Here is a 41,986-nt window from a genome sequence, read left to right on the forward strand (position 1 = left end):
CACTGAGCGTGTGGCTCCCCCCACCCGACCGGCCTTACGGCCGGCCACCCTCCCCGCAAGGGGGAGGGAAATTTGGCATCGCGGGTGATGCTGTTGACTCCCCTCGCCGCCTGCGGATTTGATCGGTGCAAACAACAACACCGGCATCCGCCGCCCGAGGAAATCGCCCTTGCCCGCGAAGAAGTCCAAGCAGCCGAGCGCTGCCGTCACCACCGTCAAATCCGCCACGCTCGACCTGCTGCGCGCCTTCAAGATCGACAAGGTGTTCGGCAATCCCGGCTCGACCGAGCTGCCTTTCTTAAGCGACTGGCCGGACGATATCGACTACGTGCTGGCGCTGCAGGAAGCCTCGGCAGTGGCGATGGCGGACGGCTATGCGCAGGCGAAGCGGAACGCCGGCTTCGTCAATCTGCATTCGGCGGCCGGCGTCGGCAACGCACTCGGCAACATCTACACCGCGTTCAAGAACCAGACCCCGCTGGTGATCACAGCCGGCCAGCAGGCGCGCAGCCTGCTGCCGCTGCAGGCCTTCCTCGGCGCCGAGCGCGCGAGCGAATTTCCGCGGCCTTATGTGAAATACAGCGTCGAGCCGGCCCGCGCCGAGGACGTGCCGGCCGCGATCGCCCGTGCCTACTACGTCGCGATGCAGCCGCCGTGCGGGCCGACCTTCGTGTCGGTGCCGATCGACGATTGGGCCCGGCCCGCCGCGCCGTTGCCGCCGCGCACGATCACGCGCGAGATCGGTCCGGATCGATCCGCGATGGAGGCGCTGGCCGACACGCTGGCCAAAGCCAAGAAGCCAGCGCTGGTGGTCGGCCCCGCGGTCGATCGTGCCGCGGCGGTCGGGCTGATGGTGCAGGTCGCCGAGAAGGCCAAGGCGCCGGTGTGGGTGTCGCCGTTCTCGGCGCGGTGCAGCTTCCCCGAACGGCATCCTCTGTTCGCCGGCTTCCTGCCTGCCTCGCCGGGGCAGTTATCCGAGGCGCTCGGCGCTTACGATGTCGTCGTCGTCATCGGCGCGCCGGTGTTCACTTTCCATGTCGAAGGCCATGCAGCGATCTTCGACGGCGCCTCGAAACTGTTTCAGATCACCGATGATGCCGACGCCGCCACGGTGACGCCGCTCGGCACCAGCATCATCGCGACCGTGACGCCGGCACTCACCACGCTGCTGGCGTTGCTGCCTGAAACCAGGCGCGCCGCGCCGCCGGCCCGTGTGCTGCCGCCAGCGCCGCGGTCAGCCGAGCCGATGCCGGCCGAATATCTGCTGCATACGCTGCGCGCCACGATGCCGGACGACGCGATGCTGGTCGAGGAAGCGCCGTCGCACCGTCCGGCGATGCAGACCTACATGCCGATGCCCGGCCAGGACAGCTTCGCGACGATGACCAGCGGCGGGCTCGGCTGGTCGCTGCCGGCCTCGGTCGGCTTCGCGCTGGCGCATCCGAACCGCCGCACCGTCTGCCTGATCGGCGACGGTTCGGCGATGTATTCGATCCAGGCGCTGTGGACCGCGGCGCAGCGCAAGCTGCCGCTGACCGTGGTGGTGCTGAACAACGGCGGCTACGGCGCGATGCGCTCGTTCAGCCAGGTGATGCAGGTCCGGAATGTGCCGGGCCTGGACGTGCCAGGGATCGACTTTGCCGCTTTGGCGCAGTCGCTCGGCTGCGACGCCGCGAAGGTGACAGGCAGCGCCGAGCTGGCGCCGGCGCTGACGCGCGCCCTCTCGCTGGACGGCGTCAGCGTGGTTGAGGCGATGCTCGATACGTCGGTGCCGATGCTCTACGCGCGCAACGGCTGAGACCGCGTCAGTTCTCCAGCGCCTCGTACACCAGCTTCTTCAGTTCGCGCTGCACCGGCTGACGCTGCGACGGCGTCTGCTCCATCAGCACGAAGAACATGTCGAGCTTCGGGTCGACCACGAAGTAGCAGCCCGAGGCGCCGTCCCATTTCAATTCGCCGAGCGAACCGGGCGGCGGCGGCTTGGCGTTGCCGGCATCGGTGCGGACGCCAAGGCCGTAGCCGTAGCCGAAGCCGTCCCCAGGGAAATAGAAGTAATCGCGCTCGACCCCGGAATTCGGGCCGATGTGATCGGTGGTCATGTCCTTGAAGGTCGCTTCGCTGAGGAAGCGCTTGCCGTCGAGCTCGCCCTTGTTGAGCAGCATACGGACGAAGCGGATCACGTCGTGCGGCGTCGAGCTCAGTCCGCCGCCGCCGGACTCCCACTTGCGGAGAATGTCCGGTCCCACCAGCCGGCCCACACGGAAGTTGGAATCGTTCGGCATCGGCTGCGCCAGCCGCGACTTCTGCGCGTCGGACTGAAAGAAATACTGCGTGTCGGTCATCCCGAGCGGGTCGAACAGCTTCTGCTTCTGGAACTGATAGAACGACTGGCCGGACGCCGCCTCGATCACGGCACCGAGCACTTCATAGGAATTGCCGTAGTCCCACAGCGTTCCGGGCTGCTCCTGCAGCGGCAGCTTGGCGATCCGCTCGGCGAATTCGCGCGTGGTCGGATCACCGTCGTAGATCTTGGCGGCATCGATCGTCTTGCGCACCAGACTGTCGCCGTAGAAGCCGTAAGTGATGCCGGACGTGTGCAGCAGCAGGTCGCGAACCTCAATCGGTCGCTTCGGCGCGACGAAATCGAGATACTTCTCGCCGTTGTCGCGCTGCTTCTCGACGCCGACCTTGGTATCGGCAAAGGCCGGGATGTATTTCGACACCGGATCGTCGAGCTTGATCTTGCCTTCGTCGACCAGCATCATCACCGCAAAGGCGGTGAACGGCTTGGTCAGCGACGACAGCCGGAAGATCGTGTCGTCGGTGATCGGCTGCTTGGTAGCGACATCGCGGACGCCGAAATCTTTGTGATAGACCGGCTTGCCGTGGCGCTCGATGTACACGAGCGCGCCGGGAATCTTGCCCTCGGCGATGATCTTGTTGAAGAATTCGTCGATCCGCTCAAGCTTCTTGTCGGAGAACTGCACGCTCGGCGGCAGGTCGAACGTTCCTTCGGCGAGCGCCGGGCTCGCGACCGTCGCGGCCAACGCCCCTGCCATCAACCACCGCGCGGCGCGATGCAGCATCCTCAAGTCCTCCCAGGTTCTGTCGTGGATCGTGATGGTAACGGCGCTTGGAGCGGTTTCAAGGGGCCGCCTCCATAAGCGCGGCGCGATGCAACTCGGCACTCGCAGGCGAGAAGCAACAGAACACCACTCGTGTCACCGAGCTGCCCGCGCTGAGTGCATCGAAGGTGGTTCGGACCGCAATCGGTGCGGCGCGCTCGGGCGGAAAACCATAGACGCCGGTAGAGATCGCCGAGAACGCGACCGAGCTCAACCGATGATCATCGGCGAGCTGCAGGGCGCGGACGTAGCAGGAGGCGAGCGCGGTGTCCTCGCCGTGGCGGCCATCGTGCCAGATCGGGCCGACCGTGTGGATCACATGGCGCGCCGGCAACCGGTAAGCGCGGGTGATCTTGGCATCGCCAGTGTCGCAACCGCCGAGCGTGCGGCATTCGGCAAGCAGTTCGGGGCCGGCAGCGCGATGGATGGCGCCGTCGACACCGCCGCCGCCGAGCAAGGATGCATTGGCGGCGTTGACGATCGCGTCGACGGCGAGCGTGGTGATGTCGGCAACGACGACTTCACAGGTCGCCGTGCCGATCTGGCGGACAAAGGGGCTCAGGCGGCGGCCTTGATGCCCTTGTCGGTGAACAGCTTCTGCAATTCGCCGGCCTGGAACATCTCGCGCACGATGTCGCAGCCGCCGACGAATTCGCCCTTCACGTAGAGCTGCGGAATGGTCGGCCAGTTCGAGTACTGTTTGATGCCGTCACGCAGCTCGGCGCTCTCGAGCACGTTATGGCCTTTGTACGGAATGCCGATGTGATCGAGGATCTGCACCACCTGACCGGAGAAGCCACACTGCGGAAATTGCGGCGTGCCCTTCATGAACAGCACGACGTCGTTGGCCTTCACTTCGTTGTCGATGAATTGCTCGATGCTCATGGCGAATCCTTTTGCGGCGCGGCCGGCTGACCACCAGCGGCCGGGTCGAACGTTCATATATGTATCCCGAAACCACCGCATAGCCCAAGTCAAAACCGATTGAGCCCTGGCTGCCGCCTTGACTTCGCTACCATTTTCGTCGCCGCCGCGCTGCAATAGGCCAAGGCGAGAGCCGAAGACGCAAAATCCTCCCCTGGTACGGCAGCGACCTTACATCCCGATCGTCAGCGCCTATCTTGTTCAGCCTGGAACTCACTCTGAACAGCAGCGTTTTCCACCAAACCGGAGATGCTCGTGACGATCCTGTCCTCCGCCACGGCCGCTGCAGCCGAATCTTCCCTCTCCGCCTGCTCCCGCGACCTGGCCGCTCGCCTCGCCGATGCTTATCGTGCGGTACGCGATGAGACCGAGCGCCGCGCGGCCCCGCTGTCTCCAGAGGATCAGGTGGTGCAGTCGATGCCGGATGCGAGCCCGGCGAAGTGGCACCGCGCCCATACCACCTGGTTCTTCGAGCAGTTCCTGCTCGGCCCACATTGTCCGGGCTATCAGGTATTCCACCCGGACTACGCCTTCCTGTTCAACTCCTATTACGTCTCGGCCGGCCCCCGGCACACCCGCGCGGCGCGCGGGCTATTGACCCGCCCCGGCGTCGCCGATGTCGCGGCCTATCGCCGCCATGTCGACGCGGCGATGCTGAACTGGTTCGCGACCGCCGATACCGCGAAGCTCGAGGAGATCGCGCCGCTGATCGAGGTCGGGCTCAATCACGAGCAGCAGCACCAGGAATTGCTGCTCACCGACATCCTCCATGCCTTTGCGCAAAATCCGATCCCGCCGGCCTACGACCCGGCGTGGCGGCTGCCGGCGACGGACCAGAGCGGCGAGGATTGGGTCGCGCTCCCCGAAGGCATCCACCCGATCGGCCATGCCGGCGACAGCTTCCATTTCGACAACGAAAAGCCGGTGCACCGCGCATTGGTCGGGCCGGTCAGGCTGGCGCGGCACCTCGTCACGAATGCCGAGTGGCTGGAATTCATGGCCGACGGCGGCTATCGCACCGCCACGCTGTGGCTGATGGACGGCTTCGCCTGCGCCGAGCGCGAGGGCTGGGAGGCACCCGGCCATTGGCGGCAGGTCGACGGCGAGTGGAATATCATGACGCTCGGCGGCCTGCAAAGCGTCGATCCCGCCGCCCCGGTGTGCCATGTCGGCTACTACGAGGCCGACGCCTTCGCACGCTGGTCCGGCAAGCATCTGCCGACCGAGATGGAGTGGGAAGTCGCGGCCAGCGCCGGGCATCTTCCGGATGCGTTCGGCACCGTCTGGCAATGGACCCGCAGCGCCTATGCACCCTACCCGGGCTACAAGGCGATCGAAGGCGCGCTCGGCGAATACAACGGCAAGTTCATGGTCAATCAGTTGGTGCTGCGCGGCTCGTCCTGCGCGACGCCCGAAGGCCACAGCCGCGTCAGTTATCGCAATTTCTTCTATCCGCATCACCGCTGGCAGTTCACCGGACTGCGGCTTGCCGACTACGGCGCCTGATTTGAAAATCTCAATGCGCCACGCGCGCAGCCCGGAGGATCGCCCATGAACGTGCACGTTACTGTGCAGACGCAAGCGCATCGGCTCGATTCGGACACGGCTGCGTTTGCGCGCGACGTGCTGGACGGGCTGACGAGGCCGCAGAAGGAACTGTCGCCGAAGTACTTCTACGACGACACCGGCTCCGAGCTGTTCGTCGAGATCACCCGCCTGCCGGAATACTATCCGACCCGCACCGAGCTTGGCATTCTCGAGGGCCGCGCCGCCGAGATCGCGGCACTCATTCCACCGGACGCGGCAATCGTCGAGTTCGGCGCCGGGGCGACGACCAAGATCCGCCTGCTGCTCGCCGCCCATCAGGTCGCGGCCTATGTGCCGGTCGATATCTCCGGCGATTTCATCGTCACCCAGGCCGAAGCGCTGCAGCGGGATTTCCCGCAGCTCGCAGTGCATCCGCTCGCCGCCGACTTCACCAAGCCGTTCGCGCTGCCACCCGCGATCCGCGACCTGCCGAAGGTCGGGTTCTTCCCCGGCTCGACGATCGGCAACTTCGAGCCGCAGGAGGCGCGGCGCTTCCTGGAGAGCGCCCGCGATATTCTCGGCCACGGCGCCCGGATGATCATCGGTGTCGATCTGGAAAAGGACGAAAACGTCCTGGTGCCGGCCTATGACGATGCCGCCGGCGTGACCGCCAAATTCAACCTCAACCTGCTGATCCGCATCAACCGCGAACTCGGCGCGGATTTCGATCTGTCCGCCTTCGCGCATCGGGCGATCTACAATCGCGATCAGCACCGCATCGAGATGCATCTGGTCAGCCTGCGCGACCAGACCGTGAATCTGTTCGGCGAGCGCATCGGCTTTCGGGCGGGCGAGACCATCCACACCGAGAACAGCTACAAGTACAGCCTGGAACGATTTCGTGCCCTGGCCCAGCAGGCCGGCTGGTCGCTGAAGCAGAGCTGGACCGATGCGGACGCGATGTTCTCGGTGCACGCGCTCGGAGCGAACTGAGACTGCCGCGTCTCGTCTTTCGCCCGACTAAACTGCAGCTTCCTCTGCGGCGGCGATCCGCGCCGCGCGCCGGCCGCGTGCCTCGGCGGCGCATTTGGCGACGTGGACCTCGCGATTGATCACCTGCAGGTTGGGCAGGCCCCAAAAGCCGAGCAGCTCCGGCCATGTCCGGTCGCGGTGCTGCCGCCAGACCTGAAACAGCGGCACGAGGTGATCGACTTCAGACGTCCGCAGCAGCCGCCTGTTGGTCTCGCGGCAACGGCGGCCCTGTAGGCGCCGCAGCAGCTTGGTCTGGCCGCTCGGCGCATTCCAGAACTGCCAGGCGGTGACGCAGGCGCTGTGCCAAGTGGCATTCTTGTTGATGCCGGCGTTCCATAGATCGGCGTGCCAGCCGAACCGATACACCGGCTGACCGCAGACGCAGCAGAAGCCGGGGCCACGCTGATGTGCTTTCTCCCGATACGGCGCAGGCGGAGTGCGAAACGTCGCCGGCAATCCGTTGTCGGGGTCGCCGACGTGCCACTGCCAGCCGGCAGGGGCACCGCTGCGCGCCGCCAGCATGCGCGCCAGCCGCTCCGCCCGCAGCGGATGCGCGCGCCAATACGAGTCGACCGCGACCCGGAGGGTCGAAGGCACATAGGCGCGGGCTTTGGCATGAATCAGCACCGCCTGCGGGAAGACCTCCGGCAGCCGCTTGGTCAGCCGGGCCAGCGCCAGTGCGTTGGCCTTCGCCTTTTCGTCCCGCCAGTTCGACATGCTCTCCCACCCACCAAGACGGTGCCGCGCGGCTGTAAAGCCTTCGTTAACGTCGGCGCCGCGCAGCGGGCCGTGTCCATGCGCTCTTTGCGCGTTGTGACAGATTTGTTATGCGATCCCGCATGAGAAGCGGGTTTATTCGATGGCTTTCGACCGACACAGCGCAGCTACGCTGTCGCCTGTCCTTGGTCGTGGTGATCTCGCTTTATCTCGTCTCAGGCCTGCTGCATCAGATCGCCTGCCTGCATCCGACCCAGGTGGCGGCGACCGCTGTGTTCAGCACGCATTCTGTCGATGACAGCACCGGCGACGCGGCCATCTCGGTCTGCGATCGTTGCCCGTCGTGTTCAACCGCCGTAATTCCGGCCTCCTTGGCCGGACGCCCATCGCCGGACAGCGCAAAGGCCTGCTTTGCCGGGTCTTCGCTGGCGATCGCGCTGCGGGCAAGTCCCGATACGCCCCCGCCCAAACAGGCCGTCTGACCGACGACGCGTCCGGGCGCCGCGACACCGCTCCGCCCGCCCTATGCCGATGACATTTCGCCACCCGTGCCGGGCGCATCAGCGCTCGCCGGCCTGCTTCGAAGCGTCCGCTCCGTTCTGTCTGGAGAGGCGATGCTTCGCGCGGGGCACGCCGTGCGTGGCATGCGCTGAAAGGACGACGGGATGATACCCGAAACGAACACCAACGCCGCCGACGAGCCGATCGGCACCGCCCCCGACATCGATCATGCCGATCGTCTGCTGCATCGTCTGGTCTGGGACGTATCAGCCATCGGCTTCTCGATCCTGCGGATGGCCGAACTGCTCGGGCGCCGAGTCGGCCTGACGGGATCGCAATGGCTGCTGATCAAGGCGGTCGACTTTCTGGCCGACCGGGATGGCGTTCCGGTAGGCGAAGTCGCGGCGCTGCTCAATATGAAAGGGTCGTTCGTCTCGGCGCAGATCCGGCCGCTGGAGCAGCGCGGCCTCCTGAGCCGCACTCAATCCGCCGAAGACCGGCGGGTCGTTCTGCTGTCGCTCACCGGGAGCGCAAAACAGACGTTGGAGCGCGTCGAGGACGAGATGTGCAGAATCGAGGAGATTGCACGCGGCACGCTGTCCGATCGGCATGTCGGAGAACTGTCCCACAGCGTCAACGCCATGCGCCGTCGCATGGATCGGGCAACGGCGCGCGTTGCGCGACTCGACTAGCAACAGCTCGATCAGCAATCGTCGTGGCAGGCGGCCGAACTGCAAGGCCGCCCGGCCTCGGCCGAAGCCGCCCGCCGTCAGGCTTCCGGCACGCCGGTCTGCAGCGCGAGCGCATGCAGCACGCCGCCCATCTGCCCCCGCAGCGATTGATAGACGATCTGGTGCTGTTGGACCCGCGACTTGCCCCGGAACGACTCCGAAATCACGGTCGCGGCATAATGATCGCCGTCACCGGCGAGGTCGCGAATCGTCACCTCCGCGTCGGGAATCGCGGCCTTGATCATGGCCTCGATGTCGCGGGCATCCATCGGCATTCGGTCGTCCTCCAGATCGTCGCGGGCCACCCGCGCGCCAAGCGCGGTGGCAATCCTGAGCTGCCATCCTATATCGCAGTACGGCCCTTTCAAAGCCACCCCGCCGGGCACATCCCGACAAGGTGACCGCGACACCAGGCCGCTTCACGCCCTGAAGGTTCATCCGATGAAGCTCCCCGGCCCAGATCACCCGATTACGATGACGGCAAACCCGAAGGGCGTCCGAATCAGCGCCGGCGGTCGAGTGATCGCGGAGACCCGCCGCGCGCTGACGCTGCGCGAAGCCAGCTATCCGCCAGTGCAGTACATTCCGCGGGAAGATGCCGACATGCGGCTGCTGGAAAAGACCGCTCGGGTCACCCACTGCCCGTATAAGGGCGATGCCAGTTATTTCAGCATCGTCGCCGGGGGCGATCCGCTGCCGAACGCGGTGTGGAGCTACGAGACGCCATTTCCGGCGATGGCCGAGATTGCCGGCTATCTGGCGTTCTATCCGGAAAAGGTCCAAATCGAAGAATTCAAACCCTAGCAATTCGCCGAAGAGGCGATTCAGCTAAGGCGCAGTATCGTATTCCACCGGCGGCATCGCGCGGGGCTTATTTCGTGACCGTAACCTATCCCACCACTGGCGGCATGACCGCGCACGCAGCGTCGCATGTGCGCGACCTGTCGCTCGACCGCACCCGCACCTTCCTCACCATCCTGGTGCTGATCCACCATTCGGTGATCCCCTATACTTACTTCGGTCACACCGACCCGACCTCGTTCATCGGCTTCGATTGCATCGTGCTCGCCACCGACAGTTTCTTCATGGCGATGTTCTTCATGCTGTCGGGGCTGTTTCTGTGGCCGAGCCTGGACCATCGGCCGAAATTCGGCTCGCTCGCTCGCGACCGGCTGATCCGGCTCGGCATCCCGTTCGTGATCGCAGCCTTCACCGTGATCCCGATCGCCTACTACGCGCTGGCGCTGCGCGCCGACCCGGCCGAGACCTTCGCGCAGTTCTACAAGAACATGATCACGGTCGGCCCGTGGCCGAGCGGACCGTTGTGGTTTCTGTGGGTGCTGTTCATCTTCAGCGTGATCGGCGGCGGGCTGTACCGGATTTCGCGGCACACGCTGGACCCGATCAATCACCTCGCCAAGCTCGGCTACAAATCGCCGGCGCTGTTCATCGGCGCCGTGTTCGTGATCACCGCGATCCTCTACGTGCCGTCGCGGCTGTACTACACCTCGACCTATTGGTTCGAATGGGGACCGTTCGCGGTGCAGGCCAGCCGGGTGCTGCTGTACACCGCATACTTCTTCATCGGTGCCGGCATCGGCGCCTGCCATCCCGAGCAGAGCGTGCTCGGCGCCGGCGGCAAGCTGGCGCAGCAATGGTGGATCTGGCTGCTGGTGGCGCTGGTGCCGTATCTCGGGATGTGGGGCCTGATCGGCATCAAGCGCGGCATCCTCGACAATCCGGACGACCTGCCGATGTGGTACGAGGCGAGCTACAGCGTGGCGCTGACCGCCTTCAGCGCCGCGATCATCTTTGCGATCCTGGCCGTATTCCTGCGCTTCCGCCGCGGCGGCTGGAGCCTGCTCGATCCGCTGCAGCACGACGCCTACGGCATCTTCCTGGTGCACTACGCCTACATGCTGTGGCTGCAGTACTGGCTGTACGACTACGACCTGCCGGCGATCGTCAAAGCCGCCATCGTATTCACCCTCGGCCTGCTGCTGAGCTGGGCGACAACGTATCTCTTGCGGAAGATTCCAGGCGCGTATCGGGTGCTGTGAGACCCCTCTTCCTTCATTCCGGGGCGCGCGCAGCGCATCCCGGAATGACGATGGAGAGGCCGAAGGCGACTACGCCTTCCCGCCCATATAGTCCGGCAGCCAGTGCTCGTGGGCGTGGCGCAGCGCCTTGATGTCGACGGTGCGTTCGCCTTCGATCTTCAGCGCGTGACCGCCGGTGACGCCGATCTGGGTGCAGGGCACGCCGATCGTCTTCAGCTTGGTCTTCACCGCGAGCAGATCGGCTTCCTTCACCGTGACGACGTAGCGGGCCTGATCCTCACCGAACCACCAGGCGTGCGACACGATCTCGGCCGGCGGCGCGTCGAGCGCGGCGCCGATGCCGCCGCTGATCGCCATCTCGGCGAGCGCGACCAGCAGGCCGCCGTCGGACAGGTCGTGCACGGCGGTCGCGGTGCCGGCCTTGATCATGCCGCGGACGACGTCGCCGTGGCGCTTCTCGGCCGCCAGATCGACCGGCGGCGGCGCGCCTTCTTCACGGCCGCAGATCTCGCGCAAGTACACCGACTGGCCGAGCCAACCCTTGGTCTCGCCGATCAGCAGGATCGCTTCGCCTTCAGCCTTGAAGGCGAGCGTCGCCGACTTGGTGAAGTCGTCGAGCACGCCGACGCCGCCGATCGACGGGGTCGGCAGGATGCCGCGGCCCGAGGTTTCGTTGTAGAGCGAGACGTTGCCGGAGACGATCGGCGAGTCGAGCGCGATGCAGGCTTCCGAAATGCCCTTCAGGCAGCCGACCAGCTGGCCCATGATCTCGGGCCGCTCCGGATTGCCGAAATTCAGGTTGTCGGTGATCGCTAAGGGCTTGCCGCCGACCGCCGTGATGTTGCGATAGGCTTCGGCCACCGCCTGCTTGCCGCCCTCGAACGGATCGGCCTCGCAGTAACGCGGCGTGACGTCGACGGTGAGCGCCAGCCCCTTCGGGCCGTCCTCGATGCGAACCACCGCGGCGTCGCCGCCGGGCCGCTGCACAGTGTTGCCGCCGATGACGTGGTCGTACTGCTCCCACACCCAGCGCTTGCTGCACAGATCGGGCGTCGCCAAGAGCTTCTCCAGCGCCTCGGCCGCGCCCATCGGCGCGTTGATGTCGCGGGCGTGGATCACCGGCAGCTTCGGTGACTCCACCCACGGGCGATCGTACAGCGGCGCCTCGTCGCCGAGCTCCTTGATCGGCAGATCGGCCTTCACCTGGCCGCCATGCTTGACCACGAACCGCTTGGTCGGCGTGGTGTAGCCGACGATCGCGAAGTCGAGACCCCACTTCTTGAAGATCTCTTCGGCTTCCTTTTCCTTCTCCGGCTTCAGCACCATGAGCATGCGCTCCTGGCTTTCGGAGAGCATCATCTCGTAGGCGGTCATGCCGGTCTCGCGGGTCGGCACCGCGTCGAGATCGAGCTCGACGCCGAGGTCGCCCTTGGCGCCCATTTCTACGGCGGAACACGTCAGGCCGGCCGCGCCCATGTCCTGGATGGCGATCACGCAGTCCTTGGCCATGATCTCGAGGCAGGCTTCGAGCAGCAGCTTCTCGGCGAAGGGATCGCCGACCTGCACGGTCGGCCGCTTCTCCTCCGACCCCTCGTCGAACTCGGCCGACGCCATGGTGGCGCCGCCCATGCCGTCGCGCCCCGTTTTCGAGCCGAGATAGACGATCGGCATACCGACGCCGGAGGCCGCGGCGAGGAAGATCTTGTCGGCATCTGTGAGGCCGACCGCCATCGCGTTGACCAGAATGTTGCCGTCGTAGCGGGTGTGGAACCGGGTCTGGCCGCCGACCGTCGGAACACCAAATGAATTGCCGTAGCCGCCGACGCCGGCGACGACGCCGGACACCAGGTGCCGGGTCTTGGAATGCTTCGGATCGCCGAACGACAGCGCATTGAGGCAGGCGATCGGCCGCGCCCCCATGGTGAAGACGTCGCGCAGAATGCCGCCGACGCCGGTGGTGGCGCCCTGATACGGCTCGATGTAGCTCGGGTGGTTGTGGCTCTCCATCTTGAAGACCACCGCCTGATTATCGCCGATATCGATGACGCCGGCGTTCTCGCCCGGGCCCTGCAGCACCCACGGTGCCTTGGTGGGCAGCCCCTTGAGGTGGATGCGCGACGACTTGTACGAGCAGTGCTCGTTCCACATCGCCGAGAAGATTCCGAGCTCGGTGAAAGTCGGCTCGCGCCCGATCAGATCGAGAATGCGCTGATATTCGTCCGGCTTCAGGCCATGGCTGGCGATCAATTCCGGGGTGATCTTCGGCTCGGGAGCGGACATAGGGCAGCATTCCTCGGCGCGCCGGAGGGGCCGGCGCGGACCGCTGTTATGTAGAAAGAACGGCCCAAAGGGGAAAGGCTTTTCTGCACGCCTGGGGATGGCGAACCGCCCCAGGCCGGGATTGAAGGCATGCCTTTTCAATAAGTTGCAGCTTCCGCCCCAGCCGCGGCCGGCCCCTTCTCCCCGCTCTGTGCGGGGAGAAGGATGGGATGAGGGGCCGGGCAGTGAATCGGACGCGGCGGAAGTCGTGCTGGGTAGCGGGGCTGTGCCCGCCCGAGGGGCCGACTGCGGATTGACGCCGTGCCCCGCCCCTCACCCGGATTGCTGCGCAATCCGACCTCTCCCCGCACAGAGCGGGGAGAGGTTCAGTCAGTGCCTTGCGGCTAGCTACAGAATTACGCCGCAACCGCCGGCAGGCCCGCCAGCGCGGTGGCGAGGTCGGCTTCGTCGTAGTCCTGATCGACCAGCTTGCCTTCGAAGTAGTTGATGTAGGCCTGCATGTCGAAATGGCCGTGGCCGGAGAGGTTGAACAGGATCGTTTCCGACTTGCCCTCCTCCTTGCAGCGCAGCGCCTCGTCGATCGCGCAGCGCACCGCGTGGGTGGATTCCGGCGCCGGCACGATGCCTTCGGTGCGGGCGAACTGCACGCCGGCTTCGAAGCAGCCGACCTGCTTGTAGGCGCGCGCCTCGATCAGGCCGAGTTCGTAGGCGTGCGACACCATCCCGCTCATGCCGTGATAGCGCAGGCCGCCGGCGTGGAAGCCCGGCGGCATGAAAGTCGAGCCGAGCGTGTGCATCTTCACCAGCGGGGTGAGATGCGCGGTGTCGCCGAAGTCGTAGGCGTAGGTGCCACGGGTCAGGGTCGGGCACGCCGCCGGCTCGACCGCGATGATGCGCCGCTTGCGACCGCCGCGGAGCTGCAGGCCGAGGAACGGGAAGGCAAGGCCGGCGAAGTTCGAACCGCCGCCGGCGCAGCCGATCACGACGTCCGGATCATCGCCCGCCATTTCGAACTGCTTGATCGCTTCTTCGCCGATGATGGTCTGGTGCAGCATCACGTGGTTGAGCACCGAACCCAGCGCGTACTTGATGTCCGGGTTCTTGGCGGCGACTTCCACCGCTTCGGAGATCGCGATGCCGAGCGAACCGGGGCTGTTCGGATTCTTCTCCAGAATGGCGCGGCCGGATTCGGTTTCGGTCGACGGCGACGCGATGCAGCGCGCGCCGTAGGTCTCCATCAGCGCGCGGCGATACGGCTTCTGGTCGAACGACACGCGGACCTGGAAAACCAGAACGTCAAGCCCGAACAGCGAGCCGGCGAACGCCAGCGACGAGCCCCACTGCCCGGCGCCGGTCTCGGTCGACAGCTTCTTGATGCCGGCCTGCTTGTTGTACCAGGCCTGCGGCACCGCGGTGTTCGGCTTGTGCGAGCCGGCCGGCGAAACGCCTTCGTACTTGAAGTAGATCTTGGCCGGCGTGCCGAGCGCCTGCTCGAGGCGGCGCGCACGGATCAACGGCGCCGGGCGCCACATCCGGAACACGTCACGCACCGGCTCGGGAATCTCGATGTAGCGCTCGGTCGCGACCTCCTGGAGGATCAACTCCATCGGAAACAGCGGCTCCAGATCGCTCGGGCCGACCGGCTGATGCGTGCCCGGATGAAGGACCGGCGGCATCGGCGTCGGAAAGTCGGCATTGAGATTGTACCAGGACTTCGGGATGTTCTCCTCGTCCAGTACATACTTGATCTGGTCGCTCATTCTGGTCTCCCTCACGCGGCCCGTTTCTTGCGGGGCGAGAAGGTATACAGCGGCGACCTGCCTGCCAATTGCGCAGTGTCAATTAGATTTGTGGATTTGCATTGCAGCGCGGCATCAGTTTTATGGACCAAACGATAGACCAAAGGATAACGCCCCTTGACCACCACCGCCGAACCGACACGCCTCAGCCGCCCGGACCTTTTCACCGCCACTGAAGGTGAGTTCGCCGGCTGGCGGACGTGGACTCGGGACACTTTCGAATCGCACAACGGACCGTTCTGGCACCGCATCGAAGACGACGGTCGCGTCCGCTGCGCCTTCCGGGTCGAGAAGAAGCACCTCAACGGCATGAAGGCGGTGCACGGCGGCTGCTTCATGACCTTCGCGGACTATTGCCTGTTCGCGATCGCCGTCCACGAATTGCAGGGACCGGGCGTGACGGTGGCGTTCGGCGCTGAATTTCTCGACGCGGCATTCGAGGGCGAACTGATCGAGGCGACCGGCGAAGTCACGCGGGCCGGCAAGTCGCTGATCTTTGTCCGCGGCATTCTCAAAACAGGCGAACGACCGTTGTTCACGTTCTCCGGCACCATCAAGCGGGTCAAGCGCAGGGTGCCGCCGACTGAGGTCGCCGACAGCCACTGACCGCGGCGGCCCTGCCTCATCCGCAAGGCTGCGTCGCGAGATCGGCAACCGAAAGCTAACCAAGATCGGGTAAGGTCGCCGCCGTGACCTCGCTCCCCACAATCCTGGTGTTCGATTCCGGCCTCGGCGGCCTCACGGTGCTGCGCGAAGTGGTCCGCGCCCGCCCGGACGCGCACTACGTCTATGTCGGCGACGACGCGTTCTTCCCTTACGGCCAGCGCAGCGAGGAGGCCGTGATCGGTCGCGTCGTTCCGCTGATGGGCGAACTCATCGCGGCGCATGCGCCGGATCTCGTCGTGATCGCCTGCAACACCGCCTCGACCATGACGCTGGCGCCGCTGCGGGCCCGCTACCGGGTGCCGTTCGTCGGCACCGTGCCGGCGATCAAGCCGGCCTGCGCTCGCTCCCGCACCAAACGCGTCTCGGTGCTCGGCACGTCAGCGACGGTGCGGCTCGAATATACCCGCGCGCTGATCCGTGATTTTGCGCAAGGCTGCGAGGTGTCGCTGGTCGGCTCGGTGCGTCTTGCCACCCTCGCCGAGACCGCGCTCGGCGGCGGTGAGGTGACCGACGCGGCGATCCGCGCCGAAATCGCACCGTGCTTCGTCGAAGCCGACGCCACACGCGGACGCACCGATTCGGTGGTGCTGGCCTGCACGCATTATCCGCTGCTGCTCGACCGGCTGATCCGGCTGGCGCCGTGGCCGGTCGACTGGATCGATCCGGCCCCGGCGATCGCCCGCCGCGTCGTCACTCTGCTCGGCGAGGCCACCGGCCATGCCGCAAGCCCCAAGGCCGAGATGATCTTCACATCCGGCCGGCAGCCTCGCGCCAGCGCCGGCTTGGCACCCTATTTCGGCGGCCGGGTTCCGGCCTGAGGCGCTTTTCCGCCTGACGGGACGCTGCTAGTTTTGTCTCCGGGAGGAGACAATCAAAATGAAAATCTCTCGTCACATTCTTGTGGTGTGTGCGGTGACGGTTGCGGCGAGTGCCGCGGTCGCGCAGCAGAGCGGGATCAAGCGCACCCCGCTGCAGAAGATCGAATTTCCCGATGGATACGTCACCGTCAGCGGTCTCGCCGAGCTGCCGCCGGGCGGCAATATCGGCCGGCACACCCATCCCGGCATCGAGACCGGATATCTGCTGGAGGGCGAGGCAGTGATGAGCATCGACGGCGAACCCGACAAGCACCTCAAGGCGGGCGATTCCTACGTGATCCCGGCCGGCGTGGTGCACGATGCCAAGGTGCACGGCGACAACGGCGCCAAGGTGATGGCGGTCTGGGTGGTCGACAAGACCAAGCCATTCGCTTCGCCCGTCAAATAAATGCGGGGCAAAATTCGTCGAATCTCGGCGCCGCGGCGGCTGATTGCGGATCTGATGCACGCCTCGCAAGGCGTGCCACTGATCAGCTATCGGCGCACGCTGCAACTCGGCCCGCTCGCACGGGCTCGGGCCGCCGCCGCATCGCCGCCCGGCTTTGCCGCGATCCTCGCCAAGGCGTTCAGCCTGGTGGCGCGCGACGAGCCGCTGCTGCGCACGCTGTATATCGACTTTCCCTGGCCGCACTTCTTCGAGCTGCCGAAGAGCGTCGGCATGATCGCGGTCGCGCGCCGCATCGATGGCGAAGACTGCGTGCTGATGCAGAAAGTCACCGCGGCCGATACACGGCCGCTGACCGAGGTCGATTCGATCATCCGCGAGGCTCGCACCGCGCCGATCGAAACCGTCCCGATGTTTCGCAAGCTGCTGCGGATCAGCCGGATGCCGTGGCCGCTGCGGCGGGTCGCCTGGTGGGTCGGGATGTCGCTCGGCCGGCCGCGGGCGAATTTCTTCGGTAGTTTCGGCATCTCTTCAGTGTCGGCGTTCGGCCCTGGCGACCTCTACCCGGTCAGCCCCGGCCCCTACATCCTGAGCTACGGCCGACTCGCCGACGACGGCAGCCTGGAGGTGATCGTCCGGTTCGACCACCGGGTGATCGACGCCGCCCCGATCGCGAGGATCACGACCTCCCTCGAGCAGGTGCTGAACACCACGATAGCGGCCGAGATCGAGCAGTTGGAACGCCCGCCCCGGCCGCTGCGGGCCGCAGCCGGACCTTGAAGCGGCACGCCCGTTGACATATGTTAACACTCGTCCAGCGCGGGCGTCACGATGGCAAAGCGGCCGTCCCATCCGAACAAGGAAATCGAGGCGGCGGTCAGCCACGCTGAAGCGCTGGGCTGGAGATGGAGCAAGGTCGGCGGCCATGCGTGGGGCCGGCTGCTGTGTCCACATCACGATCGCGACGGCTGCGTGCTGTTCGTCTGGTCGACGCCGCGCAATCCAGAGAACCATGCGCGGCAACTGCTGCGCCAGATCGCACGCTGTCCCCACTCCAAGCAGGAGGATGATGGTGAAGACCTATGAATTCAGTATCGTCGCCTCCGGTCTCTCCCCGGCGGCCGAAGACTTCGCCGACCGGTTCTTCAACGCCGGATGCGACGACGCTGCCATCGCGTTTCAGAAGGGCCACATCGTGCTCGACTTCGCGCGCGAGGCGGAGTCGATCGGCGATGCGATCGCTTCGGCGGTCGCCGCGGTCGAGAATGCAGGCGCCAAAGTCGAGCGGATCGAGCCGGACCCGCTGGTCAATCTGTCCGACATCGCCGCGCGCTGCGGCCTCACGCGTGCAGCCCTGACGCAATACGCGAAGGGCCAGCGCAGCCGCGATTTTCCAGCGCCCAGCGTCCGGGTAACCTCGGATAGTCCGCTGTGGGACTGGGCCACGGTGGCGCGATGGCTGTATGCGCAGCGGAAGCTGAGCCGGGAGGCCGCTGTCGAGGCGGAGGCGGTGCGCCTCGCCAATACCGCGCTCGCCGCCGGCGACCGGCCGTTGGCGGCCCCCCTCGCCCAGCGGCTGCGAGCTTACGAGCAGACCCTCGAAGCCGCCTGAGCTCGCCTCGGCCCGCCTGGCCCGAATTGACATCCCAGGGCTTTGCCCCTAGAAAGCCCCCGCTCGCGGGCCGGTTTCGGCCCGCGTTGCGTTTCGCGACCCGTGGTCCTCCCCTTATGCTTTAAGGACGGACCTGTCGGCAGGGGATTTTCCCCATGCACAGGAGGGCGCGTTTCCTCACAACTCAAACCCTAGAGGACGCGATGACAAAGCGCGCTGAAGCCAAGTATAAAATCGACCGCCGGATGGGCCAGAACATCTGGGGCCGTCCGAAGAGCCCGGTCAACCGCCGCGAATACGGCCCCGGCCAGCACGGCCAGCGCCGCAAGGGCAAGCTGTCCGACTTCGGCGTCCAGCTCCGCGCCAAGCAGAAGCTGAAGGGCTACTACGCCAACATTTCCGAGCGCCAGTTCCACGCCATCTACGTCGAGGCGACCCGTCTGAAGGGCGACTCGGGCGAGAACCTGATCGGACTGCTCGAGCGCCGCCTCGACGCGGTGGTGTACCGCGCCAAGTTCGTCGCCACGATGTTCGCTGCGCGCCAGTTCATCAACCACGGCCACATCAAGGTCAACGGCAAGCGCGTCAACATCCCGAGCTACAAGGTGCGGGTCGGTGACGTGATCGAGGTCAAGGAAGCCTCCAAGCAGCTCGCCTTCGTGCTCGAAGCCAGCCAGCTCGGCGAGCGCGACGTGCCGGACTACATCGAAGTCGACCACAACAAGATGACCGCGAAGTTCGCGCGCATCCCGGCTCTCTCCGACGTGCCGTTCGCGGTGCAGATGGAGCCGCATCTGATCGTCGAATTCTATTCGCGCTGATTTCTTCGCACTGATTGCTGCTCAGTTCGATGCATCGAGGCCCCGGTTCGCCGGGGCCTTTTTGTTTGCGCTGCCTATTCGAAGGCGTTTGTCATTCCGGGGCGCGCGAAGCGCGAACCCGGAATCTCGAGGATATTGCGAAAGGGAGGTTCGGGGGGTGGGTGGCAAGGCCGCGTCCGTTCACGGCGAGATTCCGGGTTCGCTCACTTCGTGAGCGCCCCGGAATGACGGGTATGTGGCGATCGTGGAGATCACATCCCGCTGACCCGATCGTGTCCAGGCAAATACCTTCCGCTTCGCGCACGTCATGTTAGCTTTGGGCATGAGCTACATCCCTTCCCCGCCCGATCCTTCCGCGCCGCCGGTGCGGATCAACCTGTTGTCCGACACCCAGACCCGGCCGACGCCGGGGATGCGCGAGGCGATGGCGCGCGCCGAGGTCGGCGACGAGCAGACCGGCGACGATCCGACCACCAACCTGCTGCAGGAGCGCGTCGCGGCGCTGCTCGGCAAACAGGCTGCGGTATTTCTTCCCTCGGGCACGATGTGCAACGTGACGACGACTCTCGCGACCTGCCGGCCCAGCGACGAGATCATCGCGCATCGCACCGCCCACATCCTGTCGCGCGAAGGCGGCGCGCACGCCGCGCTCGGCGGCTTCCAGATCACGGGCCTGGACGGCGACGATGGCCAGTTCTCGCTGGAGGCGTTCCGCGCCGCGCTGCATCCGAAGACTCGCTACGAACCTCCGCAGGTGATGGTCAGCGCCGAGCAGACCGCCAATATCGGCGGCGGGACGATCTGGCCGCAGGCCACGCTCGATGCGATCGCCACTGCCGGCGAAGACGCTGGTCTGTGGACGCATATCGACGGCGCGCGGCTGATGAACGCGGTGGTCGCCACAGGTATCAGCGCCAAGGCGATGACGGCGCGCTGGGATTCGGCGTGGATCGATTTCAGCAAGGGACTCGGCGCGCCGGTCGGCGCGGTGCTGGCCGGCCCGCGTGACTTCATCGACGAAGTGTGGCGCTGGAAGCAGCGGCTCGGCGGCGCGATGCGGCAGTCCGGAGTGATCGCCGCGGCGTGTCTTTACGCGCTCGATCATCAGGTCGATCGCCTTGCCGATGATCACGCCAACGCGCGCCGCCTCGCCTCGGGGCTGGCGCAGATCGACGGCATCGACGTGCAGACGCCGCAGACCAATCTGGTGTTCTTCAAGCCTGACGGTGCGGGCGTCTCCGGCGCCGACATGGTCGCACAGCTCCGCCGGCGCGGCGTGGTGCTGGCGATGATGGAGGGACGGATCCGCGCCTGCACCCATCTCGACGTCAGCGCGGACATGATCGAGCAAACGCTCGACCACGTCCGCGAGATCGTGCGGGCAGCCTGACCGTTACAGGCAGATCCGGACGCCGGCGGCGTTGACGACGCAGCGGCGACCGTAATACCCGCGGCCCCGTCCACGTTCCCAGCCGCGACCGCGGCCCCGACCGCGATAGCCTCGGCCGCGTCCACGCCCGCGCTGGGCGTGTGCTTCCGTGCTGGTCACGCCAGAGACCACCGCTGCGGCGCCGACGAAGCTGAAGCAATAAATGCCGGTGAGAACGATCGCCGCGAGGCTGCGGGATACGAGGCTTGGCCGACGATGGGGATGATCAGTCATAAGATCTCCGTTTGCTGCGGGGACGGAACAACGCCGCCAAACTGACGATGCGCTGACGTGCAAAGAGCCGGCGAACCGGCCGCGGAATGGATCTGCACGCGACTGGAACGCGCGGCAGCCGAAACAGACCCCGCGGATCGATGCGACATATTGAAGCATCGATCCGTTTGCCTGCACAGTTCCCGCAGCAGCGCGACCGAAACTCGGACCTAAGCCTTGCCGCCGAAGGTCTCGCGCAGCTTGGCCTGGATCTTGGCCATCCCGCCGATCCAGCGATCGTAATTTTCGGTCTTCTTGCGCATGTAGTCGATCACCTGCGGGTGCGGCAGGATCAGGAAGCTCTCCTGCTCGATGCCCTGCAGCGCATCCTTCGCCACCTGCTCGGCGGTGAGATCACCGTCAGCCGATTGCGGCCCCTTCGGGATCGAGCGCAGCATGTTGGTGTCGACGCCCTGCGGGCACAGAATCGAGACGCGGATGTTGTGCGCCTTGTGGGCGATGGCGAGGCTTTCGGCGAAGCCGACCGCACCGTGCTTGGTCACCGAATAGGCCGGGCTGCCGACCTGCGACAGCAGACCCGCCGCCGAGATGGTGTTGAGGAAGTAACCGCCGCCGCGCGCCCGATAGCGCGGCACCAAATGACGCGCCGCGTAGACGTGCGCCATCACATGGACCAACCAGCTCTTCATAAACGGCTCGTCGGAGGAGCCGCCGGCATTCTCCGCCACCGGATCGAAGCCGCCGCCGATCCCAGCGTTGGAGCAGAACAGATCGATCGGCCCGAACTGACGTTCGGTCTCCTCGATGACGTGCTTGATATCGGCCTCACTGGCAACGTCGCATTTAAACGCCGCGCCGCCGATCGATGCGGCAACCGCTTCGGCGCGGGCCTGATCGAGGTCGGCGACCACGACCTTGGCGGCGCCGGCCTTGTGAAAGGCTTCGCACAGCGCCTGCCCGATTCCGTTGCCGCCGCCGGTGACGACGACGACTTTGCCCGCGATCTGCATGGTTGTTTCCCCCGCTTGTTGTTGGCGGGGGCGTTCTTATCGGAAAGATCCGGCGACCGCTACGCCAGCACCAGATCCATCACCGCAACGTAGTGGCAGCCGGCGGCGACCAGCACGAAGGCGTGCCAGATCGCGTTCTGGAACCGCAGCCGCCGCCAGGCGTGGAAGATCACCCCCAGCGTGTACAGCAGGCCGCCGATCGCCAGGAACCACATCGCCGTGGTGGGCAGCGTCTCGACCACCTGATCGTAGGCGATGATGCCGCTCCAGCCGAGCGCGAGGTACAGCCCGACCGACAGCTTGTCGAATTTGCCGGGTTTGAACAGCTTGAGCAGGATGCCGATCACCGCGACGCCCCAGACGCCGGCGAGCAGCGCCAGACCGAACATCTGATCCTTGATCTGGCTGATGATCGGTGTGTAGGTTGCGGCGATCAAAATGTAGATCGCCGAATGGTCGAACCGCCGCAGCAGCCATTTGCGCGGCGATACCGGCCACAGATTATACGCGGCCGACAGGCCTAGCATCGCCAGCAGCCCGACGACATATACCGATACCGAGACGATCGTCGGCGTGGAAGCGAACACGCCGGTCAGTGTGACGAGCGCGGTCGCGGCGATCAAACCGGCAACGAGGCCCAGCACATGCACCACGCCATCGGCGATCAGCTCGGCGCGATCGTAGTTCCAGTGCACCGCGCCCTTGGCGTCGATTCTGGCATGCGACACGATTTGCTTGAGGCGGAAGATCGTCATTGCGGAGCGAACACCCTGTTCGAGAACACCTTATCCGAATTGATCTGGCGCATTCATGACGACGGACGGCGATGCGATACCCGCAAGGTGATACGCTCGGCCACCGTCGCCGTCCGATCGAGCGCGAATTTTCCGCCCGAAAGGCGGCAAAGCCAAGACCGGCCCGGCAGGTCGCATTGTCGCACGAATCGGTGGTTTCCGGTTAGTTTCGCCGGCAACCTCTGACGATTGAACCTTGGCTCGCATGGCCTTCAACTTCTCCAATCTGCTCGAAGATGCGTGGCTGTCGGCGCGGGCGCTCAAGGACTACGGCGAGAACCTGTTCAATCCCACGATCCGGCTCGGCGTCACCGGCCTGTCGCGCGCCGGCAAGACTGTGTTCATCACCGCGCTCGTCCACGGGTTGTGCCGCGGCGGCCGGTTTCCGATATTTGAATCAATGTCGACCGGTCGGATCGCCACGGCGCGGCTGGCACCGCAGCCGGACGATGCGGTGCCACGTTTCGCCTATGAGAACTTCCTCGCCACGCTGATCGAACAGCGGCAATGGCCGAGCTCGACGGTGGACATCAGCGAGTTGCGGCTGGTGATCGACTATCAGCGCAAGAACGGCTCCGAGCAGACGCTGACGCTCGACATCGTCGACTATCCGGGCGAATGGCTGCTCGACCTGCCGCTGCTCGGCAAGAGCTACGAGCGCTGGGCCGCCGAAAGTTTGGCGCTGTCGCGGCAGGACCCGCGAGCCCGGGTAGCGCGCGAATGGCACGCTCATCTCGCCACGCTCGATCCCAAGGGACGCGAGAACGAGCAGGAAACCCTGAAAGCCGCGCGGCTGTTCACCGCTTACTTGCGCGCCTGTCGCGACGAGCAGTTCGCAATGAGCCTGCTGCCGCCAGGCCGCTTCCTGATGCCGGGCAACCTCGCCGGCTCGCCGGCGCTGACCTTCGCGCCGCTCGATGTGCCGGACGGCGGCATCGCGCCGGACGGCTCGCTGTGGGCGATGATGCGGCGCCGATTCGAAGCCTACAAGGACGCCGTGGTGCGGCCGTTCTTCCGCGATCACTTCGCCCGGCTCGACCGCCAGATCGTGCTGGCCGACGCGCTGTCGGCCTTCAACGCCGGGCCCGAAGCGCTGCAGGATCTCGAAGCCGCGCTCACCGGCATTCTCGAGTGCTTCCGGGTCGGCCGCTCGACGCTGCTCAGCTCGGTGTTCCGGCCGCGGATCGACAAGATCCTGTTTGCGGCCACCAAGGCCGACCACCTGCACCATTCCAGCCACGACCGGCTCGAGGCGATCCTGCGCAAGCTGGTCGAGCAGGCGATGCGGCGGGCCGAATTCGCCGGCGCCAAGGTCGATGTGGTGGCGATGGCCGCGGTGCGCGCCACCCGGGAGGCCCAGGTGCAGCGCGGACGCGACCGGTTGCCATCGATCGTCGGCACCCCGATCATGGGCGAAATGGCCGAGGGAGAGGTGTTCGACGGCGAAACCGAGGTCGCCACCTTCCCGGGCGATCTGCCGACCAATCTGCAGGGCCTGTTCCGCGGCGAGGACACCTTCCGCGGGCTCGCCGCCGGCTCGCACCAGGACGCCGACTTCCGCTTTTTGCGCTTCCGCCCGCCGCGGCTCGACAGCCATGATCCCGACGGTCCGGCGCTGCCTCACATCCGCCTCGACCGGGCGCTTCAGTTCCTGATCGGAGACCGACTGCAATGACCGAGCGGGTTCCTCCTCGCCGGCCGGCGACGTTCAAACTCACCGACCCGAGCGTAGTGCTGATCGATTCCGACGACGGCGCCAGCAGCTATACGGCCAAGCCGTCCGCGAAAGCGGACGCCAAGCCTGCCGCGTCGGCGGCCGGCGCTGCTCCTCCGCCGCCGCGCGCACGGGTCGAACTCGCCCGCGAGGCCGAGCCGCCGATCTCCGCGCCGAAAGCGCCCAAGAGCATCATCAGCCCGAAGAAGGGCTTTCGCTGGGGCACGCTGTTCTGGAGCGCTGCGACCGGCCTGGTGTCGCTGGCGTTCTGGCTGTGGATCAGCAAGCTGGTCGAGGACCTGTTCGCGCAGAGCCAGACGCTCGGCACCATCGGCATGGTGCTGGCGATCCTGGCCGGCGGCTCGCTGGCGATCATCATCGGCCGCGAGGCGTTCGGGCTGATCCGGCTGGCTCGGATCGAACAGCTCCACGCCCGCGCCGCGCGCGTGCTGGAGACCGACAACAGCGCCGAAGCCCGCGCCATCATCCGCGAGCTGTTGAAGTTCGAGCATCCCAACCCGCAGCTCGCGCATGGCCGCGCCACGCTGCAGAAGCACATCGACGACATCATCGACGGCGCCGATCTGATCCGGCTCGCCGAGCGCGAACTGATGACGCCGCTCGACCTCGAAGCGAAGATGCTGATCTCGAAGGCCGCGCAGCGGGTGTCGCTGGTGACCGCGATCAGCCCGAAGGCGCTGATCGACGTGCTGTTCGTCGCGATCGCCGCGACCCGGCTGATCGGCCAGCTCGCGCGGCTTTACGGCGGCCGCCCCGGCGCCCTCGGCATGTTCAAGCTGATGCGGCAGACGGTGTCGCACCTCGCCATCACGGGCGGCATCGCGCTGAGCGACAGCGTGATGCAATCGGTGCTCGGCCACGGCCTCGCCTCGCGGCTGTCGGCCAAGCTCGGCGAAGGCGTGGTCAACGGCATGCTCACCGCACGGCTCGGCCTCGCCGCGATCGATCTCACCCGCCCGCTCCCGTTCGATGCCCTTCCCCGGCCGCAGCTCGGCGACCTGGTGAAGGACCTGATGAAGAAGCGGGAGAAGGAAGAGTAGTGGCGCTCTGGCACCCCGGGCAGACGTTCGGCAATGCATTTGCCGAGGACACAGCGTGTTGACGCTGGCCGCTATTCCTTCGACAACTGATCGATGAAGCAGTCTCCTGCCCCAGCCGGCTCCTCCAAGACTCGGAAAGCCAAACCCAAAGGTCTGAAAGCCTGGCTTCACCGCATCGGCGTTCGGCAGGTGCGGATGTTCTGCGGGCTGGTGATGTTCACCTACCTGCTCAGCCACTTCCTCAACCATGCGCTCGGCAACATCTCGCCGGAGGCGCTGCATGCCGGCGTGCTGTGGCACCTGGAGATCTGGCAATTCCTGCCGGTCGCGATCCTGTTCTACGGCTCGGTGACGGTGCATGCCGGGCTCGGACTGTGGGCGCTGTATCAGCGCCGTCAGTTCCGCTGGAAGACACTCGAGCCGCTGCAGCTTTTGCTCGGCCTGTCGGTCCCGCTGCTGATCTACAGCCACGTCATCGTGATGCGGCTCGGCAACGCACTGTACGACCAGGACCGGCTGTATCCGCAGGTGTTGTACAACTACTTCGTCCTCGCGCCGTCCTATCGGGCATGGCTGATGGTGGCGGTGATGCTGATCGCCTGGACCCACGGCTGCATCGGTCTCTACGTCTGGCTGCGGATCAAGCCGGCATTCCGCCGCGCGATGCCGTGGCTGCTCGCCACCGCGGTTCTGATCCCGACGCTGGCGCTGCTCGGCTTCTATCAGGGCGGCCGCGACGTCGCGCGCGAGGCCGCCTCGCCGCAATGGCAGGCCGACAATCTCGCGCCGGCCAATCTCGGCACGCCGGAACAGCAGGAGACCCTCGATGCGATCGGCAACGACTTCCTGATCTTCTATCTCGGCCTGATCGCCCTGGCGCTGATCGCCCGCGCGGTACGCGCGTTGCTCGAACGGCGCGGCGGCATGGTCCGGCTGACCTATGACGGCGAGCGCAGCATCCGGGTGCCGAAGGGCCTCACCGTGCTGGAGGCGACCCAGCGCCACAACATTCCGCACGCCTCGGCATGTGGCGGCCGCGCCCGCTGTTCGACCTGCCGGATCCGCGTGCTCGGCGATCCCGCGACTCTGCCGCCGCCTTCACCGCGCGAAGCCTTCGTGCTCGCCTCGATCGGCACTGGCGACGATCCGTCGATCCGTCTCGCCTGCCAGCTCAGACCGGACCGCGACCTCAGCTTCGTGCCGGTGTTTCAGCCACGCAATGTCTCCCTCGCACGCAAGGCGGTGCGCGCGGCGCGGGTCGGCGAGGAACGCTATCTGGTCAGCATGTTCGTCGACATGCGCGGATCGACCAAGCTGGCCGAAAGCCGGCTGCCGTTCGACACGGTGTTCATCGTGAACCGCTTCCTCGGCGCCGTGTCGCGCAGCGTCATCGCCTGCGGTGGCCAGCCCAATCAGTTCGTCGGCGACGGCATGCTGGCGTTGTTCGGCCTCACCGAAACGCCGCGCGACGCCTGCCGCAATGCGATCCGCGCGGTCAGCGCGATTGCCGCCGCGATCGACGAACTCAACAGTTTTATCGCCCACGATCTGCCCGAGCCGATCCGGTTCGGGATCGGTCTCCACGGCGGCGAAGTGGTGCTCGGCGAGATCGGCTATCGCGACAACATGGTGTTCACCGCACTCGGCGACTCCGTCAATGTCGCATCGCGGCTGCAGGACATGACCAAGACACTCGGCTGCGAGACGCTGCTGTCGGACGAACTCCGCGCCACCGCCGGTCTGTCCGAACAGGCGCTCACGACGCTGGAGCTGGAGATCCGTGGCCGCATCGAACCGATGCTGGTCTGCGTGGTCGAACATTCCGCCGATCTGGCCTCGGCACTGAACGACAGCGAACTGACGCTGGCCTGATCAGCCAGCAGGATCGCGCTGCGGCGACGGTCCATCATCCCCATCAGCGGAAACAAAAACCCGCGCGCACGGCATGAACCCGTGCGTGACGGCTTGCGACGAACGGGCGATGGGCGGGTCCGATCCGACACCGACGGGCCAAGCAGACTTGAACCGAACAACGAACCGCGCATCGCGCGTATTTCGAGGAGAACGACCATGCTTCGCAAGATTGCTCTTGGACTGTTCGCCGCCGCTTCGCTGAGTGCCGTCGCGCTGGCTCCGACCGCTGCCTCCGCCGGCGGATGGAAGCATCATCACCACGGCTGGGGCTACCATCACTGGCACGGCCCAGCCATCGGCATCGGCTATGTGGGTTATGGCTACGGCAACTGCTACGTGACCCGCCGGGTCGCGACGCCATACGGCTGGCGCTGGCGCACCTTCAACGTCTGCGACTGACGCTGCCCGCGTCGAAGATCGAGGCTCCGGTTCTGATCGGATCAGGACCGGAGCCGGACTCGCCCGTGGATCAGTCGAGCTTGACCCACTGATCCACCGGCATCACTTCCGGGCTCTGAGCATAACCGCGAGTCCACATATCCACCACCCATTGGGCACCGGTGGCGCGCTCGGTCAGCACGGCGGTGTTGTGCGGCGTCTGCAGCACCAGGACGTTGCCGCGATATTTCGGATCGCCGACGCTGTGATACTTGAACAGCCCCCATTGCTGCATCACCAGCAGCAGGCTGGTGGTGTTGCGGGTCGTATCCCAGCAATCGAAATTGTGTTTGTCGTCGAAGTAACGGAAGTCGGCGCGCGCGATCCGCTTGTCGGTTCCGAGCACCGGCCCGAGCTTGCGGTCGAGCCATACCACCGCCTTCTGCACCGCCGCCCGTTCCGCCGCGGCCGAGGACTTACCGGCAGCCATGATCCGCGACAGCGCGGCGCGATCGCCGGCCGAAAACGCCAGCTCGTAGCGGCGGCGGCAGACGAAGCCGTAGCACACCGTCATGCCCTTCGCGGTCGGCGGAAAGATCGAAACCGAACTATAAAGATAAGATACCTGCGAGCTGAGCTCGGCCGCACCAGCCGGCGCCGCAGCCCAAGCGGTGACCGCCGCCGCCGCGAGCGCGCCGAAACGCCATGCGTTGAAGTTGCCGCGTCTCGCCCTCATTCCGTTCCCCAACCTGTCTGTTGCTGAGGCGAAGCTAGCGTCACGGCCTGACCGTGCCAATATGTCAGACAGGGGGCATCGCATTTGCCCGCAGCGCTGATGCATGCCGTCCACAGTTGTCTCCGGCTTCGGGAACCGAACGCCATGCCGCCAGAACCGCAGCTTCCCGCATTTGCCGCCGCTTACGCACCAGACGACGCCGCGCTGGCGTCCGATCTGCTCGCCACCGCCACGTTGACGCCCGACCGTGAGGCGCGGATCGACAATGTTGCGACCGGATTGATCATCGCAATCCGGAGCGCCAAGCACGTCTTCGGCGGCGTCGAAGCGATGCTGCGCGAGTTCGCGCTGTCGACCAAGGAAGGGCTGGCCTTGATGGTGCTGGCCGAGGCTCTGCTTCGAATTCCGGATGCTTCGACCGCCGACGCCTTTATCGAAGACAAGCTCGGCCAGGGCGATTTCGCGCACCATCGGATCAAGTCCGATGCGGTGCTGGTCAATGCCTCGGCGTGGGCGCTCGGCGTATCGGCCCGCCTGGTCCACGCCGGCGAGACGCCGCAAGGCACGCTCGCAGCATTGACGAAGCGGATCGGCGCGCCGGCCGTGCGCGCCGCGACCCGTCAGGCCATGCGGCTGATCGGCAACCACTTCGTCCTCGGCGAGACGATCGAGGCCGCACTTGCCCGCGCACACGCGCATCCGAGTGAAGGCCTACGCTACTCTTACGACATGCTCGGAGAAGGCGCCCGCACCGCCGAGGATGCCGAGCGCTACTTCCAATCCTATGCCGATGCCATCACGGCGATCGGTCGCTCCGCCGGCAACGCCGCGCTGCCGGCGCGGCCAGGCATCTCGGTGAAGCTGTCGGCGCTGCATCCGCGATTCGAAGCGATCAGCCGCGACCGGGTGCTGCGGGAATTGACGCCGCGGCTGCTCGAGCTGGCGCGGCTCGCCAAGAGTCATGACCTCGCCTTCACGGTCGACGCCGAAGAGGCCGATCGGCTTGAATTGTCGCTCGAGGTATTCGCCGCCTGCTTCGCCGATGCCTCGCTCGCGGGCTGGGACGGCTACGGCCTCGCGGTGCAGGCGTATCAGAAGCGTGCCGGCGCAGTGATCGATCATGTCGCCGAGTTAGCAAAGGCACTCGATCGGCGGGTGATGCTGCGGCTGGTGAAGGGCGCCTATTGGGACACCGAGGTCAAGCGAACGCAGGAACGCGGCCTCTCCGACTATCCGGTGTTCACCAAAAAGCCGATGACCGACCTCAACTACCTGCATTGCGCCGGCAAGCTGCTTTCGCTGCGGCCACGCCTGTTCCCGCAATTCGCCAGCCACAACGCGCTGACCGTGGCGACTATTCTGGAACTGGCCGATGGCAGCGGCGGCTACGAATTTCAGCGGCTGCACGGCATGGGCGAAGCGCTGTACGCTCGGCTGCTCGCCGAACACCCGCAGGCAGTGTGCCGGATCTACGCGCCGGTCGGCGGCCATCGCGATCTGCTCGCCTATCTGGTGCGGCGCCTGCTGGAGAACGGCGCCAACTCGTCGTTCGTGGCGCAGGCGGGCGACGAGAGCGTTCCGGTCGCCGAGTTGCTGACGCGACCTGCGGCACTGATCGGCCGCCCCGAGGATGCACGCAATCCGGTGATTCCGTTGCCGCGTGATATGTACCGGCCGCTCCGGATCAACTCCCGCGGAATCGAATTCGGCGACCGTGCGGCACTCACCTCCCTGCTCGGCGAAATCGACAGCGCGCGCAGACCGCTGCCGACAGTCGCATCCGCGACCAAGGAGCATGCCGCAGCCACGATCGCCGCCGCACACGCCGGCTTCGCATCGTGGAGTCGGACTTCTGCCGGTCACCGCGCGACGATCCTGGAGCGCGCCGCCGATCTGCTGGAACAGCGCCGCGCCGCAGTGATTGCGCTGCTGCAGGACGAAGGCCGCAAGACCCTCGACGACTGCGTGGCGGAAGTGCGCGAGGCCATCGATTATTGCCGCTACTACGCCAGCGAAGGCCGCCGGCTGTTCGAAGAGCCCGTCACCCTGCCCGGCCCGACCGGCGAACGCAACACGCTCGCCTTGCGGGGCCGCGGCGTGTTCGTGGCGATCAGCCCCTGGAATTTTCCGCTCGCGATCCTGCTCGGCCAGATCACCGCAGCACTGATGGCCGGCAACGCGGTGGTCGCCAAGCCCGCCGAGCAGACGCCGGTGATCGCAGAACTTGCGATCCGCCTGCTGCACGAAGCCGGCGTGCCGCGGGCTGCGCTGCATCTGGTGCAGGGCGACGGCCGTATCGGCGCGGCGCTGGTCGAGCAACCCGACGTCGCCGGCGTCGTCTTCACCGGCTCGACCGAAGTGGCGCGCGTAATCAACCGGACGCTCGCCGCCAAGGACGGCCCGATCGTGCCGCTGATCGCCGAGACCGGCGGCATCAACGCCATGATCGTCGACGCCACCGCACTACCCGAGCAGGTCGCCGACGACGTGGTCGCCTCCGCGTTCCGCTCCACCGGCCAGCGCTGTTCGGCGCTGCGGCTGCTGTGCGTGCAGGACGACGTTGCCAATCGGGTGATCGCGATGATCGCCGGCGCGGCGCGCGAACTGAAAGTCGGCGATTCCCGAGATCCGTCAACGCATGTCAGCCCGGTGATCGACGCCGCGGCGAAGGCCAAGCTCGACGCGCACATCGCCAGGATGAAGCGCGAGGCCCGGCTGCACTTTGCCGGGACCGCGCCGGCCAGCGACAACTTCGTGGCGCCGCATGTGTTCGAACTCAGCCGCTCTTCGCAACTCACCGAGGAAGTGTTCGGCCCGATCCTGCATGTGGTGCGCTACAAGGCGGCACAGTTCGACGAACTCCTCAATGACCTCGCTGCCACCGGCTACGCCCTGACGCTCGGCGTGCAATCGCGGATCGACGACACGGTCGCGCGCGTGATCGCACGGCTGCCCACCGGCAACGTCTATGTGAACCGCAACATCATCGGCGCCGTGGTCGGCGTGCAACCGTTCGGCGGCTCCGGCCTGTCCGGCACCGGCCCAAAAGCCGGCGGCCCGCATTATCTGCCGCGGTTCGCGCTGGAACAAACAGTGTCGATCAACACCGCGGCTGCCGGCGGTAATGCGGCCTTGCTGACGGACGGCGAGTAGCCGTCGTCGCCCAAAAACCTGTGCGCGCTGTCGGAAGACCTCCATGCAGGTTCCAATATTGCATCGTGCTGATAACCCGGTTCATATGCGGCAGAAACCGGATCAATGCCTTCGCGCGAATTTCCGGAAAATGAAATAACAAAAGCACAGGGAGCTCACGCGCATGGACGACAACGGCATCTTCAGCGGCCTCAAGGTGCTCGATTGCGCGAGTTTCATTGCCGCGCCTGCAGCGGCTACCGTGCTCTCCGACTTCGGTGCCGACGTCATCAAGATCGAACCGCCGGGCGCCGGTGATCCCTATCGCAACCTGCCGAACCTGCCGGGCTATCCGATCAGCGACCAGAACTACGCGTGGATGCTGGAGGCCCGCAACAAGCGCAGCCTCGCCCTCGACCTCGCCAAACCCGAGGGCAAGGAGGTGCTGCGCAAGCTGGTCGCCGAGGCCGACGTGTTCATTACCAACTTCCCGCCGCCGGTGCGGGCGCGACTCGGCGTGACTTACGCCGACCTCGCGCCGCTGAACGAGCGGCTGATCTATGCGAGCTTCACCGGCTATGGCGAGCGCGGCGAGGAAGCCAACAAGCCCGGCTTCGACAGCAACGCGTGGTGGGCCCGCTCGGGCATGATGGATCTGGTGCGTGCCGACGAAGACTCCACGCCGGCGCGGTCGGTCGCCGGCATGGGCGACCATCCCTGCGCCATGTCGCTGTTCGGCGCGATCGTCACCGCGCTGTATAAGCGCGAACGCACCGGCAAAGGCAGCGAGGTGAAGTCGAACCTGATGGCCAACGGGCTGTGGTCGACCAGCGTGCTGGCGCAGGCCAAGCTGGTCGGCGCCGAGTTCCAGCCGCGGCGCCCGCGCGAGCGCGCCCTCAACGCGGTGGCCAATCACTATCGCTGCCGTGATGGCCGCTGGCTGATCCTGTCGCTGCTCAACGAAGAGAAGCAGTGGCCGACGCTGACGAAGTGCCTCGGCCGCGAGGATCTCACCGACGATCCGCGCTTCGCCACCAAGGCGGACCGCCACGCGCGCTCGATCGAACTGATCGGCATCTTCGACGAGATCTTTGCGACGCGCGATCTCGCCGACTGGCGCAAGGCGCTCGACGGCACCGGTCTGGTGTTCGGCGTCGTCGGCATTCTCGACGACATCACCACCGACAAGCAGCTGATCGAGAACGAAGTGCTGGTGCCGTTCGAGAACGACACCACGCTCACCATCAACAGCCCGATCTGGATCGAAGGCAGCACCAAGACCCGGCCGCGCAAGCCGCCGGGCGTCGGCGAGCACAGCGACGAAGTGCTGCGCAACGCGGGCTATGACGACGCCGCCATCAAGGCGCTGCGTGCGTCGGGCGCCGTCGGTTAGGAGGCGACGCTCCCTCCGCGCGCCGCAAAGTCCATCACGCGAAATCGACCTCGATTTCGCCGGATTCGTACATTGCCCTCATAAGGGGCCCTCCTGCCGAAGGGGCCCGTGGCTGGCAGCGAGGGCCACCTCGGGCCCGAAAACAAATTGCTCGGATTGGCTAAAAATCAGCATGGCGCGCCTCTCGGCGGCGCCCTCCGGGAAATTTTGCAATTTATTGACGGCGAGTGCGATTTCGCAATTGCGAAAAGGGGTCGATATCCGCGACATCGTCTCATCGGACGCAGGAGATGATCTGCGGGTGAGGAGAAGACGATGAGTGCATTCCAAACCGAAACGGTGCTGTCGGTCCGGCATTGGACCGACACGCTGTTCAGCTTCACCGCGACGCGCGACCCTGGATTCCGGTTCCAGAGCGGCCAGTTCGCGATGATCGGCCTGGAAGTCGACGGCCGGCCGTTGATGCGCGCCTACAGCATGGCGAGCGCCAATCACGAGGAAGAGCTGGAATTCTTCAGCATCAAGGTGCCCAACGGTCCGCTGACGTCGCGGCTGCAGCAGATCAAGGAAGGCGATCAGATCCTGGTCGGGCGCAAGGCGACCGGAACGTTGATCGCCGGCAACCTGATCCCCGGCAAGCGGCTGCTGCTGCTGTCGACCGGCACCGGGCTGGCCCCGTTCGCCAGCCTGATCAAGGATCCAGAGATCTACGACATCTACGAATCCATCGTGCTGGTTCACGGCTGCCGACAGATTCCCGAACTGGCCTATGGCGAGCAGTTGGTCGAGGGCCTGCGCGACCACGAGTTCCTCGGGGATCTGATCCGCGACAAGCTGCACTACTACCCGACCGTGACCCGCGAGCCGTTCCGCAACCGCGGCCGCGTCACCGATCTGATCGCGTCGGGCCAGCTGTTCGACGATCTCGGCCAATCTGGTCTCGATCTCGAGTCCGACCGGGTGATGCTGTGTGGCAACCCGGCGATGCTCGCCGAACTGCCGGCAATGCTGAGCGAGCGCGGCTTCCGCGAGGGCAACCACAGCGAGCCTGGCCACTTCGTAGTCGAGAAGGCGTTCGTCGAGCGCTGACGCGCCGTTCGGAAATCGCGCGCCGGCGACAACTCATTGCTATCGTCCGGCGCGCGCCTGAACAACTCTGCGAGGCTCTGCGGGAGAGCCAAATCAAAACGGCGCCGGCTGTCTCACAGCCGGCGCCGTTGAAGTTTCAGGAATGAGGCTGCGCGATCAGCGGGCGACGATCAGACCGCGGCTGGTAACCACGACCCAGCGGCCGTCCTGGCGGCGGATCGCATCGACGCGACCGACGCCCGGGATCGGATCACCGGCATAGACTTCGTAAGTGCCGGAGCGTCCTTCGACCACCGCACCGCCGTCATACACATCGCGCAGCACCCAGCCTTCGATCGTCGGCAGCCGGCCCGGCTGCGACTTCGCAGGCTCCGGCTTCGGCGCGATCGAGCCGGTGACGTCCTTGGCATTGGCGTCCTTGGCCGCGACGGAAGCAACATTCACCGGCGCTGCGGGCTGCGCCGCCTGCGCGGTGCGCATCTTGTCGACCATCTCGGTCAGCTTCGCCAGTTTGGCGGCGGGTTCGGCCTGCGCCTTCTCCAGCTTCTCGACCCGATCCGCTGTCTTGCCGAGCTGCGCCGAGCTCTGCTTGGTGGTGTGATCGAGATCCGCCTTCAGCGCCGTCAGCTCGCTCTTGAGCTGCGCGACCTGCGTGTCGAGCGTTTTGACCTGGGCCGCCGCGGCGGTGGTCTCGGTATCGCCGCGATGCGACAGGCCGGCGGTGGCGAGCGCGCCGCCGACGGCGCCGGCGATCGCCGCGAGAATCACCGCCGCGGCGACAACCGCCAGCTTACGCAGGCCGAAACGCTGGGCGGCGGACTGGCTCGCCTCGTCCGGTGCTTCGACTTCGATCTCGTCGTCCCAATGCCGATACCAGTCTTCGTGGCGCGGCGGCGCCATGATGGTCACCGTACCGGGGCGGGCGCGGCTGCCGCCGGATGCCCCGGCTTGCGACTGCACCGCATCCGGCGTAGACGCTTCGCGTTTGGCAGCCTGTGTTCCCGCGGCGGTCGCGGGCGTCGTGGCCGAGCTTTCGTTGGGGACGCCTGCGGACTGCGCTCCGTCGGCCGCGGCGGCCGCGCCGGTCTGCTGTTCGCCGATGGGCTCGTTGCGATGCTCGTCCACGTCTCTCATCCTCCGGATCAATCTGCTACTAATCGCTAACTGTGATTACTTGCGAAATCGTTACTTCACCCGACGGTTACGGAAATTTCACGAATCGTGAAGAGCGCGCACAAAAATTCGCACCGCACGGCTTTGCACCGCACGGTGTCCCGCGCTAGGACAGATCGATGATCACAAGGCGCAGCCAAGCGCCGATCAGGGAGACGACCATGAAGCTGTACGATTCGATCGGCCCCAATCCTCGCCTGGTGCGGATGTTCATCGCCGAGAAGGGCCTGACGATTCCGACCCAAACGCTCGATGTCCGCGCCGGCGAGAATCGAAAGCCCGAACATCTCGTGCGCAATCCCCACGGCCAGACGCCCACTCTCGAACTCGACAATGGCAGCTTCTTGGCGGAGGTCACCGCGATCTGCGAATATCTCGAGGAGAAGCATCCGCAGCCGCCGCTGATCGGCACCACAGCGGAAGAGCGTGCCGAATGCCGGATGTGGACACGGCGGATCGACCTTTACATCTGCGAGCCGCTGCTCAACGGCTTCCGCTTCGCCGAAGGCCTGAAGATGTTTCAGGACCGGATGGTGTGCGTGCCGGAAGCTGCGCCCGGGCTGAAGAAGATGGCGGCTGACCGGCTGCAATGGATGGACAAGCAGATCGAGGGCAAGCAGTACGTCTGCGGCGAACGGCTGACGCTGGCCGATCTGCTGCTTTACGGCTGGCTCGACTTCGGCGCCAAGGTCGGCCAGCCGCTCGATCCGGCCAACACCAACATCGCCGAGTGGTTCAAGCGCATCGACGCGCGACCGTCGGCGAAGGCGTAGCGCTTCGCCCTGCGTGAGCGCTCGGCAGCGCGCTCACGCGTCGGGCCACACCAGCGACCGGTGCAGCCCGGCGCCGGCCCAGGCACCATCGGCGATCGCCAGAGACAGCGAGTGCGGCAGTCGCGCCGCATCGCCGCACGCGAACGCGCCGGGCACGCTGGTCTGTTTGCCGTCGTCGGTTTGAATCTGGGTGCCGAACGGGGTTTCGGCGAGCGCGCATCCCAATGCTTGCGCGATCGGCGTCGCCGGCGCGTTGCGGCTCGCGGTGAAGATGCCGGCGAACGGCAGTGTCCGTCCGTCGCTCAGCACGACGTCGGCACGTCCTTCGATCCGCGCGATCGGTGTCTCGTCGATCGCAACGCCCCGCGCGGCGAGATCGTCCCGCCCTGCATCGTCGAGCTCGAGTGCGGCGTTGGTGAACAGCGTCACCTCGCCCCATTCCGGCAGCAGTTGCGCCTGATGCAGCGACATCGGCCCGGTGGCGACCACTGCGATGCGGCCTCGATCGAGTTCATAGCCGTGGCAATACGGACAGAGAAATACGCTGTCGCCCCATCGCTCCTGCAGCCCTTCGATCGCCGGCAGCGTGTCGGAGACGCCGGTGGCGAACAGCAGCCGGCGCGCATGATGTTGCGCGCCGTCGCCGGTCTCGACCACGAACGCGTCTTTGCGGCCGCTCGCGGCGCGTGCGGTGTCGTCGACCCAGCTCAACGTCGGATAGGCTTGAAGCTGATGACGCGCGGTCGCGGCAATTGCCGCCGGATCGGCGCCGTCCTGTGAGAGGAAGCCGTGCGAATGCGCGGCGAAGCGGTTGCGGCGCAGGCCCGCGTCGATCACCCGCACGCTGCGGCGCGCACGAACGAGCTGAAGCGCGGCCGCCATTCCGGCGTAAGAGCCGCCGATGACGATGACGTCGTGGTGCATGTGAACTCCCTCAGGCGCGCGACCGATGCGCGGCGTGGCGGCGGTTGAAGTCGGCCGACAATCTGGCCAGCGTGATCTTGCCGAGCCGATCCAGCAGCAGCGCTTCGGCGTCGGCGAAAGCGTCGTCGAGCGCGGCGTTCACCGCCTGTTCGACCAGACATTGCGGCGCCTCGTGGCGGTTGCCGATGGCAAACACCGTCGGCTCGCCGAGCGCATCGTAGAGATCGCGCAAGGAGACCGCGTTCAGATCGGCGACGATCTGCCAGCCGCCGGACGGGCCGCGCGCAGAGGCGACCAGTCCGGCGTCGCGCAGCAGACCCATCGTCCGCCGCACTACCACCGGGTTGGTACACATGCAGGCGGCGAGGGTTTCGGAGGTCATCGGCTCGCCGCGCTCCGCCATATGCAGCAGCGCGTGCAACACCGAGGACAGGCGACTGTCTCGTTTCATGTAACTTCAAATATTACGAATTAGTCGCAGATGCAAGGGCCACGTCTCGGCTTTGCCGAAGACAGCTTTTCTGCGGCGAGCCGAGGTGCTGCGCCGTCTACACCACGACCGGTGCGTCGGAGAGTTCGTTGGGGCCCGGGCCGCTGCGTGGGAAGTGCTCGGCCAAGTGCGCGGTGATGCGGTCGATGCCGCGCAGCACGCCCTGCTCGAACCGGCCTTCGCGAAACTCGGCCTCCATCTCGCGGCAGATCGCCTCCCAAGCCGCGGCGTCGACGCGACCGTCGATGCCGCGATCGGCGATGATCTCGACGTCGCGGTCGGCGAGCAGCAGATAGATCAGCACGCCGTTGTTGTGCGCGGTGTCCCAGATCCGAAGCTGCGAGAAGATGTCGAGCGCGCGCTCCCGCGCCGGCTGATCGCGGAACAGCGGTGCGCCGTCGAGCGCGCCTTCGACCACGAAGCGGATCTGGCCGACGTGGCGGGTCTCGCTGTCCTTGATGGCGCGCTCGATCGTGTCGAACGCAGACGGCGAAAACGCGCGGTGAACCTTGCCGCGGCTGGTGAACAGATGCTTGCCGATCCGCCGGATACCCATCGCCTGTACCTCCTCACCAGCTTCCCGAGGCGCCGCCGCCGCCGAAGCTGCCGCCCCCACCGCTGAAGCCGCCGCTGCTCGAGCCGCTCGACCACGACGAACCGCTGCTGCCGCCCGACCAGGTGCCGCCGGACGATCCTCGGCGGCCGCCCGAAGAGATCGTCGGCCCGCCGAAAGTGTCGATGAACAATGTGAGCAGGAACGCCGCGAAGCCGGCGACCAGCGCGATGTACCAAGCGAGGCCGAACAGCAGCGCCACCACGCCAACCAAGACGCCGCCGACCGCAGAGGCAGCGGCGCGACCGAGCAACGCCTTCAGAAGGCCATTGAGCACCAGCGTGCCGAAAAACAACGGGATCGCCCAGCCGGTCAGCTCATCCATCGATTCCGGCGCCGACCATTCGTGTTGCGGCTCCGGCGCCGGCAGCGGTTCACCGTCGATCACGCTCATCATCCGATCGACGCCGGCCTCGATGCCCCCCTCGAAATCGCCGACCTTGAACTTCGGCGTGATGACTTCGTCGATGATGCGCTTGGCGGTGACGTCCGGCAGCGCGCCCTCAAGGCCGTAGCCGACCTCGATGCGCAGCTTGCGGTCGTTCTTGGCGACCAGCAGGATCGCGCCGTCGTCGACCTTCTTGCGGCCGATCTTCCAGGCTTCGGCGACCCGGATCGAGAACTGTTCGATCGCCTCTGGTTGCGTCGTGGGCACGATCAGCACAGCGATCTGGCTGCCCTTGCGGGCTTCGAACGCCTTCAGCTTCTGGTCGAGCCGCGCCACCGCACCATCGGACAGCGTGCCGGTCTGATCGACGACGCGGCCGGTCAGCGCCGGCACTGCCACGTCGGCGCGCGCGAACGGCGCCAACGCCGCCGTGATCACGATCAGCAGCAGCGCCAGCAATCCGGCGCGGACGGCGCGCATCGTCGCCGCGGTCATCGGCTTACTTGGCCGGGGCTGGCGCCGGGGTGAAATCGACCTTCGGCGCGGTCGAGATCTCCTTCTCGTTCTCCACCGTGAAGTTCGGCTTTTCATGATAGCCGAACATCATCGCGGTGAAATTGGTCGGCACCGAGCGGACCGTGACGTTGTAGGCTTGAACCGCTTTGATATAGCGATTCCGCGCCACGGTGATGCGGTTCTCGGTGCCTTCGAGCTGCGCCATCAGGTTCTTGAACAGCTCGTCCGACTTGAGCTGCGGATAGTTCTCGGTGACGACCAAGAGCCGCGACAACGCGCTCGACAGTTCGCCCTGCGCCTGCTGGAACTTCTGGAACGCGGCCGGATCGTTGAGCACCTCGGGCGTCGCCTGGATGCTGCCGACCTTGGCGCGGGCGTTGGTGACGCCGAGCAGCACGTCCTTTTCCTGCTGGGCGAAGCCCTTCACCGAGTTGACGAGGTTGGGCACCAGATCGGCGCGCCGCTGATACTGGTTGACCACTTCCGACCAGGTCGACTTAACCTCCTGGTCTTCGCTCTGGATGGTGTTGTAGCCGCAATTGCTCAGGCTGAGCGCGGCGAGCGCCGCCAGCACCGACAGAAACTTCCGCATCGATCTCTCCCCCACGAAGCGGCGCAGCATAGCAGACGCCGTTTCCGATTGGTCGGTATAACGCCGTACTGGTTCGGTGGTTCGCGCGCCGCCACCGACGATTTCGGCTGTGGCCGGGCCCGCTCCGTCTTGCTGTGTGCCCCCAGAACACGCGAATGCCCGCGACGAGCGCGGGCATCACATGTCCGATGCGGCTCGGCTTTACGCTGCGACCGCGGCCTTGGCGTCCTGGATCGCGCGCCAGACCTTTTCCGGGGTCAGCGGCGTGTTCAGCGCCGTGACGCCGAGCGGGGCCAGCGCGTCGAGCACGCCGTGCACCACGCAGGGCGGGCCGCCGATCGCGCCGGATTCGCCGCAGCCCTTGGCGCCGAGCGGATTGGTCTTGCACGGCGCCGACGGGTCGAGCGTAACGTTGATCGGCGGCAGATTGTCGGCGCGCGGGATGCAGTAGTCGAGATAGCTCGCGGTCAGCAGCTGGCCATCGTCGTTGTAGGCGGCGTTCTCGTACAGCGCCTGGCCGACGCCCTGGGCGACACCGCCATGGATCTGGCCGGCGACCAGCATCGGGTTCACCGCATTGCCGACATCGTCCACCGTGGTGTAGCGCACGACGCGGGAAACGCCGGTCTCCGGATCGACCTCGACCTCGCAGATATGCGCGCCGTTCGGCCAGCTCGGGCCATCGACTTCGCCGGTGGAGTCGACGCTGAGCCGCGCGCCCTTCTCCTTGGCGGCGATCTCGAACAGGCTGATCTTGCGGTCGGTGCCGGCGATGGTCAGCATGCCGCCCGAATACTCGATGTCCTCGATCGAGGCTTCGAGAATGTTGGCCGCCTTCTCGCGCGCCTTCGTGATCATGTCGGCGCTTCCCACCGCAACCGCGGTGCCGCCGACGAACAGCGAGCGCGAGCCGACGCTGCCGAAGCCGACCGCCAGATCGGTATTGCCTTGGACGACGTCGATCTTGTCGATCGGAATCTCCAGCGCGGCAGCGATCATCTGGGTGTAGGTGGTCTCCAGCCCCTGCCCCATCGCCTGGGTGCCGGAATGCAGCACCACGCGGCCTTCGGCAGTGGCGTGCAGCTTGACGTTCTCGGTGTGGGCGCGGCCGCCGGTCCATTCGATGTAGCTGGTGACGCCGCGGCCGTACAGCAGGCCCTTCTTCTGCGCCGCCTTCTTGCGCGCCTTGAAGCCGTCCCAGTCGGACAGCTCGGCGGCGCGGTCCATCATGTGGGCGAACGCACCGCTGTCGTACACCTGGCCGACCGCATTGGTGTAGGGCAGCTGCGACGGCTTGATGTAGTTGACCTTGCGGATCGCGCGCGGGTCCATATTGAGCTTGCGCGCGGCGGCGTCCATCAGCCGCTCGACGATGTACACCGCTTCAGGCCGCCCGGCGCCGCGATAGGCGCCGACCGGCGCGGTGTGGGTCATCACCGCCTTGATGTCGAAATGCACCACCGGCAGGTGATACACGCCGGTCTGCACGAACGGGCCGAGCACCAGCGGAATGATCACGCCGGCGCCGGCCAGATAGGCCCCGGTGCCGCCGATCGAGGTGACGCGATAGGCCAGCACCTTGCCCTTGGAGTCGAGCGCGAGCGAGGCGGTCGAGGTCAGGTCACGGCCATGGGTGCCGCCGACGAATTCGTCAGTGCGGTCGCCGCGCCAGCGGATCTTGCGGTTCAGCTTCACCGCCGCGTAAGCGACCAGCGCGTCTTCCGGATAGACGCCGGTCTTCTGGCCGAAGCCGCCGCCGATATCCCCGACCAGCACCTGAATGCTGTCCTTCGGCCGCTTCAGAATGGCGTCGGCAAGGGTGTCGCGAGTCGCGCCCGGTGTCTGCGACTGGACGTGCAGGATCAGCCGGCCGGTCTTCTTCTCGATCTCCGCGATGGTCGAGCGCGGCTCCATCGCCGAGGGGATCAGCCGCTGGCTGACGAGATCGAGCGACACGGTATGGGCGGCGCTGGCGAACGCGGCATCGACCTTGGCGGCATCGCCATAGCTCATCGCCGCCACGATGTTGTCGGGCGTCTCCGCCCACACCGCCGGCGCGCCGGGCTGGATCGCCGCGGTCGGGTCGGTCACCGCCGGCAGTTCGTGGTATTCGACCGCGATCGCCTCGATCGCCGCCTGCGCGGCAAGCTGCGAAGTCGCGACCACGGCGGCGACCGGCTCGCCGACGAAGCGGACTTTCTCATGCGCCAGCAGCCGGCGCAGCGGCAGCGCCATCGGCGAGCCGTCGGGTCGCTTGAAGATCGGCAGCGTCGGAATGGTGCCGATGTCGTCGGCGACGAGATCGGCGCCGGTCAGCACCGCTTCCACGCCCGGCATCGCCTTCGCCGCCTCGGTGTCGATCGAGACGATGTCGGCGTGTGCATGCGGGGAGCGCATCACCACCAGCCACAGTGCGCCATCGGCGGCCTTGTCGTCGAGATAGCCGCCGTGCCCGGTGAGCAGGCGCTGATCCTCGAGACGCTTGACGGGCTGGCCCGCACCGAACCGCATGGAGCCGGGGAGAATGTTCATGCCGTTTCCTTTTGTTGCTTGCTTGGCCACAGTTTTAGCGGAG

Annotated in this window: 41 protein-coding genes; 23 read left to right on the plus strand and 18 right to left on the minus strand. The window is 66.2% G+C overall.

Annotated elements, in window-relative coordinates:
* Nucleotides 1–169 precede the first annotated feature (169 nt).
* The gene (mdlC, locus tag DY468_RS16375) at nucleotides 170–1,798 is read left to right on the plus strand and encodes a benzoylformate decarboxylase (RefSeq protein WP_164605868.1); all 1,629 of its coding nucleotides are present in this window, start codon (nucleotides 170–172) and stop codon (nucleotides 1,796–1,798) included.
* Between the two features lie 7 nt (nucleotides 1,799–1,805).
* Here mdlC and DY468_RS16380 read toward each other — a convergent pair whose 3' ends face one another.
* From DY468_RS16380 to grxD, 3 genes are read right to left on the minus strand one after another with little or no spacing between them, the layout of a single operon-like run.
* Complete coding sequence (locus DY468_RS16380; RefSeq protein ID WP_164605869.1) at nucleotides 1,806–3,086, minus strand: serine hydrolase domain-containing protein; 1,281 nt, start codon at nucleotides 3,084–3,086, stop codon at nucleotides 1,806–1,808.
* A gap of 58 nt (nucleotides 3,087–3,144) precedes the next feature.
* Nucleotides 3,145–3,687: an O-acetyl-ADP-ribose deacetylase gene (locus DY468_RS16385; RefSeq protein ID WP_164605901.1), complete on the minus strand. Its 543-nt coding sequence runs from the start codon at nucleotides 3,685–3,687 to the stop codon at nucleotides 3,145–3,147.
* Nucleotides 3,684–4,010: a Grx4 family monothiol glutaredoxin gene (gene grxD, locus DY468_RS16390; protein ID WP_164605870.1), complete on the minus strand. Its 327-nt coding sequence runs from the start codon at nucleotides 4,008–4,010 to the stop codon at nucleotides 3,684–3,686. Before grxD ends, DY468_RS16385 begins: the two co-directional genes overlap by 4 nt.
* 288 nt (nucleotides 4,011–4,298) lie before the next feature.
* Here grxD and egtB point away from each other — a divergent pair, with 288 nt between their 5' ends.
* On the plus strand, nucleotides 4,299–5,555 hold the full coding sequence (gene egtB / locus DY468_RS16395; protein WP_205512422.1) for an ergothioneine biosynthesis protein EgtB: 1,257 nt from the start codon (nucleotides 4,299–4,301) through the stop codon (nucleotides 5,553–5,555).
* 45 nt (nucleotides 5,556–5,600) lie between these two features.
* Entirely contained in the window at nucleotides 5,601–6,569 is a 969-nt protein-coding gene (egtD, locus tag DY468_RS16400) for an L-histidine N(alpha)-methyltransferase (protein WP_164605871.1), read from the plus strand.
* A gap of 27 nt (nucleotides 6,570–6,596) precedes the next feature.
* On the opposite strand, the gene DY468_RS16405 is transcribed toward egtD, so the two are convergent.
* Nucleotides 6,597–7,325 carry a hypothetical protein gene (locus DY468_RS16405; RefSeq protein ID WP_164605872.1) on the minus strand — a complete coding sequence of 243 codons (729 nt, stop codon included), beginning with the start codon at nucleotides 7,323–7,325 and terminating at the stop codon, nucleotides 6,597–6,599.
* A gap of 185 nt (nucleotides 7,326–7,510) precedes the next feature.
* Here DY468_RS16405 and DY468_RS16410 point away from each other — a divergent pair, with 185 nt between their 5' ends.
* Nucleotides 7,511–7,807, plus strand: a complete 297-nt coding sequence (locus tag DY468_RS16410) for a hypothetical protein (protein ID WP_164605873.1) — start codon at nucleotides 7,511–7,513, stop codon at nucleotides 7,805–7,807.
* A gap of 78 nt (nucleotides 7,808–7,885) precedes the next feature.
* Here DY468_RS16410 and DY468_RS16415 read toward each other — a convergent pair whose 3' ends face one another.
* Nucleotides 7,886–8,074: a hypothetical protein gene (locus DY468_RS16415; RefSeq protein ID WP_164605867.1), complete on the minus strand. Its 189-nt coding sequence runs from the start codon at nucleotides 8,072–8,074 to the stop codon at nucleotides 7,886–7,888.
* Between the two features lie 45 nt (nucleotides 8,075–8,119).
* Between DY468_RS16415 and DY468_RS16420 the strand changes: the two genes are divergently transcribed.
* Nucleotides 8,120–8,518, plus strand: coding sequence for a MarR family winged helix-turn-helix transcriptional regulator (locus DY468_RS16420; protein WP_246701004.1), 399 nt, complete (start codon nucleotides 8,120–8,122; stop codon nucleotides 8,516–8,518).
* Between the two features lie 77 nt (nucleotides 8,519–8,595).
* On the opposite strand, the gene DY468_RS16425 is transcribed toward DY468_RS16420, so the two are convergent.
* Nucleotides 8,596–8,832, minus strand: coding sequence for a BolA family protein (locus DY468_RS16425; RefSeq protein ID WP_022719642.1), 237 nt, complete (start codon nucleotides 8,830–8,832; stop codon nucleotides 8,596–8,598).
* Nucleotides 8,833–8,998: 166 nt separating this feature from the next.
* On the opposite strand from DY468_RS16425, the gene DY468_RS16430 reads away from it, so the two are divergent.
* Nucleotides 8,999–9,361, plus strand: coding sequence for a DUF427 domain-containing protein (locus DY468_RS16430; RefSeq protein WP_164605875.1), 363 nt, complete (start codon nucleotides 8,999–9,001; stop codon nucleotides 9,359–9,361).
* 74 nt (nucleotides 9,362–9,435) lie between these two features.
* Nucleotides 9,436–10,617, plus strand: coding sequence for an acyltransferase family protein (locus DY468_RS16435; RefSeq protein WP_164605876.1), 1,182 nt, complete (start codon nucleotides 9,436–9,438; stop codon nucleotides 10,615–10,617).
* A 69-nt stretch (nucleotides 10,618–10,686) separates the two neighbouring features.
* Here DY468_RS16435 and purL read toward each other — a convergent pair whose 3' ends face one another.
* Nucleotides 10,687–12,897, minus strand: a complete 2,211-nt coding sequence (gene purL / locus DY468_RS16440; protein WP_164605877.1) for a phosphoribosylformylglycinamidine synthase subunit PurL — start codon at nucleotides 12,895–12,897, stop codon at nucleotides 10,687–10,689.
* A 395-nt stretch (nucleotides 12,898–13,292) separates the two neighbouring features.
* The gene (locus tag DY468_RS16445) at nucleotides 13,293–14,657 is read right to left on the minus strand and encodes a TrpB-like pyridoxal phosphate-dependent enzyme (protein ID WP_164605878.1); all 1,365 of its coding nucleotides are present in this window, start codon (nucleotides 14,655–14,657) and stop codon (nucleotides 13,293–13,295) included.
* Between the two features lie 156 nt (nucleotides 14,658–14,813).
* Here DY468_RS16445 and DY468_RS16450 point away from each other — a divergent pair, with 156 nt between their 5' ends.
* The 8 genes from DY468_RS16450 (at nucleotide 14,814) to DY468_RS16485 (ending at nucleotide 20,448) form a co-directional block, all read left to right on the plus strand.
* The gene (locus DY468_RS16450; protein WP_164605879.1) at nucleotides 14,814–15,302 is read left to right on the plus strand and encodes a PaaI family thioesterase; all 489 of its coding nucleotides are present in this window, start codon (nucleotides 14,814–14,816) and stop codon (nucleotides 15,300–15,302) included.
* Nucleotides 15,303–15,385: 83 nt separating this feature from the next.
* Complete coding sequence (gene murI / locus DY468_RS16455) at nucleotides 15,386–16,180, plus strand: glutamate racemase (RefSeq protein ID WP_013503594.1); 795 nt, start codon at nucleotides 15,386–15,388, stop codon at nucleotides 16,178–16,180.
* Between the two features lie 58 nt (nucleotides 16,181–16,238).
* A complete protein-coding gene (locus DY468_RS16460; protein ID WP_205512424.1) occupies nucleotides 16,239–16,628 on the plus strand; it encodes a cupin domain-containing protein in 390 nt (129 codons plus the stop codon).
* Nucleotides 16,629–17,405 (plus strand): acyltransferase, encoded by a 777-nt coding sequence (locus tag DY468_RS16465; RefSeq protein ID WP_164605880.1) that lies wholly within the window; start codon nucleotides 16,629–16,631, stop codon nucleotides 17,403–17,405. It begins immediately after the preceding gene.
* A 51-nt stretch (nucleotides 17,406–17,456) separates the two neighbouring features.
* Nucleotides 17,457–17,711: a hypothetical protein gene (locus DY468_RS16470; RefSeq protein ID WP_164605881.1), complete on the plus strand. Its 255-nt coding sequence runs from the start codon at nucleotides 17,457–17,459 to the stop codon at nucleotides 17,709–17,711.
* Nucleotides 17,695–18,237 carry a helix-turn-helix transcriptional regulator gene (locus DY468_RS16475; protein WP_164605882.1) on the plus strand — a complete coding sequence of 181 codons (543 nt, stop codon included), beginning with the start codon at nucleotides 17,695–17,697 and terminating at the stop codon, nucleotides 18,235–18,237. The genes DY468_RS16470 and DY468_RS16475 overlap by 17 nt, the downstream gene beginning before the upstream one ends.
* Before the next feature lie 203 nt (nucleotides 18,238–18,440).
* Nucleotides 18,441–19,058, plus strand: coding sequence for a 30S ribosomal protein S4 (rpsD, locus tag DY468_RS16480; RefSeq protein ID WP_164605883.1), 618 nt, complete (start codon nucleotides 18,441–18,443; stop codon nucleotides 19,056–19,058).
* Between the two features lie 322 nt (nucleotides 19,059–19,380).
* The gene (locus DY468_RS16485; protein WP_164605884.1) at nucleotides 19,381–20,448 is read left to right on the plus strand and encodes a threonine aldolase family protein; all 1,068 of its coding nucleotides are present in this window, start codon (nucleotides 19,381–19,383) and stop codon (nucleotides 20,446–20,448) included.
* 482 nt (nucleotides 20,449–20,930) lie between these two features.
* Here DY468_RS16485 and DY468_RS16495 read toward each other — a convergent pair whose 3' ends face one another.
* Together DY468_RS16495 and trhA are read right to left on the minus strand one after the other, a co-directional pair.
* Nucleotides 20,931–21,731: an SDR family oxidoreductase gene (locus DY468_RS16495; RefSeq protein WP_164605886.1), complete on the minus strand. Its 801-nt coding sequence runs from the start codon at nucleotides 21,729–21,731 to the stop codon at nucleotides 20,931–20,933.
* A gap of 59 nt (nucleotides 21,732–21,790) precedes the next feature.
* Nucleotides 21,791–22,486: a PAQR family membrane homeostasis protein TrhA gene (gene trhA / locus DY468_RS16500; RefSeq protein ID WP_164605887.1), complete on the minus strand. Its 696-nt coding sequence runs from the start codon at nucleotides 22,484–22,486 to the stop codon at nucleotides 21,791–21,793.
* Nucleotides 22,487–22,730: 244 nt separating this feature from the next.
* Between trhA and DY468_RS16505 the strand changes: the two genes are divergently transcribed.
* The 4 genes from DY468_RS16505 (at nucleotide 22,731) to DY468_RS16520 (ending at nucleotide 27,613) form a co-directional block, all read left to right on the plus strand.
* On the plus strand, nucleotides 22,731–24,200 hold the full coding sequence (locus DY468_RS16505; protein ID WP_164605904.1) for a YcjX family GTP-binding protein: 1,470 nt from the start codon (nucleotides 22,731–22,733) through the stop codon (nucleotides 24,198–24,200).
* Nucleotides 24,197–25,300 carry a YcjF family protein gene (locus DY468_RS16510; RefSeq protein ID WP_164605888.1) on the plus strand — a complete coding sequence of 368 codons (1,104 nt, stop codon included), beginning with the start codon at nucleotides 24,197–24,199 and terminating at the stop codon, nucleotides 25,298–25,300. The genes DY468_RS16505 and DY468_RS16510 overlap by 4 nt, the downstream gene beginning before the upstream one ends.
* A gap of 93 nt (nucleotides 25,301–25,393) precedes the next feature.
* Nucleotides 25,394–27,172 carry an adenylate/guanylate cyclase domain-containing protein gene (locus DY468_RS16515; RefSeq protein WP_502706233.1) on the plus strand — a complete coding sequence of 593 codons (1,779 nt, stop codon included), beginning with the start codon at nucleotides 25,394–25,396 and terminating at the stop codon, nucleotides 27,170–27,172.
* Between the two features lie 198 nt (nucleotides 27,173–27,370).
* A complete protein-coding gene (locus DY468_RS16520) occupies nucleotides 27,371–27,613 on the plus strand; it encodes a hypothetical protein (RefSeq protein WP_164605889.1) in 243 nt (80 codons plus the stop codon).
* A gap of 70 nt (nucleotides 27,614–27,683) precedes the next feature.
* On the opposite strand, the gene DY468_RS16525 is transcribed toward DY468_RS16520, so the two are convergent.
* Entirely contained in the window at nucleotides 27,684–28,328 is a 645-nt protein-coding gene (locus DY468_RS16525) for a hypothetical protein (RefSeq protein WP_164605890.1), read from the minus strand.
* A 144-nt stretch (nucleotides 28,329–28,472) separates the two neighbouring features.
* On the opposite strand from DY468_RS16525, the gene putA reads away from it, so the two are divergent.
* The 3 genes from putA to DY468_RS16540 all read left to right on the plus strand — a co-directional run bounded on the left by putA (nucleotide 28,473) and on the right by DY468_RS16540 (nucleotide 33,942).
* On the plus strand, nucleotides 28,473–31,481 hold the full coding sequence (gene putA / locus DY468_RS16530) for a bifunctional proline dehydrogenase/L-glutamate gamma-semialdehyde dehydrogenase PutA (protein WP_164605891.1): 3,009 nt from the start codon (nucleotides 28,473–28,475) through the stop codon (nucleotides 31,479–31,481).
* Between the two features lie 163 nt (nucleotides 31,482–31,644).
* A complete protein-coding gene (locus DY468_RS16535; RefSeq protein ID WP_164605892.1) occupies nucleotides 31,645–32,853 on the plus strand; it encodes a CaiB/BaiF CoA transferase family protein in 1,209 nt (402 codons plus the stop codon).
* 315 nt (nucleotides 32,854–33,168) lie between these two features.
* Nucleotides 33,169–33,942 (plus strand): ferredoxin--NADP reductase, encoded by a 774-nt coding sequence (locus DY468_RS16540; protein ID WP_107343581.1) that lies wholly within the window; start codon nucleotides 33,169–33,171, stop codon nucleotides 33,940–33,942.
* Nucleotides 33,943–34,098: 156 nt separating this feature from the next.
* On the opposite strand, the gene DY468_RS16545 is transcribed toward DY468_RS16540, so the two are convergent.
* Complete coding sequence (locus DY468_RS16545; RefSeq protein ID WP_164605893.1) at nucleotides 34,099–35,067, minus strand: hypothetical protein; 969 nt, start codon at nucleotides 35,065–35,067, stop codon at nucleotides 34,099–34,101.
* A gap of 209 nt (nucleotides 35,068–35,276) precedes the next feature.
* Here DY468_RS16545 and DY468_RS16550 point away from each other — a divergent pair, with 209 nt between their 5' ends.
* Complete coding sequence (locus DY468_RS16550) at nucleotides 35,277–35,888, plus strand: glutathione S-transferase family protein (RefSeq protein WP_164605894.1); 612 nt, start codon at nucleotides 35,277–35,279, stop codon at nucleotides 35,886–35,888.
* Nucleotides 35,889–35,921: 33 nt separating this feature from the next.
* On the opposite strand, the gene DY468_RS16555 is transcribed toward DY468_RS16550, so the two are convergent.
* The 6 genes from DY468_RS16555 to DY468_RS16580 all read right to left on the minus strand — a co-directional run bounded on the left by DY468_RS16555 (nucleotide 35,922) and on the right by DY468_RS16580 (nucleotide 41,943).
* Nucleotides 35,922–36,812 (minus strand): NAD(P)/FAD-dependent oxidoreductase, encoded by an 891-nt coding sequence (locus tag DY468_RS16555; protein ID WP_164605895.1) that lies wholly within the window; start codon nucleotides 36,810–36,812, stop codon nucleotides 35,922–35,924.
* A gap of 10 nt (nucleotides 36,813–36,822) precedes the next feature.
* The gene (locus tag DY468_RS16560; protein ID WP_164605896.1) at nucleotides 36,823–37,263 is read right to left on the minus strand and encodes an RrF2 family transcriptional regulator; all 441 of its coding nucleotides are present in this window, start codon (nucleotides 37,261–37,263) and stop codon (nucleotides 36,823–36,825) included.
* Nucleotides 37,264–37,360: 97 nt separating this feature from the next.
* The gene (locus tag DY468_RS16565; protein WP_164605897.1) at nucleotides 37,361–37,858 is read right to left on the minus strand and encodes a TPM domain-containing protein; all 498 of its coding nucleotides are present in this window, start codon (nucleotides 37,856–37,858) and stop codon (nucleotides 37,361–37,363) included.
* Nucleotides 37,859–37,871: 13 nt separating this feature from the next.
* The gene (locus DY468_RS16570) at nucleotides 37,872–38,798 is read right to left on the minus strand and encodes a TPM domain-containing protein (RefSeq protein WP_164605898.1); all 927 of its coding nucleotides are present in this window, start codon (nucleotides 38,796–38,798) and stop codon (nucleotides 37,872–37,874) included.
* A 4-nt stretch (nucleotides 38,799–38,802) separates the two neighbouring features.
* Nucleotides 38,803–39,411: a LemA family protein gene (locus DY468_RS16575; RefSeq protein ID WP_164605899.1), complete on the minus strand. Its 609-nt coding sequence runs from the start codon at nucleotides 39,409–39,411 to the stop codon at nucleotides 38,803–38,805.
* Between the two features lie 201 nt (nucleotides 39,412–39,612).
* Nucleotides 39,613–41,943: a xanthine dehydrogenase family protein molybdopterin-binding subunit gene (locus tag DY468_RS16580; protein ID WP_164605900.1), complete on the minus strand. Its 2,331-nt coding sequence runs from the start codon at nucleotides 41,941–41,943 to the stop codon at nucleotides 39,613–39,615.
* Between the last annotated feature and the right edge of the window lie 43 nt (nucleotides 41,944–41,986).

Source organism: Rhodopseudomonas sp. BR0M22 (assembly GCF_010907035.1).
Classification (GTDB): Bacteria; Pseudomonadota; Alphaproteobacteria; order Rhizobiales; family Xanthobacteraceae; genus Rhodopseudomonas.

Bases quoted from the DNA above. Each gene is read 5' to 3' on its own strand.
- DY468_RS16380 (WP_164605869.1), bottom strand. From the start codon at position 3,086: ATGCTGCATCGCGCCGCGCGGTGGTTGATGGCAGGGGCGTTGGCCGCG.
- grxD (WP_164605870.1), bottom strand. From the start codon at position 4,010: ATGAGCATCGAGCAATTCATCGACAACGAAGTGAAGGCCAACGACGTC.
- egtB (WP_205512422.1), top strand. From the start codon at position 4,299: ATGCTCGTGACGATCCTGTCCTCCGCCACGGCCGCTGCAGCCGAATCT.
- egtD (WP_164605871.1), top strand. From the start codon at position 5,601: ATGAACGTGCACGTTACTGTGCAGACGCAAGCGCATCGGCTCGATTCG.
- DY468_RS16405 (WP_164605872.1), bottom strand. From the start codon at position 7,325: ATGTCGAACTGGCGGGACGAAAAGGCGAAGGCCAACGCACTGGCGCTG.
- DY468_RS16415 (WP_164605867.1), bottom strand. From the start codon at position 8,074: ATGCAGCAGACGATCGGCATGATCGATGTCGGGGGCGGTGCCGATCGG.
- DY468_RS16420 (WP_246701004.1), top strand. From the start codon at position 8,120: ATGGCCGAACTGCTCGGGCGCCGAGTCGGCCTGACGGGATCGCAATGG.
- DY468_RS16425 (WP_022719642.1), bottom strand. From the start codon at position 8,832: ATGCCGATGGATGCCCGCGACATCGAGGCCATGATCAAGGCCGCGATT.
- DY468_RS16430 (WP_164605875.1), top strand. From the start codon at position 8,999: ATGAAGCTCCCCGGCCCAGATCACCCGATTACGATGACGGCAAACCCG.
- purL (WP_164605877.1), bottom strand. From the start codon at position 12,897: ATGTCCGCTCCCGAGCCGAAGATCACCCCGGAATTGATCGCCAGCCAT.
- DY468_RS16445 (WP_164605878.1), bottom strand. From the start codon at position 14,657: ATGAGCGACCAGATCAAGTATGTACTGGACGAGGAGAACATCCCGAAG.
- DY468_RS16460 (WP_205512424.1), top strand. From the start codon at position 16,239: ATGAAAATCTCTCGTCACATTCTTGTGGTGTGTGCGGTGACGGTTGCG.
- DY468_RS16465 (WP_164605880.1), top strand. From the start codon at position 16,629: ATGCGGGGCAAAATTCGTCGAATCTCGGCGCCGCGGCGGCTGATTGCG.
- DY468_RS16470 (WP_164605881.1), top strand. From the start codon at position 17,457: ATGGCAAAGCGGCCGTCCCATCCGAACAAGGAAATCGAGGCGGCGGTC.
- DY468_RS16475 (WP_164605882.1), top strand. From the start codon at position 17,695: ATGGTGAAGACCTATGAATTCAGTATCGTCGCCTCCGGTCTCTCCCCG.
- rpsD (WP_164605883.1), top strand. From the start codon at position 18,441: ATGACAAAGCGCGCTGAAGCCAAGTATAAAATCGACCGCCGGATGGGC.
- DY468_RS16485 (WP_164605884.1), top strand. From the start codon at position 19,381: ATGAGCTACATCCCTTCCCCGCCCGATCCTTCCGCGCCGCCGGTGCGG.
- DY468_RS16495 (WP_164605886.1), bottom strand. From the start codon at position 21,731: ATGCAGATCGCGGGCAAAGTCGTCGTCGTCACCGGCGGCGGCAACGGA.
- trhA (WP_164605887.1), bottom strand. From the start codon at position 22,486: ATGACGATCTTCCGCCTCAAGCAAATCGTGTCGCATGCCAGAATCGAC.
- DY468_RS16505 (WP_164605904.1), top strand. From the start codon at position 22,731: ATGGCCTTCAACTTCTCCAATCTGCTCGAAGATGCGTGGCTGTCGGCG.
- DY468_RS16510 (WP_164605888.1), top strand. From the start codon at position 24,197: ATGACCGAGCGGGTTCCTCCTCGCCGGCCGGCGACGTTCAAACTCACC.
- DY468_RS16515 (WP_502706233.1), top strand. From the start codon at position 25,394: ATGAAGCAGTCTCCTGCCCCAGCCGGCTCCTCCAAGACTCGGAAAGCC.
- DY468_RS16520 (WP_164605889.1), top strand. From the start codon at position 27,371: ATGCTTCGCAAGATTGCTCTTGGACTGTTCGCCGCCGCTTCGCTGAGT.
- DY468_RS16525 (WP_164605890.1), bottom strand. From the start codon at position 28,328: ATGAGGGCGAGACGCGGCAACTTCAACGCATGGCGTTTCGGCGCGCTC.
- putA (WP_164605891.1), top strand. From the start codon at position 28,473: ATGCCGCCAGAACCGCAGCTTCCCGCATTTGCCGCCGCTTACGCACCA.
- DY468_RS16535 (WP_164605892.1), top strand. From the start codon at position 31,645: ATGGACGACAACGGCATCTTCAGCGGCCTCAAGGTGCTCGATTGCGCG.
- DY468_RS16540 (WP_107343581.1), top strand. From the start codon at position 33,169: ATGAGTGCATTCCAAACCGAAACGGTGCTGTCGGTCCGGCATTGGACC.
- DY468_RS16550 (WP_164605894.1), top strand. From the start codon at position 35,277: ATGAAGCTGTACGATTCGATCGGCCCCAATCCTCGCCTGGTGCGGATG.
- DY468_RS16555 (WP_164605895.1), bottom strand. From the start codon at position 36,812: ATGCACCACGACGTCATCGTCATCGGCGGCTCTTACGCCGGAATGGCG.
- DY468_RS16560 (WP_164605896.1), bottom strand. From the start codon at position 37,263: ATGAAACGAGACAGTCGCCTGTCCTCGGTGTTGCACGCGCTGCTGCAT.
- DY468_RS16565 (WP_164605897.1), bottom strand. From the start codon at position 37,858: ATGGGTATCCGGCGGATCGGCAAGCATCTGTTCACCAGCCGCGGCAAG.
- DY468_RS16570 (WP_164605898.1), bottom strand. From the start codon at position 38,798: ATGACCGCGGCGACGATGCGCGCCGTCCGCGCCGGATTGCTGGCGCTG.
- DY468_RS16575 (WP_164605899.1), bottom strand. From the start codon at position 39,411: ATGCGGAAGTTTCTGTCGGTGCTGGCGGCGCTCGCCGCGCTCAGCCTG.
- DY468_RS16580 (WP_164605900.1), bottom strand. From the start codon at position 41,943: ATGAACATTCTCCCCGGCTCCATGCGGTTCGGTGCGGGCCAGCCCGTC.